General features: G+C 61.0%; 50 protein-coding genes and 3 tRNA genes (1 of these 53 only partly in view). 30 read left to right on the top strand and 23 right to left on the bottom strand.

All coding sequences use genetic code 11. The features are described from left to right. A partial coding sequence (locus tag EN885_RS02965; protein ID WP_244571411.1) for a GTP-binding protein occupies window positions 1–127 on the bottom strand: 127 nt, incomplete at its 3' end. A 271-nt stretch (window positions 128–398) separates the two neighbouring features. Between EN885_RS02965 and EN885_RS02960 the strand changes: the two genes are divergently transcribed. From EN885_RS02960 to EN885_RS02950, 3 genes are all read left to right on the top strand, one after another. Beyond that, window positions 399–1607: a glycosyltransferase family 87 protein gene (locus EN885_RS02960; RefSeq protein WP_128241078.1), complete on the top strand. Its 1209-nt coding sequence runs from the start codon at window positions 399–401 to the stop codon at window positions 1605–1607. Between the two features lie 68 nt (window positions 1608–1675). After that, window positions 1676–2563 carry a DMT family transporter gene (locus tag EN885_RS02955; protein WP_128241079.1) on the top strand — a complete coding sequence of 296 codons (888 nt, stop codon included), beginning with the start codon at window positions 1676–1678 and terminating at the stop codon, window positions 2561–2563. A gap of 67 nt (window positions 2564–2630) precedes the next feature. Beyond that, window positions 2631–3065, top strand: coding sequence for a GFA family protein (locus EN885_RS02950; RefSeq protein WP_128241194.1), 435 nt, complete (start codon window positions 2631–2633; stop codon window positions 3063–3065). On the opposite strand, the gene EN885_RS02945 is transcribed toward EN885_RS02950, so the two are convergent. Further along, complete coding sequence (locus EN885_RS02945; RefSeq protein ID WP_128241080.1) at window positions 3062–3877, bottom strand: sulfotransferase family 2 domain-containing protein; 816 nt, start codon at window positions 3875–3877, stop codon at window positions 3062–3064. The genes EN885_RS02950 and EN885_RS02945 overlap by 4 nt on opposite strands. A gap of 239 nt (window positions 3878–4116) precedes the next feature. Here EN885_RS02945 and EN885_RS02940 point away from each other — a divergent pair, with 239 nt between their 5' ends. Then, on the top strand, window positions 4117–4788 hold the full coding sequence (locus EN885_RS02940) for an N-acetylmuramoyl-L-alanine amidase (protein ID WP_245458042.1): 672 nt from the start codon (window positions 4117–4119) through the stop codon (window positions 4786–4788). Between the two features lie 158 nt (window positions 4789–4946). On the opposite strand, the gene EN885_RS02935 is transcribed toward EN885_RS02940, so the two are convergent. Further along, on the bottom strand, window positions 4947–5204 hold the full coding sequence (locus tag EN885_RS02935) for a GlsB/YeaQ/YmgE family stress response membrane protein (RefSeq protein ID WP_128241081.1): 258 nt from the start codon (window positions 5202–5204) through the stop codon (window positions 4947–4949). Window positions 5205–5362: 158 nt separating this feature from the next. On the opposite strand from EN885_RS02935, the gene EN885_RS02930 reads away from it, so the two are divergent. Beyond that, the gene (locus tag EN885_RS02930) at window positions 5363–5830 is read left to right on the top strand and encodes a YidB family protein (RefSeq protein WP_127294091.1); all 468 of its coding nucleotides are present in this window, start codon (window positions 5363–5365) and stop codon (window positions 5828–5830) included. Between the two features lie 157 nt (window positions 5831–5987). On the opposite strand, the gene EN885_RS02925 is transcribed toward EN885_RS02930, so the two are convergent. Together EN885_RS02925 and EN885_RS02920 are read right to left on the bottom strand one after the other, a co-directional pair. Further along, window positions 5988–6061, bottom strand: a tRNA-Gly gene (locus tag EN885_RS02925). A gap of 83 nt (window positions 6062–6144) precedes the next feature. Then, window positions 6145–6229, bottom strand: a tRNA-Tyr gene (locus EN885_RS02920). A gap of 200 nt (window positions 6230–6429) precedes the next feature. Between EN885_RS02920 and EN885_RS02915 the strand changes: the two genes are divergently transcribed. Continuing rightward, complete coding sequence (locus EN885_RS02915; protein WP_128241154.1) at window positions 6430–7281, top strand: RNA methyltransferase; 852 nt, start codon at window positions 6430–6432, stop codon at window positions 7279–7281. 71 nt (window positions 7282–7352) lie between these two features. On the opposite strand, the gene EN885_RS02910 is transcribed toward EN885_RS02915, so the two are convergent. The 3 genes from EN885_RS02910 to gcl all read right to left on the bottom strand — a co-directional run bounded on the left by EN885_RS02910 (window position 7353) and on the right by gcl (window position 11072). Next, window positions 7353–8240, bottom strand: a complete 888-nt coding sequence (locus tag EN885_RS02910) for a 2-hydroxy-3-oxopropionate reductase (protein ID WP_128241155.1) — start codon at window positions 8238–8240, stop codon at window positions 7353–7355. 239 nt (window positions 8241–8479) lie between these two features. Further along, window positions 8480–9277 (bottom strand): hydroxypyruvate isomerase, encoded by a 798-nt coding sequence (gene hyi / locus EN885_RS02900; protein ID WP_128241157.1) that lies wholly within the window; start codon window positions 9275–9277, stop codon window positions 8480–8482. A 13-nt stretch (window positions 9278–9290) separates the two neighbouring features. After that, complete coding sequence (gcl, locus tag EN885_RS02895; RefSeq protein WP_128241158.1) at window positions 9291–11072, bottom strand: glyoxylate carboligase; 1782 nt, start codon at window positions 11070–11072, stop codon at window positions 9291–9293. 203 nt (window positions 11073–11275) lie between these two features. Between gcl and bhcR the strand changes: the two genes are divergently transcribed. Both bhcR and EN885_RS02885 read left to right on the top strand, forming a co-directional pair. After that, a complete protein-coding gene (gene bhcR, locus EN885_RS02890) occupies window positions 11276–12160 on the top strand; it encodes an HTH-type transcriptional regulator BhcR (RefSeq protein WP_128241159.1) in 885 nt (294 codons plus the stop codon). Between the two features lie 61 nt (window positions 12161–12221). Beyond that, on the top strand, window positions 12222–12716 hold the full coding sequence (locus EN885_RS02885) for a YbaK/EbsC family protein (RefSeq protein ID WP_126106717.1): 495 nt from the start codon (window positions 12222–12224) through the stop codon (window positions 12714–12716). Here EN885_RS02885 and EN885_RS02880 read toward each other — a convergent pair. From EN885_RS02880 to EN885_RS33480, 3 genes are all read right to left on the bottom strand, one after another. Continuing rightward, window positions 12684–13040, bottom strand: coding sequence for a hypothetical protein (locus tag EN885_RS02880; protein ID WP_095489666.1), 357 nt, complete (start codon window positions 13038–13040; stop codon window positions 12684–12686). The two genes, EN885_RS02885 and EN885_RS02880, sit on opposite strands and share 33 nt — an antisense overlap. A gap of 165 nt (window positions 13041–13205) precedes the next feature. Next, window positions 13206–13511: a BA14K family protein gene (locus EN885_RS02875; protein WP_126106719.1), complete on the bottom strand. Its 306-nt coding sequence runs from the start codon at window positions 13509–13511 to the stop codon at window positions 13206–13208. Between the two features lie 195 nt (window positions 13512–13706). Next, window positions 13707–13874, bottom strand: a complete 168-nt coding sequence (locus EN885_RS33480) for a hypothetical protein (RefSeq protein ID WP_095489459.1) — start codon at window positions 13872–13874, stop codon at window positions 13707–13709. Between the two features lie 154 nt (window positions 13875–14028). On the opposite strand from EN885_RS33480, the gene EN885_RS02870 reads away from it, so the two are divergent. After that, window positions 14029–14104: transfer RNA gene (locus tag EN885_RS02870), tRNA-Thr, on the top strand. A 348-nt stretch (window positions 14105–14452) separates the two neighbouring features. On the opposite strand, the gene EN885_RS02865 is transcribed toward EN885_RS02870, so the two are convergent. Next, the gene (locus EN885_RS02865; RefSeq protein ID WP_095489460.1) at window positions 14453–14692 is read right to left on the bottom strand and encodes a hypothetical protein; all 240 of its coding nucleotides are present in this window, start codon (window positions 14690–14692) and stop codon (window positions 14453–14455) included. 486 nt (window positions 14693–15178) lie between these two features. Between EN885_RS02865 and EN885_RS02860 the strand changes: the two genes are divergently transcribed. The 6 genes from EN885_RS02860 to EN885_RS02835 all read left to right on the top strand — a co-directional run bounded on the left by EN885_RS02860 (window position 15179) and on the right by EN885_RS02835 (window position 18847). Next, window positions 15179–15424, top strand: a complete 246-nt coding sequence (locus EN885_RS02860) for a hypothetical protein (RefSeq protein WP_128241160.1) — start codon at window positions 15179–15181, stop codon at window positions 15422–15424. 414 nt (window positions 15425–15838) lie between these two features. Beyond that, complete coding sequence (locus EN885_RS33475; RefSeq protein WP_164897774.1) at window positions 15839–16006, top strand: hypothetical protein; 168 nt, start codon at window positions 15839–15841, stop codon at window positions 16004–16006. Between the two features lie 49 nt (window positions 16007–16055). Next, entirely contained in the window at window positions 16056–16661 is a 606-nt protein-coding gene (locus tag EN885_RS02850; protein ID WP_245492991.1) for a cupin domain-containing protein, read from the top strand. A 143-nt stretch (window positions 16662–16804) separates the two neighbouring features. After that, on the top strand, window positions 16805–17065 hold the full coding sequence (locus EN885_RS02845) for a hypothetical protein (protein ID WP_128241162.1): 261 nt from the start codon (window positions 16805–16807) through the stop codon (window positions 17063–17065). Window positions 17066–17731: 666 nt separating this feature from the next. Continuing rightward, the gene (locus tag EN885_RS02840) at window positions 17732–18571 is read left to right on the top strand and encodes a hypothetical protein (RefSeq protein WP_128241163.1); all 840 of its coding nucleotides are present in this window, start codon (window positions 17732–17734) and stop codon (window positions 18569–18571) included. 15 nt (window positions 18572–18586) lie between these two features. Further along, the gene (locus EN885_RS02835) at window positions 18587–18847 is read left to right on the top strand and encodes a hypothetical protein (RefSeq protein WP_128241164.1); all 261 of its coding nucleotides are present in this window, start codon (window positions 18587–18589) and stop codon (window positions 18845–18847) included. Between the two features lie 116 nt (window positions 18848–18963). Here EN885_RS02835 and EN885_RS02830 read toward each other — a convergent pair whose 3' ends face one another. Continuing rightward, window positions 18964–19578 carry a TetR/AcrR family transcriptional regulator gene (locus EN885_RS02830; RefSeq protein WP_128241165.1) on the bottom strand — a complete coding sequence of 205 codons (615 nt, stop codon included), beginning with the start codon at window positions 19576–19578 and terminating at the stop codon, window positions 18964–18966. A 91-nt stretch (window positions 19579–19669) separates the two neighbouring features. On the opposite strand from EN885_RS02830, the gene EN885_RS02825 reads away from it, so the two are divergent. Genes EN885_RS02825 through EN885_RS02805 form a run of 5 tightly spaced genes read left to right on the top strand, consistent with a single transcriptional unit; the run spans window position 19670 to window position 24257 of the window. Then, window positions 19670–20776, top strand: coding sequence for a spermidine/putrescine ABC transporter substrate-binding protein (locus EN885_RS02825; protein WP_128241166.1), 1107 nt, complete (start codon window positions 19670–19672; stop codon window positions 20774–20776). A gap of 13 nt (window positions 20777–20789) precedes the next feature. Continuing rightward, on the top strand, window positions 20790–21647 hold the full coding sequence (locus tag EN885_RS02820) for an ABC transporter permease (protein ID WP_128241167.1): 858 nt from the start codon (window positions 20790–20792) through the stop codon (window positions 21645–21647). 1 nt (window position 21648) lies between these two features. Continuing rightward, window positions 21649–22431, top strand: coding sequence for an ABC transporter permease (locus EN885_RS02815; RefSeq protein ID WP_128241168.1), 783 nt, complete (start codon window positions 21649–21651; stop codon window positions 22429–22431). Then, window positions 22428–23492, top strand: coding sequence for an ABC transporter ATP-binding protein (locus EN885_RS02810; protein WP_128241169.1), 1065 nt, complete (start codon window positions 22428–22430; stop codon window positions 23490–23492). The genes EN885_RS02815 and EN885_RS02810 overlap by 4 nt, the downstream gene beginning before the upstream one ends. 3 nt (window positions 23493–23495) lie before the next feature. Then, complete coding sequence (locus EN885_RS02805; protein ID WP_128241170.1) at window positions 23496–24257, top strand: MBL fold metallo-hydrolase; 762 nt, start codon at window positions 23496–23498, stop codon at window positions 24255–24257. Between the two features lie 38 nt (window positions 24258–24295). Here EN885_RS02805 and EN885_RS02800 read toward each other — a convergent pair whose 3' ends face one another. After that, the gene (locus EN885_RS02800) at window positions 24296–24460 is read right to left on the bottom strand and encodes a hypothetical protein (RefSeq protein ID WP_245458044.1); all 165 of its coding nucleotides are present in this window, start codon (window positions 24458–24460) and stop codon (window positions 24296–24298) included. A 253-nt stretch (window positions 24461–24713) separates the two neighbouring features. On the opposite strand from EN885_RS02800, the gene EN885_RS02795 reads away from it, so the two are divergent. Continuing rightward, complete coding sequence (locus tag EN885_RS02795) at window positions 24714–25487, top strand: NAD kinase (protein ID WP_128241171.1); 774 nt, start codon at window positions 24714–24716, stop codon at window positions 25485–25487. 191 nt (window positions 25488–25678) lie between these two features. After that, window positions 25679–27319: a DEAD/DEAH box helicase gene (locus EN885_RS02790; protein ID WP_164897773.1), complete on the top strand. Its 1641-nt coding sequence runs from the start codon at window positions 25679–25681 to the stop codon at window positions 27317–27319. Between the two features lie 295 nt (window positions 27320–27614). Here the strand turns inward: EN885_RS02790 and EN885_RS02785 are convergent, their stop codons facing one another. Further along, a complete protein-coding gene (locus EN885_RS02785; protein WP_128241172.1) occupies window positions 27615–28508 on the bottom strand; it encodes a LysR family transcriptional regulator in 894 nt (297 codons plus the stop codon). A 127-nt stretch (window positions 28509–28635) separates the two neighbouring features. Here EN885_RS02785 and EN885_RS02780 point away from each other — a divergent pair, with 127 nt between their 5' ends. Together EN885_RS02780 and EN885_RS02775 are read left to right on the top strand one after the other, a co-directional pair. After that, complete coding sequence (locus EN885_RS02780; protein ID WP_127204405.1) at window positions 28636–29520, top strand: NmrA/HSCARG family protein; 885 nt, start codon at window positions 28636–28638, stop codon at window positions 29518–29520. 36 nt (window positions 29521–29556) lie between these two features. Beyond that, window positions 29557–29829 (top strand): DUF2798 domain-containing protein, encoded by a 273-nt coding sequence (locus EN885_RS02775; protein WP_127204406.1) that lies wholly within the window; start codon window positions 29557–29559, stop codon window positions 29827–29829. A 108-nt stretch (window positions 29830–29937) separates the two neighbouring features. On the opposite strand, the gene EN885_RS02770 is transcribed toward EN885_RS02775, so the two are convergent. From EN885_RS02770 to EN885_RS02745, 6 genes are all read right to left on the bottom strand, one after another. Further along, window positions 29938–30588, bottom strand: coding sequence for an OmpA family protein (locus EN885_RS02770; protein ID WP_095489478.1), 651 nt, complete (start codon window positions 30586–30588; stop codon window positions 29938–29940). A 281-nt stretch (window positions 30589–30869) separates the two neighbouring features. Beyond that, window positions 30870–31238: a GFA family protein gene (locus EN885_RS02765; RefSeq protein WP_095489479.1), complete on the bottom strand. Its 369-nt coding sequence runs from the start codon at window positions 31236–31238 to the stop codon at window positions 30870–30872. A 109-nt stretch (window positions 31239–31347) separates the two neighbouring features. After that, window positions 31348–31734: a hypothetical protein gene (locus EN885_RS02760; RefSeq protein ID WP_095489480.1), complete on the bottom strand. Its 387-nt coding sequence runs from the start codon at window positions 31732–31734 to the stop codon at window positions 31348–31350. Window positions 31735–32179: 445 nt separating this feature from the next. Further along, window positions 32180–33311, bottom strand: a protein-coding gene (gene prfB, locus EN885_RS02755; protein ID WP_101954579.1) for a peptide chain release factor 2 whose coding sequence is annotated in 2 segments (ribosomal slippage) — window positions 32180–33244 and window positions 33246–33311 — 1131 coding nt in all. Because the reading frame shifts where the segments join, the coding sequence is not laid out codon by codon here. Window positions 33312–33453: 142 nt separating this feature from the next. After that, window positions 33454–35910, bottom strand: a complete 2457-nt coding sequence (locus EN885_RS02750) for a penicillin-binding protein 1A (protein ID WP_126106740.1) — start codon at window positions 35908–35910, stop codon at window positions 33454–33456. Window positions 35911–36121: 211 nt separating this feature from the next. Further along, a complete protein-coding gene (locus EN885_RS02745) occupies window positions 36122–37384 on the bottom strand; it encodes an N-acetylmuramoyl-L-alanine amidase (RefSeq protein WP_127204407.1) in 1263 nt (420 codons plus the stop codon). A gap of 674 nt (window positions 37385–38058) precedes the next feature. Here EN885_RS02745 and EN885_RS02740 point away from each other — a divergent pair. Beyond that, entirely contained in the window at window positions 38059–40989 is a 2931-nt protein-coding gene (locus EN885_RS02740) for a ribonuclease E/G (protein WP_128241173.1), read from the top strand. An 89-nt stretch (window positions 40990–41078) separates the two neighbouring features. Here EN885_RS02740 and EN885_RS02735 read toward each other — a convergent pair whose 3' ends face one another. Next, on the bottom strand, window positions 41079–42008 hold the full coding sequence (locus tag EN885_RS02735; protein WP_164759084.1) for a glutaminase: 930 nt from the start codon (window positions 42006–42008) through the stop codon (window positions 41079–41081). 5 nt (window positions 42009–42013) lie between these two features. Continuing rightward, window positions 42014–43162 (bottom strand): aminotransferase class I/II-fold pyridoxal phosphate-dependent enzyme, encoded by a 1149-nt coding sequence (locus tag EN885_RS02730; protein ID WP_127204409.1) that lies wholly within the window; start codon window positions 43160–43162, stop codon window positions 42014–42016. Between the two features lie 168 nt (window positions 43163–43330). Between EN885_RS02730 and EN885_RS02725 the strand changes: the two genes are divergently transcribed. The 5 genes from EN885_RS02725 to accC all read left to right on the top strand — a co-directional run. After that, window positions 43331–44725, top strand: coding sequence for a M48 family metalloprotease (locus tag EN885_RS02725; protein ID WP_126106744.1), 1395 nt, complete (start codon window positions 43331–43333; stop codon window positions 44723–44725). 73 nt (window positions 44726–44798) lie between these two features. Further along, entirely contained in the window at window positions 44799–45602 is an 804-nt protein-coding gene (locus EN885_RS02720; RefSeq protein WP_095489487.1) for a DsbA family protein, read from the top strand. 144 nt (window positions 45603–45746) lie between these two features. Then, complete coding sequence (gene aroQ, locus EN885_RS02715) at window positions 45747–46181, top strand: type II 3-dehydroquinate dehydratase (RefSeq protein ID WP_126106746.1); 435 nt, start codon at window positions 45747–45749, stop codon at window positions 46179–46181. Window positions 46182–46207: 26 nt separating this feature from the next. Beyond that, window positions 46208–46666, top strand: a complete 459-nt coding sequence (gene accB, locus EN885_RS02710) for an acetyl-CoA carboxylase biotin carboxyl carrier protein (protein WP_128241174.1) — start codon at window positions 46208–46210, stop codon at window positions 46664–46666. 19 nt (window positions 46667–46685) lie between these two features. Further along, window positions 46686–47900, top strand: partial view of an acetyl-CoA carboxylase biotin carboxylase subunit gene (accC, locus tag EN885_RS02705; RefSeq protein ID WP_095489489.1) — the 5' portion only. Its footprint extends 129 nt past the window's final position; only the first 1215 of its 1344 coding nucleotides appear in the window; its start codon is at window positions 46686–46688; the stop codon falls past the right edge of the window.

The raw sequence follows: 47900 nt of genomic DNA, 5'->3' as shown, positions 1-47900 counted from the left end.
CGTAGCGCTTGTATTCGCCAAAATACTTGGTGATCGCCGCCGTCAACGACGTCTTGCCATGATCGACGTGGCCAATCGTGCCAATGTTCACATGAGGCTTTGTACGCTCGAATTTACCTTTTGCCATAGTCTCTTTCCTTGGACGGCCTGGACCTTCAGTTCAGTCGAATGCGGGGCGATTAGCGACTACGGCCGAAAAACACAAGTGCCTTGTGGCCGAACGCATTTTCACTCGATCCCGAACCCATGATCCGATTTCAGGGATGTGACGCCGATATGGGAATGAGGCGACGCAAATGTAAGACGAACACCACCGCGGCCAGTCGCGACACAAACTCTTAATGAAAACGGGGGCAAGATAACGCCCGGGCACCTTGCGGCGCGGGCAAACGGGCACCATGCGGATAGCCGACATCACGGCAGGAAAAAACCTGCAACGTCTTATCTATCTCGCCGTCTGCGGCTTGATCTTTGCCTATCTCTGCGTGCTTGTCATTGCGGTATCGATTGGCGATTGGCTGTTCGACGCGAACGGACAGCCAATCGCCACCGATTTCCTGGCATTTTGGGGCGCTGGCAAGTTTGTTCTGCAAGGCCACGCAGCCGATGCCTATAACTTGGAAATGCACAAGAGCATCTCGTCCGCTGAAAGCGGCGCCGTTTTCAATGGCTATTATTCCTGGCAATATCCTCCAACTTTCCTGCTGGTGACCGCAGCATTGGCGCTGGTGTCTTATCCCGCCGCGTTGGTTTCATGGATGGCATTCGGGATAACGTTCTATGCCTTTGCCATACGGCTGATCGGGGAGACACGCCTTGCGGTTCTGGCAGCCATGGCCTGGCCTCCCGTGCTTTGGAACACAGCGGTCGGGCAAAACGGCTTCGTCACCGCCGCCCTGCTTGGCGCAGCTATCGCATCGATTGAGAAACGCCCGGCGCTCGCCGGCCTCTTCTTCGGTCTGCTTACCTACAAGCCGCAGTTCGGTCTAATCATACCCGTTGCCCTCATCGCTGGAGGCTATTGGCGGGTCATCGGATGGGCCACCATTTCCGCCACTGCAATGGCCGTGCTTTCCATCGCCGTTTTCGGCACGCAGATCTGGTCCGACTTCTTTGACACCGCCGCCAAGATAAACGGGATGATCCTCGTCGACGGCAGGGCCGATTTTTCAAAACTTCAAAGCCTCTATGGTTTTGTCCGCGCGCTTGGCGGAAGCTTGACGACCGCATGGGTCGCGCAGGGTTTTCTCATCGCAGCCCTGAGCGCCGGCATCATCTGGATATGGCTTCAAAAAGGAGCTTTCCATGTCAAGGCAGCAGCTCTCGCAACGGCGACGATCCTCGGCTCGCCGTACGCGTTCATCTACGATTTCGTAGCCCTCGCCGTTCCATTGGTGTTTCTGGGGAAAACAGGTTTTTCGGCGAAAGAGAGCGCCGTCGTGATCGCTGCAGGCATTCTGGTCGGCTGCGGTCCCTCGCAATACGCTCCCACCGCGTTCTTCTCGGCGCTGCTCGTGCTCAGCCTGGTGATCGGCCGTGCATTGCAGGTCTATGCCGTCCCGATACGTCCGGCGGTTTCGCGGGCCGGAATGGTCCGCGCGAACTGAAGCAAATCCTGCTCCCTTGCCCGTTGGCGCCCATTGCCGCCATTAACCAGGTCTGATTTCCTGATCCAATGCATTTCATTCCGATCGCCATCCGCGGCCCGCTGTTCATGATCCTCTCGACCGGGTCCTATGTCGTCAACGACACGATGATGAAGCTGGCGACGGTGGGGCTGGCACCCTATGAGGTGCTGTTTCTGCGCGGGACGGCGGCGACGCTGTGGGGCATCCCGTTGCTGTTTGCGCTGGGTTACGCCAAGCAGATCCCGCTGATCCTCGAAAGAAGAGTGTTACGGAGAAACCTGTTCGAGCTGGCGGCAATCCTTTGCTACGTGGTGGCGCTGGCCAACATGCAGATCGCCGATTCGACCGCCTTGGGGCAGATCACTCCTCTGCTTATGCTGATTGGCTCCTCTGTCCTGTTCCGCGAACGGATCGGAGGGCTGCGCATGGCGCTGATCGGGCTCGGCTTCATCGGAGCGGTGATGGTGGCGCAGCCGACCATGCAGGGAATCTCGGTCTACGCCCTGCTGGCGCTCGGCAACGCGGCATTCGCCGCCGCGCGCGATCTCGCCGGGCGGCGGGTTGCCGCCGATGTGCCTGGAATGATCGTGGCTATTTCCGCGGTGGTGGTGGTGCTGGTCGGCTCAGGCGTCGCGCATTTGGTGTCGGAGCGTTGGGTGATGCCCGAGACGCATCATCTGCTGCTGATGGCCGGGGCCGGATTGTTCCTGATCTTCGGCCACTTCTTCATCTTCATGGCCTATCGCGTCGGGCCAACTGGCGTGGTGGCGCCGTTCTATTACTGCTTCACCGTCTGGGCAGTCATTTCGGGTCTGGTGGTGTTCCAGCAATTCCCGAACGCGCTGGCGATCAGCGGCATCCTTCTGGTGGTGGCCAGCGGACTGACCATCGTGTCGCTCGACGAACGCAGGCGCCGACTGACCGTGGTCGCCTAATTCAAGCAGTGGTCACCGCTAAAATGGAGAAGAGACTGTGACAAGCCAGGAGAATGCCGGCAACCGCATGCTTGCCGGAAAGTGCCTGTGCGGCACCGTGCAATACGCGGTGGCCGACGAGTTCATCTACGCCGCGAACTGCCACTGCTCGAACTGCCGGCGCACCACCGGTTCCGCCTTCAAGCCGTTTGCCGGCATCGAGCGTGAGAGACTGAGCCTGACCAATGGCGAGGACAACCTCCTGATGTTCGGCGATGAGGCCGCCCATGACACGCACTGCAAGACCTGCGGCTCATTGCTCTATTCGGTCGTCCGCGACGGCGCCTTCGTGCACGTCGCGATCGGAACCCTCGTCGACGAGCCGGCCATCCGCCCGACGCATCACATCTTTGTCGGCTCCAAGGCGAAGTGGTTCGCAATCACCGACGACCTGCCCCAATTCGAAGAGCATGTGGTGAACGCCGAAGGTGCTGACGGACAGCCGGCACAGACCGGCAGCTAGAGAATTATCCTCGGCTCGATAAGCGAGCGCTTGGACATGAAGTGAAAGAGATTGCGCGGTGTTCGGGGATAGATGATCCGGCCATCGCGCAAGGCTCCCGGATCGCCGAAAACATGCAGCGTCGAGGGATCATCGGCATCGCCTTCAGGAATGCCTCCCCATTTTTGCGGATCGTAGTAATCGACGAGAAATCCATAGTCGTAGCGGCAAAACCGCATCGCCTTGGCCAACGCCGCCGGCGACAGGTCCGAAGGGCTGATTTTCCTGCCGCCGACCTGCAGCCGTGGCAGGTCGAATACCCGTCCGCTTACAGAGGATAGAAACGCCTTCACTCTGTCCATCTGCTCGAATTTGAAGACATGTTCGAAGAGGAACAGGCTGCAGCCGGTAAAATAGCGCGGCGACGCCACGTGGAACTGGATCTCCCAGGAGCAGGCGCAGTATTTCTCGATGTTGAAAATGAACGTATCGAAGTCCGGATCGACCGGAATGCCGAGCCTTTCAAGCTTCTCCTTATCCACGTCCGGCCTGGTCAGAACCCGAGTGTCGGAGATCCTGCTGGAATAGGCGGAGAGAAGCCGCTCCAGGGGATCGCGGACGATCGTGAACCGGCCCTTGTGTCCGTCATATGTGGGAAAGAAAGGGTCGACGTAGTTTGTCGCCAAATGGCCGTGAACGTCATTGTCGGGGTCGAACCCGGGGAGCGAGCCTTCCTTTCCGTCGAGCGCCATAAGCGCATATTTGACGCTGCTGCTGCCACTTTTCGGGATGGGATAATAGGTGATCGCGAGTTCTTTTATTTCAATCGCCATTGCCGACTGCGCCCGACATCGCCCATCCCGCCCAAATCCGTGCCGGAAATTCCTATCAGAGTTGCCCGCTTGCCTCTAGCCAGGGATAAGCGGGCCGCAGCCCGGTATCCTGCCCCAGGCGACAAGTGCAAAAGCGCCGAACGTTAGAGACGCTCAACCAAATTATCGTTTCGTTTTCGCATTCTCTGTCAAAGAAACTATAGTGATCGCGTTTACCAGATTTGTTGCGGGGATTTTCCGTGGCATTGCCGCCGGACTGGATGCCCAACGTTCCGATGAAGCGGGTCATTTGCCATTGGACGGCAGGCTCGCATTCGGCAGGCGAGACCGACAAGGACGCCTATCATATCCTGGTCGAGGGGAATGGCGGCCTCGTCAGGGGCCGGCCTTCCATCACGCTCAATTCCGGCAGGGTGAAATCGGGATACGCAGCTCACACCCTCAACTGCAACAGCGGCTCGATCGGGGTTTCCCTGTGCTGCATGGCCGGGGCGGAGGAAAGACCATTCAATGCCGGCCAATACCCGATGACGAGGACGCAGTGGGATGCGCTGATCGTTGTCGTCGCCGCGCTTTGCAAATACTATCGCATCAAGGTCACGCCCAAAACGGTTCTTTCGCACGCCGAGGTCGAGCGCAATCTCGGCATCGAGCAACGCGGAAAATGGGATGTTAGCCGCCTGCCCTTTGACCCGACGGTCGTCGGCGCGAGGGCTTGCGGCGACCGGCTGCGCCAGCAGGTCATGGCAGCGATGGGGTCGATGCCCGACCTGCCCGTCAGAAGCGGCCGTGACGCGGCTCTCGAGACTGCCTTCAGGCGTCTGCTCGATGAATTGTGGCCAATCCTGGCCAGAGGGCTCGAAGCTGGCTTCAACACGCTGGTCCGAGAAATCCTCAAAAGGATCAGGTAGGACGTTTCAGCGCCCGCGCCGCACCGTCGCACGGGTAATTGGACGAGAAGTCGCGGCTTCCCAGAGCGGAAAGCCGCGATATCGGATGGACCGAAAGCGGCCGGCCAGAACACGTCAGGCGGCCCGCCGAGGCCGCCTTGCCTGTCGGCCTTTAATCTCTAAAGAGCCCGGTTCCCGGTGAACTGGTGATAGGCCCACAGAACGACCACCGATCCCAGCACGGCGACGATCAGGCTGTAGATGTTGAGGCCGGTAACGCCTGACGCGCCAAAGGCGCTGAAGATCAGGCCGCCGACAACAGCGCCGACGATCCCGAGTATGATATCAAGAACAAGGCCCTGCCCGCTCTTGTTGACGATCTTGCTGCCTATAAAGCCGTCGATAACGCCAAGGATGATCCAGCTTAATATTGACATTTTCCTCTCCATTCCCCGCCTCCGATTACTTCCACATTATTAAGCAAAGCTCAAGCCAACTTGAAATTCATGATTACGGAAAGCTCAACCAGCTTGAAATTCGACCCGAATGGGTCATTGTGGAGATGGGACGGGCAACATTGACATGGAGATCCACAATGGGACTGTTTGACAATGCCGTTCCCGGCGGTAACGTCGCCAAGCCGCTGATGATCGCGCTCGGTGCGCTGCTGGTTGGAAAAATGCTGAGCGGTGGAAGTTCCGCCCAGACCGATCCGGCCCAAAGCCCCGCCCCCGTGCCGCCTGATACAACCGCATCCGCCGACGGTGGCTTGCTCGGCGGACTGGGCGGCCTGCTCGATAAGTTGAAAGACGCCGGCCACGGCAATGCCGCCGATTCGTGGGTCGGCACCGGGCAGAACCAGCCCATCCAGGCCAACGATCTGGGCAATGCGTTGGGCCCGCAGGTCATTCGCGAGATCGCGCAAAGGACAGGGCTGAACGAGCAGGACTTGCTCAAGCAATTGTCCGCGGCTTTGCCGGGTCTCGTCGACCAGATGACGCCGAACGGGCAAGTGCCGCAGCAAAATCAACTCGCGTCGATATTGAACAGGTTCACCAGTTAGGCAGGCAGCTCACCGCGCATCCGTTGGACGCGCTACGAAGCTTCAACACGTCGAATTTTTGATTTGCGGATGATCCCGTTCGCAGGCGCGTTTCAACTTGCGCTGAGCATGGATTCGGGATGATGCGCGAAGCCCTACGGAGCAGCGAATGGAAATCTGGAGCGGGTAGCGGGAATCGAACCCGCATATTCAGCTTGGAAGGCTGCTGCTCTACCACTGAGCTATACCCGCGCCTTTCAGTTAGGCATCGGCCGAAAACCGCTATGCACTTTTCGATCCGATGCTTCCGCGTTTCAGGGCTTCCGGGCCGGCAGTGGTGGAGAGGGTTGGATTTGAACCAACGTAGGCATAGCCAACGGATTTACAGTCCGTCCCCTTTAACCACTCGGGCACCTCTCCAGTCTGCCGCCGGAGCCATGCAACGAGGCATCGACGCGTCGCAACCGCCGTAGCAGCCCTTCGCGAAGCGCCTTATGGCGGCAGCGCCCAAAACTGTCAACCGCAACATCCCGGCAAAACGCGCTGAATTTGATGCCTCGCCCGACAAGCAGGTTCGGCGGCTGTATCCATACGCAGACGACACGGCTATAGAACCGGCCATGAGCAACGACAACAAGCCCAAGACCCCAAAAGACACCCACTACGCCAAGCTGCGCCGTGCGCATCGAGACGAGAAGAGCGGCGGCGCGCCGGCGTTCAGGCCGCGCCAGCCGGTGCCGCCGGGTGAGACCGCCGCGGACGGCCTGGTGAGGCTCTACGGCCTGCATACGGTGCGGGCAACACTCGACAATCCGCGCCGGCGGATCAGGAAGATGCTGGTGACGCGCAATGCCGCCGAGCGGCTGGCGATCGCCGACCTCGCCGCCCTGCCCTTCAAGGCAGAGCTGGTCGAACCGAAGGATATCGACAAGGTCACCGGCTCCGATGCCGTCCATCAAGGTGTGCTGATCGAAGCCGAGCCGCTGAAGCCCAAGCGCCTCGATGCGCTCGGCGATACGACGCTGGTGCTGGTGCTCGACCAGGTCACCGACCCGCACAATGTCGGTGCGATCTTGCGCTCGGCAGTCGCCTTCGGCGCCGGCGCGCTGATCACCACGGCGCGCCACAGCCCGCATGAATCCGGCGTGCTGGCGAAATCGGCCTCCGGCGCACTGGAGCATATCGACCAGATCGAAGTGAAGAACCTCGCCGACGCGCTCGGCCAGTTGCACGAGGCCGGCTTCCAGACCATCGGCCTCGATTCGGACGGGCCGGCGGAACTCGAAAAGAGTTTTTCGGGAGAAAAGATCGCATTGGTGCTGGGCGCCGAAGGCAAGGGCCTGCGCCAGAAGACGCGCGAGACGGTGACGACGCTCGCCCGGCTCGACATGCCCGGCGCCATCCGCTCGCTCAACGTGTCGAATGCTGCGGCGGTGAGCCTTTATGCGGCGAGGAAATTTCTAGGGCAGTAAGGGAATAGGGCAATAAGGCAGTATGTTTCGCTCAGGGTAGATCCACCCTACTGCCCTACTGCCCTACTGCCCTACTGCCCTAACCCATGCCCCGCCATCCGCTCCAGCGCCTTGACCAGCGCCGAATGATCCTCCTTGGCGCCGCCATTGGCCGCGCAGGAGTTGAACAATTGCTGCGTCGTCGAGGTGTTGGGCAGCGCGACGCCAAGCGCTTTTGCCCCTTCCAGTGCGAGATTAAGATCCTTCTGGTGCAGTTCGATGCGAAAGCCCGGCGCGAAGCTGCGCTTGATCATGCGCTCGCCATGCACTTCTAGAATGCGCGAGGCCGCTAGCCCGCCCATCAGCGCTTGTCGTACCTTGGCCGGGTCGGCACCGGCTTTCGACGCAAAAACAAGCGCTTCGGCGACTGCTTCAATGGTCAGCGCAACGACGATCTGGTTGGCGACCTTGGTGGTCTGGCCGACACCGTTGGGGCCAACCAGCGTGATGTTCTTGCCCATCTTCCCGAACACCGGCCTGGCGCGCTCGAAGGCCTTTTCCTCGCCGCCGACCATGATGGTCAGCGATGCGGCCTTGGCGCCGACCTCGCCGCCGGACACCGGCGCGTCGAGATAGTCGCAGCCGAGATCGTTGATCTTCTCGGCGAATTCCTTCGTTTTGATCGGCGAGATCGAACTCATATCGATGACCAGCTTGCCCCCGGACAGACCTGAGGCGACGCCGTTGTTGCCGAACAGCACATCGGCCACCTCAGGCGTGTCGGGAACCATGGTGATGATGATGTCGGCCGTTTTCGCCACGACGTCATGGCCGGTGACGGTCTTCAAACCCTTGGCGACGAGATCGGCCGGCGGTTTCGAGCGGTGGTCGCTGGCGACGACGGTGTAGCCAGCGTCGAGCAGATGCCCCGCCATCGGCGCGCCCATGATGCCGAGGCCGATGAAACCGATGGTTTCCATTCATTTTCTCCGTCGTGTTCCTTGTTAAGGCCGCGTTCCTTCGCGCCCCCCTCTGGCCTGCCGGCCCTCTCCCCCACAAGGAGGGAGATTGGATTGTCACCGCCGCCTTCGCCAATCTCCAAGGTTGCAGGAGTGAGCGAGGCGCCGAAGCTGCCAATCTCCCCACCCGTGGGGGAGATGGCCGGCAGGCCAGAGGGGGGCGCGAAGGAATGCGACCTCAATCACTACCTCCCCGGTCGCTAAGCCGCCGCACTACCCTGCCCGGCCAAGTTCCGGAACCATCCGAGTCCGGCTTCCGTGCCGGCCTTCGGCTTGTACTCCGCCCCAATCCAGCCGGAATAACCAATGCGGTCGATGTGGCTGTACAGAAAGGGAAAATTGATCTCGCCCGTCCCCGGCTCATGACGGCCGGGATTGTCCGCAAGCTGGATATGCGCGATGCGGCCGAGGTTTGCCTCGATGGTGCGGGCGAGATCCCCCTCCATGATCTGCATGTGATAGATGTCGTATTGCAGGAACAGGTTCTTCGAGCCGACGCGGTCGATGAGCGCCAAGGCCTGAACCGAATAATTCAGGAAGAAGCCTGGAATATCGAGCGTGTTGATCGGCTCGATCAGAAGCCTGATGCCGGCCTGCTCCAGCTTCTCTGCTGCGAAAGCCAGGTTCTCGGCAAAGACATCTTCCAGCACGCTCCGTTCGACGCCTTGCGGCGCGATACCAGCGAGGCAGTTGACCTGTTCGCAGCCCAGCGCATGGGCATAGGTGATCGCCTTGGCGACGCCTTGCCGGAACTCGGGAACGCGATCCGGCAACACGGCGATGCCGCGCTCGCCCTTGGCCCAATCGCCGGCCGGCAGGTTGAACAGCACCTGGGTCAGGCCGTTCTTCCTGAGCCTCGCGGCAACCACCTCCGGCGCATGGTCATAAGGACCGATATATTCGACGCCTTTGAAGCCGGCGCGGGCGGCGGCATCGAAGCGGTCGAGGAAATCGTGCTCGCCAAAGAGCATCGAAAGATTAGCTGAAAAACGCGGCATTCTCTTCTCCCATTCAGTCGAGCATCACGATCGCGGTCGGCGCATCTTCGTGATGTTCGGCAAGCTCCTCGAATTCGGTGATCTTGTCGATTTCGGTGCCCATCGAAATGTTGGTGACGCGCTCGAGGATGAATTCGAGCACGACGGGAACCTGGTGCTCCTTCATCAGGCGCTGTGCCTGATCGAAGGCGCCGGCGAATTCCTCCGGCCTGCGCACCCGGACCGCCTTGCAGCCCATGGCCTCGGCGACCGCAACGTGATCGACGCCGTAGCCAGCCTCGGGATCGTCTTTCCGGTTGACGTTCTCGAAGGCGAGACTGACCTCGAAATCCATCGAAAAGCCGCGCTGCGCCTGGCGGATCAGGCCGAGATAGGCATTGTTCACGACGACGTGGATATAGGGCAATTTATGCTGCGCGCCGGCCGCCAATTCCTCGATCATGAACTGGAAATCATAGTCGCCGGACAGCGCCACGATGTTGCGCTGCGGATCGGCGGCGCGGACGCCAAGCGCTGCCGGCAGCGTCCAGCCAAGCGGGCCGGCCTGGCCGCAATTGATCCAGTTGCGCGGCTTGTAGACATGCAGGAACTGCGCGCCGGCGATCTGCGAAAGTCCGATCGTGGTGACATAGGTGGTATCGCGGCCGAATGCCTTGTTCATCTCCTCATAGACGCGCTGCGGCTTCAGCGGCACCTGGTCGAAATGCGTCTTGCGCTTCATCGTCTTCTTGCGACCCTGGCATTCCCTGACCCAGCCCGACCAGTCGCGCAGTTTCCCCGCTGTCTTCCACTCGGTGGCGACGTCGAGCAGCATTTTGAGCGCCGCGCCCGCATCCGACACGACACCGAGATCCGGCGCGAAGACGCGGCCTATCTGAGTGGGCTCGATGTCGACATGGATGAATTTTTTGCCTCTGGTGTAGACGTCGACAGAGCCGGTGTGGCGGTTGGCCCAGCGGTTGCCGATGCCGAAGACGAAGTCGGCCTCGAGCATCGTCGCGTTGCCGTATCGATGCGACGTCTGCAGCCCGCACATGCCGGCCATCAGCCGGTGGTCGTCGGGGATCGCGCCCCAGCCCATCAGCGTCGGGATAACAGGCACGCCGGTAACTTCGGCGAATTCGATCAGCAGGTCCGAGGCATCGGCATTGATGATGCCGCCGCCGGCGACGATCAGCGGTCTTTCGGCCGCGTTTAGCATCGCCAACGCCTTCTCCGCCTGGCTGCGCGACATCGCCGGCTTGAACGGCACCAGCGGCTCATAGGCATCGATGTCGAACTCGATCTCGGCCAGTTGCACATCGACCGGCAGATCAACGAGAACCGGCCCCGGCCGCGACGAGCGCATCAGGTGGAACGCCTTCTGCAGCGCCATCGGCACGAGATAAGGTTCCATGACGGTGACCGCCCATTTGGCGACGGGCGCAGCGATGGCGGCGATGTCGACGGCCTGAAAATCCTCCTTGTTGAGACGCGCCCGCGGCGCCTGGCCGGTGATGCACAGGATGGGACTCGAATCGGCCGCCGCAGAATAGAGCCCGGTGATCATGTCGGTGCCGGCCGGACCCGAAGTGCCGACGCACAGGCCGATATTGCCTGATTTGGCGCGGGTAAAGCCTTCGGCCATGTGCGACGCCGCCTCGACATGGCGCGCGAGGATGTGGCGGATCGTGCCCCTCGCCTTCAGCGCCGAATAGAACGGGTTTATCGCAGCACCCGGTACGCCGAAGGCGCAGGAAATACCTTCCTTTTCCAAAACGAGAACCGCTGCGTCGACCGCGCGCATCCTGGCCATTTCAGCCTCCACGGAATTTGTTGATGGCTGAGAATGCCAGTGGGCCGACTATTTTTCAATTTTTTCAGAATATTTTTTCATTTCTAGAAAACAGCTACTATACTCTGATTTAATTATGTTTTCCGTTTTCCATGGATTCGGCGGATGCGAATCGTGAAAAACTTTTTCATTGCGCATTTCGCGAAATCGGCAAGAATGCCGTCATGGAAACCACCGAAAAACGCCAGCGCGGACGGCCGCGCGCCTTCAACGGTCCGTCCGAGGCCGCTTCGGTGCAGTCGCTCGATCGGGCGCTGCGCATCCTGGCCATCGTCGCCGACGGCAGCGGCCTGTCGCTGAGCGAGATCGCCGCGCAGAGCGGCCTCGCCGCGTCTACCGCCTACCGCATGCTGACAACGCTGGAAAACCACGGCATGGTCGAGTTCGACAGCACCGACCAACTCTGGTCGATCGGCGTCGAGACCTATCGTATGGGCGCGGCCTTCCTGCGCCGCCGCAAGCTGGTCGACCGTGCCCGCACTGTCATGCAGGAACTGATGGAGAAGACCGGCGAGACCGCCAATCTCGGCGTCGCCGAGGATGATTGCGTCGTCTTCGTCAGCCAGGTCGAGACGCATCAGGCGATCCGCGCTTTCTTCCGGCCGGGCACGCGCAGCTCCTTCCATGCCTCGGGCATCGGCAAGGCGGTGCTGGCGCATCTCGAGCCGGAGCGCGTCGGCGCCATCTTACGCCGGGCCGGGCTGGAGCGCTTCACCGAAAAGACGCTGTCCGACATCTCGGCGCTGGCGCGCGATCTGGTGACGATCAAGCTGCGCGGCTGGTCGGTCGACGACGAGGAGCGGCACCCAGGCATGCGCTGCGTGGCCGCCGCCATCTTCAACGAGTTCGGCGAGCCGATCGGCGGCGTTTCGGTTTCGGGACCGACGGTGCGGGTGACGCCGGAGCGGCTGGCTGAGATCGGCCCGCTCGTGCACGAAGCCGCAACGGAAATAACCAGGATGATTGGTGGTCTGCCGCCCCCTTCTTCACCAAGCCGCGCCGCCGAACCGGGTTCACTCTTCGAGATTGGCGCTGCGCGCTCACCTTGACAGCCGCCCGGCTACGGCCAAGTTTGCGTCCACCTTCCGCCAGCCGACGCCCGAAAGACGCATGAGCCTCCAATCCGTCAAAGCCTTCTTCGCCGAATATGCCCCCGACATCGAGGTGATCGAAACGCCGACAAGCTCGGCGACCGTCGCGCTCGCGGCCGAGGCGCACGGCGTCGAGCCGGGGCAGATCGCCAAGACCATCTGCCTGCGCGTCGGTGACCGGGTCATGCTGGTCGTCGCCCGCGGCGACGCGCGCATCGACAATCGCAAATCGCGCGATGCATTCGGCGGCAAGCCGCGCATGCTCGATGCCGAGCAGGTGGCCGAAATCACTGGCCATCCGATTGGCGGCGTCTGCCCCTTCGGCCTCGCCTCGCCGTTGCCGGTCTATTGCGACATATCGCTGCGCGCCTACGATCAGGTCGTGCCAGCGGCCGGCGCAACCAATGCAGCGGTGAAAATAGGCGTCGAGCGCATGGCAGCGCTGACCGGCGCCGAATGGTGCGACATCTGTCAGGATGAGCTAGGCTCCGGGCACCGCGCTCTTGGTCGATAAGTCGTAGAAATCGAGCAGCATCGCCAACCCAACTCCGCATGCGGTGAAGATGAGCCCGGCGATGAAGATGCGGGTGGCGCGTTCATAGACGCGTCGCTGTAGAGACGTTGTGTCGAGCAGCAACCGCAGCGCTCGTATCTGCAAGGCAATGCCTATCAAAATCGGCACGACTGCTGCCAGGTGATAGATTTCCCAAGGGAGCGGGTTGGCGGCCCAATGCGTGATGAAGCCCAGCGAGAAAGCCAGTAGAATGCCGACGGTGGTGATCGTGCCGTTGCGGAAATCCGTCTCAATCTGCTCTTCCTTGGGTTCGTGCTCGTCCAAGCGTCCCTCTCCCTCTGGTGCCTTCACCGCCAGACTAAGATGTCGAAAAATCCCTGTACATCCCTCGCTGGAACCGGTTGCGGTGCCGGGTTCAATTTTGCAACCCAGACAGCTGAAAAAGGGGCAGTGGGGTGCCCCTTCTTCCGGTTGCCTGAAACGGTCCTCTCAAAGCCGGCAGCGGTGACGGTAGCCGTCGTAGCCGACATAGGTGTCGGAGTACGGATCGTAGCTCTGATAGCGATTTAGACAGCGCCGGACGTGCCACGAACCGCCGTGGTCCTCGATGTAGACGGTGCGCGGCTGGGCGAGCGCGCTGCCGAGCAGGAAGCCGCCGAAGCCGGCGGCAATGCCGATGCCAAGGTGCTTGTTGTGATGCTTGTGATGGGCGGCCGAAGGCTGAACGGTGCCGGCCAGCATGGCGGCGGCGACAGCGGTGGCGATGAGGCCGGAAACGATGGTGTGCTTGAACATGACGATCTCCTTGCTGCGTTGTGTGAGAGGCGATCCATCCGCCTCTTGACCATCAGTCGTTGCGGCAAGGAAAAAGGTTCGATGATTTTTTTGAATTTTTTCGAACGAGGAAAATCGACCAGTCTGACAAGGTTCGCAGTCAGTATGCAATCATGACCGGTAGGCGGCGCCGGTCGACACCCCGGCGAGGAGGCCTCAGCCCATGCCGGTGATATGACGCAGCCAGAAGGCGAGCGCGATGAAGCCGATGATGGTGGTGACGCCGGTCCAATCGACATTGGCGCTCTTCAGATTCTTGACGAGCTTCACCAAGAGAATCCAGGCCACGACGACGACCAGGGCAATGACGACAAATCTGATCATGCGGCACCCTCGCCTACCCGATTGCACCTTCAATATAGGAAGCGAATTGGCCGTTTTCAGGATGCCCGCGCCGGCCGTTCCGGCGCGCTCACGGGTAGCCTAAAACAGAGTTTTGTCTTTACTGGCGCAACAAATATGCTAACCGGAGCGCCGTGCCCTTGTAGCTCAGCTGGTAGAGCAGCGGTTTTGTAAACCGAAGGTCGGCGGTTCGATTCCGTCCGGGGGCACCAGAAACTCGAATAAACAAAATAAAATCAACGGCCTTGGTTTGGGATCATCCCAGATCGTTTGTCCGGGGGAACCTACGGGGGAACCAACCCCGCATCGTATTCGGTTCATGGTCGGAACGCTACCAGTGCCAGTTCGGACAAACCACAATTGAGCCGAAGCAGGCTGTTGTCGCGATGGTGCTGGATGGCAAAAAGGATTTCGTCTTACCCGACGCTGTCAAAATAGAGGCGGAAGGAAGCCAATATAACTTCCGGCGATTGCCTTCCGAACAACTCTCGGAAGCCACGATCGAAATCTCGGGTTGCCATAACGGTCACCTTCAGCTTTGAACGCAACTCGTCGGATAACTAAGCTGGATTGAGCGTATACTGCTCGCGCTCATCGAAAGCCACGAACAGGCCTAGGGCAGCAGCTACTTCGAGGATAGCTTCGGTTAAATCGTCGTTGGATGCGACCAAACCAGGTGCAGCCTGCCGAACTTGGTTCAATGCTGCTTTGACCGAAACGGTGTCCCCATGGCCGGCCCTGTTGAGGACTGCGGCAATCGCCTGATCTAGAACTGGACCGACCCTATGGACGATTCTCATCCACCTTCCCCCCCGGGAACGTAAGAAGGTAATGGTAGCGTGTCTGGGGCTGCGATGCAACCGATGCGGGAAATCGCACCGAATTGGGTCTGGCGCGGGCAGATGGCGGGCCTTGGCCGGTCGCGGCGGAACTCATTGCTCTGGAAGAAACTTGCGAGCCCGTTTCCCGACCGATCAAAATCGTCGGCACCTGAAAGCGGCCAAACGAGGTTAACAGTAGGTCCAACGCTCGGGTACAAAGCGGTACACGGGCTTAACGGCTTCAGAGGAAGAGGCCCTTTCTATCCGATTGATTTCTGGTCAAATTCTGGTGGAACGCTCAAGTTGGATTTGGGTCTTAACGCGGTCCGGGGCACCCAGCAAGCGCCTCTTATGAGAACGTCTTAAGGCGGTCGATATCTGCTCATCCCCGATTTCCACAGGTTGGGACCGTAGCATATCAGTTCCAACGCTTATATTCCCTAGTGGAAACCAGAGGAGTCTCCGTTGGAGCAGAAACGCACGATCGCCCCCTTTATTGGTGGCATGTATGGCAGCCTTGCTGCCCTCGTGTTCGCGTTCGGTTTCCGCTTCCTGATAATTCCCGATCCTGATCCAACCTCGCAAACAACGATAATCCTTTCAGGACTGGCCTTTTCGATTTGTTTCAGCCTGACTTTCCTTCGCGAGCATCGACGCCAGATCGCTGCCGCCAGAAAATTTCTAAGCCGTCCAAGATCGTATCAGGACTAATCCCCGCGTTTTGCAACGCAAAGCCCCGGGTCCTCTGGGCCATCGGGCCATCAGAAAAATTCAGTAAAATCGAACCAACTGATGCAACAGGGCGATGCGTACCGCTCGCATCCCGCTACCGGGCATTTAAAGCCATTCGATTAAAATGCCCCTGTGTATATTAGCAATCGCTCAATTTAGCGCGTCGACAATGTCAGGGCGGCGGGTAAAATCAAATGGGTGATGTCATGCGAAGCGACTTCGCCGCTGCGCGCGAGCTCTTGGAGTGCGCCCAAAATCGGCTCTGCGGCATGGATGAAACGAGCCAACGCGTCAGCGAGGCATTGGACTCGCTGATTGAAGAAATAGCCATCGCGGAATTCCGGAAAGCGCCATTGACGGTCGTGCCGTTTCCGCGCGCGCGGCCACCTAAGCATGCTCGGTAAAACTGCCGATCGTGCCGCCGATGAAGGGACGGCAACTATCTCTCTCGGGATTGCTTGGCGCGTTCGCGCCTTACGCTTTTTGGAGCACATGCTTAAAATAAACTTCGCGAAAGCTGCGGCACTGGGATCTTTTGCCTTTGATGTGCCGGTGTTCTGAAACTGCGAGCTGATCCATGTCACGCTGTGGAGATGTCTACGAGAACAAGGTGACCGGCGAATATGCAGTGATCCTGCGCGGCACTGAAGACCGTGGCGAAGGGCCTGGCATCGTTTATTTAACCGCTCGGCCGGGGGCCGCGGTGGTAGGCGAGCACTTCCACCCGAACATGATTGAACGGTTTACCGTCTTCAGCGGCCGGCTCAATGCCTGCATCGCCGGGAAGACTTTCTCTCTGGGACCTGGCCAATCCGCCACGGCCGAGGCAGGCGTTGCACATGATTGGTGGAACAGCAGCAAGACCGACGAGGCCCAGATACTGATCGAAATCGAACGGGCGCACGGTGCGGACCACATTGACCCGAACCGTTTCGAACTGCTGATCGGCATGCTCTTCGGCCTGGCCAATGCTGGCAAGGTGGATAACAAAGGCAGACCTTCACCGCTTCAAGCGGCGGTCATCGCCAGGGAATTTGCCGACGTGATCGTCTTCACGCGGCCCCCACCTGCGGTTCAGCGGGTGGCGCTTGGGATACTTGCGCCTCTCGCCAATCTGCTTGGCTATCGGGCGATCGACCCCAGCTACTGTAGGCCGCATGGACATGTCACGCCGGCCCCCGAAATCCTGGCTTTAGTGGGGCTTCCAGCTGGCTGAGGTCGACGTCGCAAGTCAGCCGCGCCTAAAATCGTCAACTGTAGCTTGGACGAGACAATAGTTTTCCTTGCTCTGATACAGTAGACTTCGGGCTGTTGTCTCACAACGCGTATCTTTTCATTCGAAATTTTCAGGAGTAAGAAATGCCATTTCCGCCATCTCTAAAACAAGCCTGCTTAGTTGTAGCTCGGACGTCCGGAGATTTCCGGAAACGTACTCAGATGCTCATCCATCAGCTGGGCGCTCTTGATCTGGATCAAACAGCGCAAACGTATCCCCGACCGATTGCCGAAGCGATGGTTGGCGCCGAACAGGGCCGGATTTCGCTTATCAGGGCGCTTGCCGATTTCGATGCAAAATGCGCGACCCTAGAGAGCGCCGCCAAGACGGTCGCTCAATCGTAGTTGCCGGCTGTGGCGACGGCGGGTTCATCGCGCGCCGCCGCAATCGCCGTCCTGATCCTGATGCCCTATACCGTATCGACGGTTTCCCCGTCGCATCGCCGGCCGCTGTGTTTCGGTCGCTGATGCCTACCTTTGGGGGGCGAGGCTTGCACGCCTTCCCCATGCGCGCTGGTCAGGCCCAGCGAGTCCTCCTCCTTTCGTCGCCCCCTACCTTGTCGCAACCGTCCATGACGCACTTTTCCGCAACGCCGGAAGTAGCCGCCTGGCTTCATCTTCGCATGGTGCGAGCAATCTTTGCACCAAGCCGCAGCTTGTGAACTTATCCAGCGAGCGTTCGGAAAGGTCAGACCGACCAGCAGAGGGACCTTTAGGCATTCAGGTAACTCTTAAATCTTTGAACCACGCAGTTAAATCCGGATCGTGAGAAATCCACAAAAACCCAGGCGGCCCCGGTGCTTTGCGTGGACAAAACAATTTTTCACCACGCAAGAAGACGGCAATGTTTTCTCTTCGACATTGCAATTAGAGTCGGCTGTTGTTAACCTTCAATATCTACTCGGTGTCGATCAGGGGAAAAATCGACTCAGTTATCTAGTCTTCCAATCGAAACACGCTTTGTATTCAAAAGCGTGCGCCTGAGTTTGTGGAAATGCTGGGTGGAACACAATGCGCGCGATGACTTCCTATTGCCTGTCGATGGCGATGCTTCTGCCGCTGCTCGGGTGCGGTACAACAATTCCCAACATGACCACATCTTATCCCCGCGAGGGCGACGGAGAGAGGTTGGAAGAAGTTGAACTCGTCCAACTCATCAAATGTGAACTTCACTACGGTGTGCAAGAGGCGCTAGCTGCCTTTCCAGCAAACCAGGATGAACTGAGCGGCTACGACGTCGAATGGCTGAGAAATTGGGAAGCCAAAATGAGCCTTAAGATAACCGTCGACGAAAAAAGCACACTGATGCCCGGCTTGACCTACAAACTGCCGCTCCACACTGCGGTCTCTCAATTCAACGTCCCTACTCCGCAGAACTTCTCCGCATCTATTGGCCTTCAAGCGTCATCCCAGGGAACGCGATCTGAGACGATCGGTTTTAGCTACAAATTTGCAGATTTGTTAAAGGAGCCTGAACTCAATGAAAACTCCTGCAAGTCTCAGATTAAGAATAAAATTGTTCTCAATAATCTAAAAATCCCTGAATTCATTTTCAACAAGGCTTACGTGGCAAACCATACCGACGCAGTCGTGCAACGTGACGGGGAGTCGCCATATTCCACCTTCAGCGACGACATTACGTTTATCGTAACTTACGGTGGCAACGTAACTCCTGTCTGGAATCTCCTTCAGGTTACCGCAAATTCGACCTCGCCACTTTACAATTCGGTACGAACGAAGACCCACAATCTCACAATCACGCTCGGCAAGGTGGGGTCTGCCCAAGCTGCTGCCGTGGCGAACGCAAACCTGATCGGTCAAGCCGTCGCGCGAGCGCTCAACAATCGCTAATCAACGGAGGACGTTATGGCTGATAAATTGCCCATGACGCTGAAAGACTTACAAGACCAAGGTTACGTACCGGCCATCCAGGAAGAACTAACGGAGGCACTGGGGGGAGAGGCGTTCCTCCATCAGTTCCGCGAACCCTTTGATTGCACGGTCGCTGATGATGGCGATGTTTGCCTTCGTACAGGCTGCATCGGCTTAGGAAAAGAAAAGTACAGATATGTGTCCGTATGCTTTCAAGGACAGTGCAAGCAAACCTATAAACAATTGTGCCCCTGAAGACCCGAAGCAACCCGACAGGGATTTCAAAAACAGACCTGAAGCGACTGCGAAGTGCGGTGATGCTATCATGTTGTCCGATTTGATAGGCAAGGGTTATCTGTGATTGACCCCGCTTAAACCCCAATCGCCGCCACCAAAATCCGGTTTTGCCGGCGTATCGCCGCGCGCAGTTCCGCAATCCTGGCCTTGTCGCGCTTCACGAACTCGATGAACATCATGTTCATGTTGTTGAACACCAGCTCGCCCAGGGCCTGCCCGTCGATATCGCGGCGCACCAAGTCGATCGCCTGCAGTCTCGCGATCAGCGCGCGGATCTGTTCGGTCAGTGCCCGGTCGAGGGCGGTATAGGCCTGGCCGAACGGGCTGTCGGGCAGCTGCGTCGAGATCGCCATCGCCTGCCGCCACATCTCCTTGCTGAGATAATGCAGCGAATGCTCGATGTAGATGCCGAGCAGCGTGTCGAGCGCGTCGCCGACATTGGCCGGCGGGTTGGCAACGACGCCCTGCCCGGCGTTCAGCACCTCGTTGACCTCCATCGAGACGATGGCGCCGAGGATGTCGCCCTTGTTCTGGTAGTAATTGTAGATCGTGCCGACCGACACCTCGGCCTGCGCCGCGATCGTCTCGATCTTGGCGCCTTCATAGCCGGCGTCGCGGAAAAGCGCCGCCGCCGCCTCGATGATACGACGGTGCCGGTCCGCCTTTTGCCTTGCCCGCAATCCACTCATATCGGCTATTTGCCATAAAAACAGAATTGACTCAATTTTAGAATTGGTTCAATTTTTTGCCAGATGCCAAAAAGGCAAGGGAGAACACTCGATGTCCATCAATCCAAAGACCCCGAATCCGACGACCAGGAATCCGCATTCCGTTCTGAAGAGCCATCTCCATGCCGCGTGTGCTGCGACAGCGCTGCTGCTGGCGACGGGCGGTCTCGCTCAGGCTGCTGATCTCAACGCCTTGATCTGGTGCGATCACGCCGACCCGGCGCTGCTGCAGCCCTTCGAGGAGGCCAATAGCGTCAAGGTCAATGTCAAGGAATTCGAGGGCACCGGCGCCGGCATGGCGATTGTCGAACAGTCGCAGCCCGGCGACTGGGATGTGATGGTGATCGACAGCATCGACATACCGCGCGGCGTTGAAAAGGGCCTGTTCGAGCCTCTGCCGGAAGACAAGCTGCCCTTCGCCGACCTCTTTCCGCAGGTGAAGATGGACAGCTCCACCGTGGTCGACGGCAAGCGCTACGGCATCACCGAAAAATTCGGCTACAACACGATCGGCTACAACAAGACCAAGGTCGATCCGGCCGACATGCAGTCGATGGCCGCGCTGACCGGCGACAAGTATAAGGGCAAGATCGCCATCTACGACTATTACCTGCCGGTCATCGGCATGGCAGCACTGGCGATCGGCAAGAAGACCGCCGAGCTGACCGAAGCCGACCTTCCTGCCATCAAGGAAGAGCTGCTCAAGATGAAAGCCAATGCCAAGCTGGTCGGCGAAGTGACCGCCAGCCAGACGGCGCTGGCGACCGGCGAGGTCGATATTCTGGTCGGCGGTGGCGAGTGGGTGACGGCCGGGCTGGCCAAGGAGAACCCTGCCCTCGATTTCTCGATTCCGAAAGAAGGCGCTGTGCTGTGGTCGCAGTCGCTGGCCATGTTCAAAGATTCCAAAAACAAGGACATGGCGCTGAAATTCATCCAGTACATTATGAGCCCTGAAGGCCAGGCGCGGCTTGCCACCTCTGCCTGCTATTGGGGCATGCCGGCGAATGCCAAGGCGGCGCTGAGCGACGAGCAGAAGAAGATCCTGCGCTTCGACGAGCAGCCGGATTTCCTCGCCCGCGCCCAGTCCTATCCGGCGCCGAACGCCGATCTCGACAAGAAGATGCAGGACGTCTGGACCGAAATGCTGCAGGCGCAGTGACCGGTCGCCGGTCGTGAGTGCTGCCACAAACAGCGGGCGTGCCCTGCCCCGGGCCCTGCCCTGGGCGCTGGTCACGCCGGCGCTCGGCTGGACGCTGCTGTTCTTCGTCCTGCCTTTCCTGGCTATGGGGTTTTCCAGCCTGACTGCGCATGACGGCGGTGGCTTTACGCTCGCCAACTACAGCCAGTTCTTTGCCAATCCGGCCTATTGGCAGGCGATGGTGAACTCGCTGCAGGTCACCGCTATCGTCACAGTGGTTTCGGTGCTGCTCGCCTACCCCTTCGCCTGGATCCTGGCCGAACAGGTGCCGGAGCGCTGGCAGCGGCTGGCGCTGATGCTGGCAGTGCTGCCGTTCTGGACCTCCTATGTCGTGCGTTCCTACTCCTGGCTGCTGGTGCTGGCGCAGAACGGCGTGATCAACCGCGCGTTGACCGGCTCCGGCCTGTTCAGCGAGCCGGTGCAGCTGGCCAACACACGGCTGGCCACAATCATCGGCTTCGTCCATTTCTTCGTCATGCTTTTGACGTTGACGATCTTCGCCAATCTGAAGCAGCTCAGCCCCAGCTACCGCAAGGCCGCCGCCGATCTCGGCGCCGGGCCGGTGCGCACGTTCCTACATATCGTGTTGCCGCTGACCTTGCCCGGCATCATGGTCGGCGCCTTCCTCACTTTCGTGCTGTGCATCGGCGACTACATCACGCCGCAGATCCTCGGCGGCAACAACGAGCTCTTGATGCCGCAACTCGTCATGATGCAGATCGGCCGGCGCGGCGACTTTCCGCTCGCCTCGGCGCTGTCGATCATCCTGATGGCGGTCGTCACTGTCGCTTACCTCGCCTGCGCCCGCTGGCTGAAGATTGAGCGGGCCTGAGATGCGCGCTCTCGTCCGCATCGCCTCCTGGATCTACGCCATAGCCATCTATGGCTTCATCTTCCTGCCGGTGGTCGTGCTGGTGCTGTTTTCGCTGCAGGCGACGTCGTTTCCGATCCCGCCCTTCACCGGGCCGTCGCTGCGCTGGTACGACGCCGTGCTCGCCGACACGCGGCTGACCTCGGCGCTGGTCAATTCGCTTCTAGTGGCCGCCCTCTCCTCAGCTGCCGCCGTTACGCTGGGTTTCCTCTCCGCCTGGGGCTTTGCACGTTTCGCCTTGCCGGGCTCGGCCCTGCTGCGCGGACTGATCACGCTGCCGCTGACAGTGAGCTATCTCATCATCGGCATGGGGCTGCTGGTGCTGTTCAACTGGGCCGGCGTGCCAAAATCGCTGCTTGCCGCCGGCATCGGCCATGTCGTGATCAACCTGCCGCTCTGCTTTGCCATCATCTACAGCCAGATGGGCGACCATCAGATCAACATCGAACGCGCCGCGCGCGACCTCGGCGCGCCCGAGTGGAAGGTGCTGCTGCTGATCACCGTGCCTGTCATGGCGCCGGCGATCTTCGCCGGGTTCTTCCTGTCGATGACCTTCTCCTGGGACGAGTTCGTGATCTCGTTCCTGCTGACGCGCTTCGACACGACGCTGCCGGTCGAGATCTGGAACCTCCTCCGCTCAGGCCTCAATCCCAAGACCAACGCGGTCGGTTCGCTGGTCTTCGCCGTCTCCATCGTGCTGGTGGTATTGTTCGAACTGATGCTGTTGCGGAGGAAGCCGGCATGACCGCGCCTTTGGTCGATATAAGCTCCGTCTCGCATCGCTTCGGCCAGCAGACCGTGCTGAAGAACGTGTCGCTGCAAATCGAGCCGGGCAGCTACACCATCCTGCTCGGGCCGTCGGGCTCCGGCAAGACGACGCTTTTGTCCATTCTCGGCGGTTTCGTCACACCGAGCGAAGGCAAGGTGCTGATCCGCGGCGAGGACTGCACGTCCGTGCCGCCGGCGAAGCGCCCAACGACCACGGTGTTCCAGGACTATGCGCTGTTTCCGCATATGAGCGTCGGCGGCAATGTCGGCTTCGGCCTGCGCATGCAAGGCGTCGATGCCGCGACACGGGCCGCGCGGGCGCGCGAGGCGCTGGCACTGGTCGGTCTTGCGACTGCTTTCGACAAGAAGCCGCACCAATTGTCCGGAGGCCAGCGGCAGCGCGTCGCGCTGGCGCGAGCGCTGGTCATCGAGCCGGCGGTGCTGCTGCTCGACGAGCCGCTCGGCGCGCTCGATCTCAAATTGCGTCGGCAGATGCAGGATGAGCTAAAAGCAATCCAGAAACGCGTCGGCACCGCCTTCATCCATGTCACCCATGACCAGGAGGAAGCGATGGCGCTGGCCGACCATTGCGTGGTGATGAACGATGGGCGCATCGAGGACGAAGGGCCGCCTGAGCGCGTCTATGCGCGGCCGGCGACGCGCTTTTCTGCCACCTTCATGGGCGAAAGCACGCTGATATCGGGAACGGTGACGAAGGCGAAGGACGGAACAATCACTGTCGCGACGCAGACTGGATCGTTCTCGCTGCCCGGCACATTGCCGGCCGGCGCGGCTGTCGCCCTCGCCATTCGTCCGGAGCATCTTGTCCTCGGCGCGGCCAGCGGCGCTATAAGGCTCGGCACAGCCAAGGTGAGCGACGTGGTGTTTCAAGGCAGCTTCAAGCGCGTGCTTGCTGTCTCCGAGAAAGACCCGGCGCTGCACTTCATCGCCAGGGTTCCCGCCGCTGCGGCCGTCCGGCCGGGCGACATCGTTGCGGTTTCGTGCGACGTTGGCGATGTCATCCTTCTGGCGGGCTGAGCCATGGGCACGCTTCCGGTCATCGACGCTCCGAATTGGTATGAAACCATCCGCATGGGCGATGGCGTGACGCTGATCCACGAGCCGTGGATCAAGCCGTTCTTCCGCTGCAACATCTGGCATGTGCGCGGTCGCGACCGTGATCTTCTGTTCGACACCGGCCTCGGCCATTTCAGCCTGCGGCGCCATGTGCCGCTGGTGACGGAGCGAAAGCTCACCTGCGTGGCGAGCCACACGCATTTCGACCATATCGGCTGCCATCACGAATTTCCGGACCGCTGCGTGCATCTCGCCGAGGCGGAAATCCTGGCCGACCCGCGCAACGAATGGACGGTCGCCGACCGTTATGCCACCGACGAGATGTTCGATGGCATGCCAGAGGGTTGGGACACGGCGCGCTACCATATCCTGCCGGCGCCGGCCGGCCGTCTGCTCGAACAAGGCGATGTCGTCGATCTCGGCGACCGTGCCTTCGAGGTGATCCACACGCCGGGTCATTCGCCCGGCGGCATCGCGCTCTACGAGCAGAAGACTGGCATCCTGCTTTCCGGCGACATCATCTATGACGGCCCGCTGATCGACGATGTCTATCATTCAGCCGTCGACGACTATGTCGAGACGCTGTTACGGATGCGCGAGCTCGATATCGCAGTCGTGCATGGCGGCCATTTCCCGAGCTTCGGCAAGGTGCGCTATCGCCAGCTTATCGAGGAGTATCTCGCACAAAAGCGGCAGGCCGGCTGCCATCTGCTGCAGCCGCGATAGGCACCGGCCTCACGTATCGCGTGAGGTGCATGGCGAATTCACAGCGCCCTTTGCGGGCACGGCGTGCCGGCGGCATCGCCGCAGCGTGAAGCCGTGGGTTGGGGTCTCAAACTCGTCTCTTCGGACTGGCGCACCAGTTGGGCAAAGGCAAGAGCAAAACTTCCCAGCATCAGGACGATGATGATCAGGCGTGTTACCGGCAATAGATTGATCCGACTGGCTGGCCCCCACGCCGCCCATCCACTGCCGGCTAACATGATCGATCCGGCTTTACGAGAGTTTAATCCCCGTCTTAACCATCACATTCGCTTGTCACTCGACACGATGCGCGAGCGCCTGGCCGGCGCGCTTCCCGGCACTGTGTAGAGGGCAGCACACGCCTGCCTTTGCAGATTTGCCCGCCCATGCTAACCCGGCGCTGGCGCGGCCCTAGCAACCGGTCGCCATTGGGGAGCCATGAGCAAAGCCGCCAACCGTTTCGCCTTCGTCTCGTCCGGCACCGCTGACGCCAATGCGGCGCTGGAAAGCCTGTCGGTGCGCTATGGCCAGGCATCCATCGAGGATGCCGAGATTGTCGTCGCCCTGGGTGGCGACGGCTTCCTGTTGCAGACCTTGCGCGACACGATGAGCACAGGAAAAAAGGTCTACGGCATGAACCGTGGCACCATCGGCTTCCTGATGAACGAATACCGCGCCAGCGGTTTGACGGGGCGCATCGCGGCGGCCGTTGCCGAAACGATCCGCCCGCTGGAGATGCAGGCGGTGACGGCAGAGGGCGAAACGATTTCGGCCTTGGCGATCAATGAGGTTGCGCTATGGCGCCAATCCTACCAGACGGCCAAGATCCGTATCACCGTGGACGAGCAAGTGCGGCTGGAGGAATTGAACTGTGACGGTGTGATGATCGCGACGCCGGCCGGCTCGACCGCCTACAATCTGTCCGCGCACGGGCCGATCCTGCCGCTCGACGCACCGCTGCTGGCGCTGACCCCGGTCAGTCCGTTCCGCCCGCGCCGCTGGCGCGGCGCGCTGCTCTCCAACAAGGCGGTCGTGCGCTTTGAAATTCTGGAGCCGGAAAAACGGCCGGTGAATGCCGCCGCCGACCACACCGAGGTCAAGGGGGTGACCACGGTCACGGTCAGGGAATCACCGACGGCGACCGCGACGCTGCTGTTCGATCCCAACCATTCGTGGAATGAGCGCATTCTCGCCGAACAGTTCCGTTACTGAGCCGGTACAGCGACCGACAGCTCGATTAAGCATCGCGATTAAGGTTACGACTTCACAATCATGCCGTTCCCCGCCCGTTTCTGTTGACAAATCGTGGGCTTGCGCCTACCTGCAATACCAATCTTGCAGGCGCGCGGCGCTTGCCGCGACTGCTTACGTTGCGCCCCCGAACCAGCCAAAGACAGCCAAACTTGTCCTCAGACGCCCAGATCGCTCAAGAAGCGTTGACCTTCGCAGACCTCGGCCTGTCGCCGAAGGTCCTTTCCGCAGTCACCGATGCCGGCTACACCGAGCCGACGCCGATCCAGGCTGGCGCCATTCCGCACGCCTTGCTCGGCAAGGATGTGTTGGGCATCGCCCAGACCGGCACCGGCAAGACCGCCTCGTTCGTGCTGCCGATGCTCACCCGGCTTGAAAAGGGCCGGGCACGCGCCCGCATGCCGCGCACACTAATCCTCGAGCCGACGCGCGAGCTTGCCGCGCAGGTCGAGGAAAACTTCGTCAAATACGGCAAGAACCACAAGCTCAACATCGCGCTGTTGATCGGCGGGGTGTCCTTCGACGAGCAGGACAAGAAGCTGGAGCGCGGCGCCGACGTGCTGATCGCGACGCCCGGCCGCCTGCTCGACCACCGCGAGCGCGGAAAGCTTCTGCTCAACGGCGTCGAGATCCTCGTCATCGACGAGGCCGACCGCATGCTCGACATGGGCTTCATTCCCGACATCGAGCGCATCTGCGAAATGATCCCGTTCACGAGGCAGACGCTGTTCTTCTCGGCGACGATGCCGCCTGAGATCACCAAGCTCACCGAGAAATTCCTGCACGCCCCGGTGCGCGTCGAGGTTTCGAAGGCCGCGTCGGCCGCCACCAATATCATCCAGCGGCTGGTGAAATCCGGTTCGAAACCCTGGGATAAGCGCGAGACGCTGCGCAATCTGATAAAGGCCGAGGACGCCGAGCTGAAGAACGCCATCATCTTCTGCAACCGTAAGGTCGAGGTTTCGGAGCTTTTCCGGTCGCTGCTGAAATATGATTTCGACGCCGGCGCGCTGCATGGCGACATGGACCAGCGCGCGCGCATGCAGATGCTGGCCAATTTCCGTGACGGCAAACTGCGCTACCTCGTTGCTTCGGACGTTGCCGCGCGCGGCCTCGACATTCCCGATGTCAGCCACGTCTTCAATTACGACGTGCCGATCCATGCCGAGGACTATGTCCACCGTATCGGCCGCACCGGCCGCGCCGGACGCTCGGGCAAATCCTTCACCATCGCCACCAAGTCCGACACGAAATACATCGACGCGATCGAACGGCTGATCGGCAACAAGATCGAGTGGCATGACGGCGATCTGTCGACGGTCGTCGCCAGCGAGGGTGGAGAGGACGATGCTCCCCGCCGTGGCCGCGGCGCGCCGCGCCGTGCCGGTCGTAAGGACGACGACCGCAAGGACAGGGGCGAACGCAAACCGCGCGAACGCCACGCCAGGCAAAGCGAAGATGCAGCACCGGATACGACGGGCGAGCCAGTGATGGCCGAGACCGCAGTCACCGATGCCGGTGAGCGGCGCGCGCGCAAGGAAACGATCCGCTCGGAAAATACCGAGCGCCAAGCCTCCCCCGAACGCCACGCTTCACCCGAACGCCAGGCTTCACCCGAGCGTAAGGCTTCGCCCGATCGCAATCGCAACGAACAGCGTGCGCCGGAACGTGGCGACACCAGGCCGCAGCGCGACGGCAACCGCCCTGCCCGCAATCGCCAGGAAGATAATGATGCGACCGTTGGCTTCGGCGACGACATGCCCGCCTTCATGCGCATCGTGGCCAAGGTGTGATCACAGCAGAAATTCTCAAATGCCAACGAAAACGGCCCTTTGCGGGGCCGTTTTCATGTCTGATATTTGCTTTGTTCAGGTTGGCGGCGCGAAAGCTGGATCTCAGCGTGTCGGTTCTGGTCTAGAGCGGTTCAGCTTTTGATAGAATCGCCGAGCCGCTCTAAGTATTTGTTCTTACGCAATTCCGGACGGAAAACCGCTACGCACTTTTCCTGGAATTGCTCTAGGCGGGGTCGACGGCCGCCATGACCACGAGGCCGTCGACCGCGCCGCGTTGTCTTGTCTGATCCGGTGGCTACAGATTTTTAAATTCCAGGCGGGACGGCAACATATCCAGAAACGTGCGAACTTTGGCTGAAGATGATCTGCCTTCCGGCCATACGGCGTGCATCGGCACCGGCACCGGCTCGAAGTCGCTTAAAACCACCTCTAGGCGGCCATCATCCACCAAATGCCTTATCTGCCAAAGGGGCGAGTAGCCCAAACCCAATCCGTGAACTGCGGCCGCATAGATCGGTGCCATCAAATTGGATCGAAAACTGCCAGCCACTTTCACCGCCCGAGGTTTCCCCTCGATCTGAAACATCCATTCACCTGGACGCTGGTCGGAGGTTCGAACAATGCAACTGTGCTTGCTCAGTTCAAACGGATGCGCTGGTCGGCCACGGCGTTCAAAGTAGGAAGGCGAGCCGAACACGACGCGCCGCAACGCGCCCAAGCGTCTGGCTCGCAAGCTGGAATCCGGCAAATTGCCGATCCGTATTGCCAGATCGAGGCCCTCGGCATCAAGGTCGACAAATCCGTCGGCGAGTTGGAGGTCAACCTCGACCTGAGGATGCATGCGCATGTAGTCGGCAATGACAGGTATTACGAAATCCGGGCCGAACAGAACTGGCGCGCCCACGCGCAAGATGCCCGATGGTTCCGATCGTTGGTTGGCGGCTTGGAGTCTTGCGTCGTTTATTTCGTCGATGGCGGGTTTGATGCGGTGGAAAAACGCCGCCCCAGCTTCGCTTGGTGTCGAACGGCGCGTCGTTCTCTGTACAAGCTCGACCCCGACGGATTCCTCCAGCGTCGCCAAAGACCGGCTGATCGATTGCAGTGAGCGGTTCAGCCGGCGTGCGGCGGCCGTCAAACTTCCGTGCTCGACGACTGCCATGAAAGCTTCAAAATCGTCTATCCGGCTCATGACATCTCCGTTTCTCTCGAAAATCGAGAGAAACTATCGCAAAGCCAAATAATTGTAACGCTGTTCGCGACGTTTTATTTCCCTGGAAGAAATCCCGAAAGGGCAGGTTTCATCGAAGGGAATTGTCATGCGAGCACCCGATCCAACCGTCCTGGTCGTGGGCGCAACAGGCCGATTTGCCGGATTTGTCGTGCCTGAGCTTATCCGCCGCAATGCCACTGTTCGAGCACTCATTCGCGACCCTGCGAACGCCGAAAAGGCCCGGAGGCTCGGGGCATCCGAGGTCGTGACCGGCAATTTGCGCAACCCTCAGAGCCTCGGAAATGCCGTCGAGGGCGTCGACGGCGTCTTCCACATCGGACCGGCCTTTGCCCCCGACGAAACAGCCATGGGTGTTGCCATGGTCGAGGCCGCTGGACGAGCGGGCGTTCGAAAATTCGTCTTCTCGTCGGTGATCCAGCCGACCAATACGAGGCTAAAAAACCATGCGAGCAAGGTGCCGGTCGAGGATGCTCTCTACTCGACGAACATGGAATACACCATTTTGCATCCTGCCAATTTCATGCAGAACATCGCAGCAGCCTGGCCGTCCATCGTTAGGGACGGCGTTTTCTCGGAACCGTTTCCAAAGACAGCAAAGCTGGCGCGTGTCGATTACCGCGATGTCGCCGAAGTGGCAGCGATCGCATTGACCGAAGCGCGGTTGTCTTATGCGACGCTTGAACTGTGCGCGGACGGTATGCATAGCCGAGAAGAGATCGTTTCAATGATGAGTGAGGAACTTGGCCGGTCCATTTCTGCTGGCGAGCCGACCGTTGGTGAGTGGGCGGCAAATACCCGTCTTCCCTACGATGACCGCCAATTGCAGCTGCTGGCTAAAGTCCATGAACACTACGCCAAATATGGTCTCGGCGGAAACAGCCTGACGTTGCGCTGCGCCTTGGGCCGCGAGCCGCGTTCGCTACGAAGCTTTATCCGAGAACTAGCCTTGCAAACGGCACAGGTCGCCTGATCGCGCCCACAAACATTTTCTGACTAGGAGATTTCCATGCAAGCATCACCGCACAAGACGTTGAAGCTGAGAAAACTGCCGCCTTCCTACAGTGCTGTGGTTATGCCGTTCGTTCTTTCAATCCTCATGACCTGCATCATCTCGGCGGTTTCGACGGCGATCGGCACCGGCTGGACGAACGGTTTCGTAGCGACCTGGTCATACGCATGGGGCGTATCATGGCTTGTTGCGTTTCCGAGCCTGCTGATTGTCCTTCCGATCGTGCGCCGGATCGTTGCGGCAATTGTCGATCAGTCGGTCCGACCCTGAAAACGAAGCGACAGGCACCGACGTTTCGTCGGTTCAGCAAAAGCAAACAAGAACGGCCCCTTGCGGGGCCGTTCTCATGTTCAATGCCGTCTTCTAATTTTGTCTTGCTCAGGTGAGCGGTGAAAGTTGTATCTCGACACGGCGGTTCTGGGCACGGCCGTCCGCCGTCGCATTGGAAGCGATTGGACGCGTCTTGCCAAAGCCGGTGACGGCGAAGCGGCGGGAATCGACGCCCTGCCCGGACAGATAGTTGGCGACCGCCAGCGCGCGGCGCTGCGACAGGTCGAAATTGTGTTGGTCGCCGCCGGTCGAGTCGGTGTGGCCGAACACGTCGACCGTGGTCTGCCGGAACTTGTTCAGCACAAGTGCGACTGAATTCAACACCTGATAGAAGCCGGGCTTCACCGCATCCTGGTCGACGTTGAAGGTGATGTCGGACGGCATGTTGAGGATGATCTGGTCGCCGGTGCGGGTGACGCTGACGCCGGAGCCCTGAAGCTGCCGGCGCAGTTCGGCCTCGTTCTGGTCCATGGTGGCGCCGATGGCGCCGCCGGCGAGCGCGCCGACGCCAGCGCCGATCAGCGCATTACGGCGATCGTTGCCGCCGGCAAGCAGGCCGAGCCCCGCACCCGCCAGCGCGCCGATGCCGGCGCCGGCCGCAGTGTTGGAAACCTTCTGCTCTCCGGTATACGGATCGGTGGTGGTGCAGGCGCTCACGAGTACAGCCGTCGCCACGGCGACGAGCACAGTCTTTTTCATTGGGTAGTCCCTCTCCAGTCCGCGGTCCCACCGACGGCGCGCCGCATCAGCCCTTCCGTCGCATCGACCCGAAAAATCATCGATTTTCGGAAGGCACGATGCATAGATTCAAAGTCTTAGAGCGTACTTTGTGCGTCCAAGTGGACGCACGTCGCTCTAATGTCTTGTAACATGAAATGCGGCGAAAAATGGAACGGGAAAGGCGGCTGCTATGGCTTTTCCCGGTCAAATTCCACGGCCGCGATATTGCGCAATTTTGATCGGCTACCAGAGACTATCGGCTACCAGAGATTCTTGCCGTCGATGACGACGACCTCGACCTGATCGAGGTCGAAATCGTCGAACAGCCGCGAGTTCACGCTGATCTTCGGATTGTCGAAATCCGGCTTGCCGGTCGACCAGTCCGGCGTTTCGGTAAAGGTGCCGCAGCCGCAGGTGGCGCAGAAACCGTGTTTGATCGTTTTCGACCCCCACTGGTAGAATGAGACATTCTTGAGTGGGCTGGTGAGCTTGAATTGCGACGGGGTGTAGTAGGCCCATAACGAGCCGCGCTTCGAGCAGAAGGAACAGGTGCATTGCGTCACGGTCTGCGGCGCTTGCGAGACCTCGAATGTCGTCGCCCTGCAGTGGCAGCTTGCCTTTATGGTCATGAACGCCTTCCTCCCGATTGCCTGCCGCCCGCGCGGCAAGGCAACATAAAGTGACGCTTCTGACAACCGTCTGCAGCAGACTCGCTTGCCTGCGTCAGACGCGTGGCGCCTAAAAGGACGACGGCGGCACGAATAGGCAGATGGTCTTTCCGTCGTTGGCGCCGGCGACCGAGCACCAGTGATATTCGCCATCGGGCGAATTCTTGATCCGTGTGTCGCTGTAGGCCACGACCTCGCCTGTCCCCTTGATGACGTAGCCCTCCGGACGCTCGCTGATCGAGGTCTGCGAGACGGCGCGGCAATCATAACCCGAGCAACAGGAGAATGGGTAACTCCAGCCTTGCGGCTTCGCTGCGGTCGGCTTGGCGTCGTGCGCCAAAGCGGCCGCTGCAAATGTGATGGTGGCGGCCGTCAGAGCCACCACCGCGATGATTGAATTCAGGAGGCGGCGCGCCGTGTTGACGGCTGAGGCCGGTCGGGTCGTGAAAGCAGGCATGGGCGCAGTTCCTATCAACGAGTTCAAGCGTTTCGCTTGCCCGTTCCCGGATCGTGTCTTCCCAGTGGCCGGATCGTCAGGTCGCAGATACGCCGCGTCCGGCCATAAATGCTTTTTTCCCCCCAGCCTTCGAATGCTGGGCTGATTCCTTTGTTGGCGCAAGAAAATTGCTGTGCAAGCCGAGCGCCGACATCTGCAGCCGGAACCAGACTGCCGGGGTCGACGAGAGTGACTTCATCAACCCCGGCAGATGGGATCGCAGATAACGAGATTCAGCTCGCAGTGGTTCCGGGCTAAGCGCCGGCAGGCCGGCAGAATCTACCCCCGAAGTAGAAGTCGTTCTGAAAAATTCGATGAAAAAACAAAGCCATAAAGCGACCGCTCAATTAGGGTGAGAGCCTGTTACTGTAGCGTGATGTTCCTGCCGCTTTGGTGCGTAAGAGCTTCAGTCGATATCGGCCACCACTTCGCCGGCGCCGCCCTCGATGCGCTGCGACAGCGAGGCCTCCATGAAGTCGTCGAGGTCGCCGTCCAGCACGCTCGACGGGCTTGTGCTCTCGACGCCAGTGCGCAGATCCTTCACCAGTTGATAGGGCTGCAGAACGTAGGAGCGGATCTGGTGGCCCCAGCCGATATCGCTCTTCGACGCTTCGGTGGCGTTCGCCACCGCCTCGCGCTTCTTCAGCTCTTCCTCGTAGAGCCGCGAGCGCAGCATCTCCCAGGCCTTCGCCTTGTTCTTGTGCTGAGAGCGCTCGGCCTGGCAGGCGACCGCGATGCCGGTGGCGAGATGGGTGATGCGGACCGCCGAATCGGTGGTGTTGACGTGCTGGCCGCCCGATCCGGACGAACGATAGGTGTCGATGCGAACATCCGATTCGGAAACGTCGATCTCGATCGTATCGTCGATCACGGGATAGACCCAGACGCTGGCGAACGACGTGTGGCGGCGCGCATTGCTGTCATAGGGCGAAATACGCACGAGACGGTGGACACCGGATTCCGTCTTCAGCCAACCATAGGCATTGTGGCCCTTGATCAGCAGCGTGGCGGACTTGATGCCCGCCTCTTCGCCGTCATGCACTTCCAGCACCTCGACCTTGAAGCGGCGCCGCTCGGCCCAACGCGTGTACATGCGCAGAAGCATCGAGGCCCAGTCCTGGCTTTCGGTGCCGCCGGCGCCGGCATGGACCTCGAGATAGCTGTCGTTGGCGTCCGCCTCGCCCGAAAGCAGCGTCTCGATCTGGCGAGCCTTTGCCTCGCCGCGCATCGAGCGGATCGCCGCTTCCGCCTCGGCGACGACGCTCTCGTCGCCCTCTTCCTCGCCAAGCTCGATCAGGCCGATATTGTCTTCCAGCGCCTGGGTGAGGCCTTTGACTGCGGCGATGCCGTCCTCGAGGCCCTGGCGCTCACGCATCAGCTTCTGCGCCTCCAGCGGCTCGTTCCAGAGGCTCGAATCCTCGGCACGCACGTTCAGGTATTCAAGCCGCTTTATGGCCTGATCCCAGTCAAAGATGCCTCCTCAGCAGGGTAATCGCCTGCCTGATTTCGTCGACAATGTTCTGCGTTTCCGCGCGCATGGCTGGCTGTTCTGTCCTGTGTTGAAATGGTGCCCTATTGCTTAAACAGAGCTTGCGTTGGCGCGATACATAGGGACGGCACCGCCGCCTGTAAAGCGAAATGGGCCGGCTCGAAAGCCGGCCCAGAATGCCATATCCTATGTCAATAGAGCCCGCCGCCGCCGGACTGGATGGCCTGGTTGGCCTGTGGCGACAGCGAACCGCCGGAGGCGTTGGAGCCGTCCGCATCCATGCCGATTACCCAGTAGCTGTCGGCGGGGCCGGTGCCCGGCTTGAAGGCTTCGATAAAGGCGCCAGCGTCGCCTGGGTTGGCGCGCATGCCGGTCTTGCGATTGATGGCGATCAGCTTCATGCCTTCGGGGACCTTGAAATCGACATTGGGCGTGCCGTCCAGCGCCACGCGCATGACGTCCTTGAAGATCGGCGCGGCGAGGCCGCCGCCAGTCGCGCCCTTGCCAAGACCTTTCGGCTGATCGTAGCCCATGTAAAGCCCGACAACGAGATTGGGCGTGTAGCCGATGAACCAGGTATCCTTCTCGTCGTTTGTCGTTCCGGTCTTGCCGGCGATGTGGCGGCCGAGTTCGGCGACGGTGGCGCCGGTGCCGCGCTCGACGACGCCCTCCATCATCGAGGTGATCTGATAGGCGGTCATCGGATCGAGCACCTGCTCGGAATTGTCGACCAGTTCCGGCTCAGGCTGGTTCTGCCATTCGGCGGCGTTGCAATTTTCGCAGCCGCGTTCGTCCTGCCTGTATACCGTCTTGCCGTAGCGATCCTGGATGCGGTCGATCAGCGTCGGCTTGATCGACTTGCCGCCGTTGGCCATGATCGAATAAGCCGACACCATGCGCATCACGGTGGTCTCGCCCGAACCCAGCGCCATCGGCAGGTACGGCGCCAGACGGTCATAGACGCCGAAGCGCTCGGCATATTCCGCGACCAGCTTCATGCCCATGTCGTTGGCCAGGCGCACAGTCATCAGATTGCGCGACCTCTCGATGCCGGACCGCAAAGTCGCCGGGCCAGCTGTCCTTCCATCGTAGTTCTTCGGCGTCCAGGTCGTGTTGCCGCTCTTGATGGTGATCGGGCCGTCCATGATCACCGAAGCCGGCGTATAGCCATTGTCGAGGGCGGCCGAATAGACGATCGGCTTGAACGACGAACCCGGCTGCCGCATGGCCTGCGTGGCACGGTTGAATTCGGATTGCGCGTAGGAGAACCCGCCGACCATGGCCAGAACACGGCCGGTATGCGGATCCATGGCGATCAAGCCGCCTTCCACTTCGGGGGCCTGGCGCAGGATATAGGCTCCGTCCGTACCCTCTTTCTTCTGCACGAAGATGACGTCGCCCGGCTTCAGCACATCCGCCGGCGACTTGGCCTTGACGGTCTTGCCGTCGACTACATGACGCATGGCGAAGCTCATGTCCTCGCGGCTGACGGTGCCTTCGATGCGATCCTTGACGAGTTCGCCCGAGATCTGCCGCGTCGGCCGAAGGCCGATGGACAGGCCGCTCTCCGAGCTGTCGAGCACGACGGCGAGCGACCATTCGGGCACGTCGTCAAGTCCCTTGACTTCGCTCAAAGGCACGCCCCAGTCGCCGGATACGCTGATGGTCTTCACCGGCCCGCGATAGCCGCGCAGCGTGTCGAACTTCATCAGGCCGTTCTGCATGGCTTTGCGGGCGATGAGCTGCATCTTGGGATCGAGCGTTGTACGGACCGACAGGCCGCCCTCGTAGAGCGCATTCTCGCCGTAGCGCGCGCTGATCTGGCGACGCACTTCCTCGGTGAAGTATTCGCCGGCGAACAGATAGGTGCCGGAGCGGCGTGGCTTGACGCCGAGCGGCTCGGCCTTGGCCTTGGCGCCTTCCTCGGGCGTGACGTAGCCGTTGCCGACCATCTGGTCGATGACCCAGTTGCGGCGCTCGATGGCGCGGTCGGCATATTTGAACGGGTGATAGTTGGAGGGGCCCTTCGGCAAAGCCGCCAGGTAGGCCGCCTCCGCCACGGTGAGTTCATTCACCGCCTTGTCGAAATAGGTGAGTGCTGCGCCGGCGACGCCGTAGGCGCCAAGTCCGAAGAAAATCTCGTTAAGGTAGAGCTCGAGAATGCGATCCTTCGAATAGGCCTGCTCGATGCGGAAGGCGAGGATCATCTCCTTGATCTTGCGCTCGTAGGTCTGGTCCGAGGACAACAGGAAGTTTTTCGCCACCTGCTGGGTGATCGTCGAGGCGCCGACCTGGCGCTTGCCCGAGCCAAAATTCTGCAGATTGACCATGATTGCGCGGCCAAGGCCGGTCATATCGATGCCGGGATGATTGTAGAAATTCTTGTCCTCGGCAGACAGGAAGGCCGCCTTGACACGATCCGGCACCGCCTGGATCGGCAAATACAGGCGGCGCTCGCGCGCATATTCGGCCATCAGCGCACCATCGGACGCATGGATGCGGGTCGTCACTGGCGGTTCATACTTAGCCAGGACCTCGTAGTCGGGCAGATCCTTCGACAAATGGCTGATATAGATCGCCACGCCCGCCGCGACCAAAAGGGCCAGCGCCGTGCCGATGCCGAAGAAATAGCCAATGAGACGAATCATGCCCGCTCCAGTCCTTGGTTCGGGAATCTCCTAAACGAAGCCGCCTTTCGCGCAAGCTTTCGAGATGATCCCGACCAGTAATCGAAAACCCATGTCGCCACCATGTGGGGAAAATGCGGCAGCACGGAATTTCGGTCTCGAATCGGGGAAATAAGTACGGGGTGTTGTTGTCGTGCAACGCTGCCTCTGGTTGTGGGCGACGGCTGGCATCTCAGCCTCCGGTTCCTGCTCCGACCCTGGCTGAAGCGAACAGGGCGATGGCATTGGTTATGCTCTGGGCCGCCTTGCCGCGCCAATCGGCACTGAGCAGTTGCGCCTCATCCTTGGCGTTCGACAGATAGCCGAGCTCGACCAGCACGGAGGGGACATCCGGCGCCTTCAACACCTTGAAGCTCGCCGAACGCTGCGGATTGTTGATGAGGCCGACGCTGGTGGAAAGCTGGCCGACCAAAGTCTGGGCGAAACTCATCGAGAAACTATGCGTCTCGCGGCGAATCAGGTCGATCAGAATGTCGGTCACTTCCTTGTTATCGTCCTTGATCTCCATGCCGGCGAATTGGTCGGAAAGGTTTTCACGGTCGGCGAGCGCCTGCGCTTCGGGATCGGAAGCCTTGTCGGAGACCGTGTAGACGGTTGCGCCGCGAAGGCCCTTGACCCTGATCGTGTCAGCGTGGATCGAAATGAGCAGATCGGCCTCGTGCTGGCGAGCAATGCGCACGCGGTCGTCCAGCCGCAGGAATTGATCCGTCTCGCGCGTCATGAACACGTCGTACTTGCCGACTGCGGCAAGTCTGGCCCGCAATTCGGTGGCGAAGGCGAGCGTGACGTTCTTCTCGACCGTGCCGTTCAGACCCTCGGCGCCGCCGTCGATGCCGCCATGACCTGGATCGATGACGACGGTGAAGCGATGGCCTGGATTGGAGATCGGCCCGGTGCCGACCCTGCCGCCCTTGTCGGGGGAGATCGTCGAACCGGTGGTCAGCGCCTGATTGGCAAGGGCGGCGTCGAACTCCCGCGCGGACGCCGCCGACATGTCGATGGCGATGCGGTAGCCGTTGCCGTCTTCATTCTTGAGCACGTCGAGCCTGTCGACGGCGAACGGGCCCTTGCCGGTGAGAATCAGCCGCGACACTCCCTCGCCGAGATCGCCGTAGCGCACCCCCCTGACCAGGCCGCGCGCCTTCACATCCTTGGCATTGATGGCAAATTTCGTGCTTGGCAGGTCGACGACCAGACGGTGGGGGCCACGCAGCAGGAACCATTTGACGTCGGGCTCGCGGTCGAAATTCATGACGATGCGCATCTTGGTGGCGTCACCCGCCATTTTATAGGTCGTCGCGGTAAGCGGCGCGTCGCCAGCAAAGGAAACAGGCGAAGAAGCCAGGCAAGCGACAACCAGCAACAGCAGACAAGCGGCGTGGAAGAGACCGTCTCTGGCACGACCGCCCTTGTGCGTGAAGACTGCCAGTCCCATCTCTTTCCAGTCGCTCCGGTTTGGCGCCAGGCGCCCAATCTTACTTGTCGGAGTGTCGGCGTCTTGTCGAAATGCCGGCTAGGCCGCGAACTCGATTAACGATTGGTATCCAGAGAAGGTTAACCAAGCCTTTTCATCCAAAGGCTTAAAGCCGTGCTTCCGTTGCGGAACCGCTTTTTGCCGGCATCCGAAATCGGGGTTGCCTTCCAACCCGCCAAATCATAAAAGCGATGGTGGATCACTGCAATCCTGGAACCGTCCTTCTCCGCAGCTTCCCGCTACAGGTCAGATGAACGACGGCTCCTTTCGCTTCAGGCGAAAAAGGTATCAGGTGATCGCGACGAATTTCGCAGGTGTGAGCCCGTGGCGGGGGAAACGCCTGCGTGAGGAAAACGGCCGGGATTGTCCCGCGCCGGCTCTGTACGAGCAAACAAGCTGGTCCGGTTTTCCCGGGCTTTGGTTCAAAAAGGTTCTGCTGGTTACGATGGCTTCAAGCGCAATCATGGAAAGGTCCGCAGCAAACCGCGCCATTATGGCTGCGGGCGGCACCGCCATGGCGCTAAGGCAGCGGCCGGCGGACATTCAATTGCCCGGCACCCATGTTCATCCACACTCACAGCGGCGGGCTTTGCCCCGCAAGCTGCGGCTGACGGCTGCCGGGGGGAAACGAAATAATGCCCAACAAGATGCTGATAGACGCCTCCCACCCGGAGGAAACACGCGTTGTCGTCGTTCGCGGTAACCGTATTGAAGAATTCGACTTTGAATCCCAGGACAAGAAGCAGCTCAAAGGAAATATCTACCTCGCCCGCGTAACCCGCGTCGAACCCTCGCTTCAGGCAGCCTTTGTCGAATATGGCGGCAACCGTCACGGTTTCCTCGCCTTCAGTGAAATTCATCCCGACTACTACCAGATTCCGGTCGCCGACCGTCAGGCGCTGCTGCGCGCGGAAGCGCAGGAGGCTGAAGACGAGGACGATGAGGACGGCGAAGGCGACGACCGCCAGAGCCGCGATCGCGGCCGGCGCGGGCGCCGGCGCGGTGGCAAGAGCCGCGACCGAGGCGAGCACAAGCGTGATGCAGGTGCGGCCGATTCCGACGATTCTGTCGATTCCCCCGTTTCTGCCGATTCCAGCGAGAACGGCTCCAATGAGAGTGGCGAGGATGCGGTCGCAGAGACCGTCGATGCCGTTTCCGAAAATGTGGAGACGGCGCCCGAGACTTCGGAACATCGCGAGGATGTCGCCAGTCATGAGACGAGTCATGATGAGACGAGTCGTAATGAGACTGGGCCTTCCGAAGGCGGACCCAATTCCATTGCCGCCAGCATCGAAGCGGATGTGATTTCCGAAGCCATGCCGCAGGCGGAGTCGGCCGGAGAAGCCACGTCCACCGACAATGATCGCGGCATGCTGGAAGAGGTGCACTCTACGCATTCGGATGATCATGAGGTCGAATCGGTCGGCGCCGAGGATGCGCTGGAAGAAGCGCGCAATCGCCGCAAGCCGGTGCGCCGGCAGTACAAGATCCAGGAAGTGATCAAGCGCCGGCAGATCCTTCTGGTGCAGGTCGTGAAGGAAGAGCGCGGCAACAAGGGCGCGGCGCTCACCACCTATCTGTCGCTTGCCGGCCGCTATTCGGTGCTGATGCCGAACACGGCGCGCGGCGGCGGCATCTCGCGCAAGATCACCAACGCACAGGACCGCAAGCGACTAAAGGAGGTCGTCGCCGATCTCGAAGTGCCGCAGGGCATGGGCGTCATCCTGCGCACGGCCGGCGAAAGCCGCACCAAGGCCGAGATCAAGCGCGACTACGAATATCTGATGCGGCTTTGGGAAAACGTCCGCAATCTGACGCTGCAGTCCACGGCCCCTGCCCTGGTCTACGAAGAAGGCAGCCTGATCAAGCGCTCGGTGCGCGACCTCTACAACAAGGACATCGACGAGATCCAGGTCTCCGGCGAAGAGGGCTATCGCGAGGCCAAGGACTTCATGCGCATGCTGATGCCGAGCCACGCCAAGGTCGTGCAGCCGTTCCGCGACACGACGCCGATCTTCGTGCGCAATGGCATCGAAGCGCAGCTCGACCGCATGCTGCAGCCGCAGGTGACGCTGAAGAGCGGCGGCTACATCATCATCAACCAGACCGAAGCGCTGGTCGCCATTGACGTCAATTCGGGCCGCTCGACCAAGGAGCACTCGATCGAGGACACGGCGCTTCACACCAACCTGGAAGCGGCCGAGGAAGTCGCACGGCAGCTGAGGCTGCGCGATCTCGCCGGCCTGATCGTCATCGACTTCATCGACATGGAGGAGAACCGCAACAACCGCTCCGTCGAGAAGCGGCTGAAGGATCACCTCAAGAACGATCGCGCCCGCATCCAGGTCGGCCGCATCTCGCATTTCGGCCTGATGGAGATGTCGCGCCAGCGCATCCGTGCCAGCGTGCTGGAATCGACGATGAAGCCGTGTCCGCATTGCGGCGGCACCGGCCATGTCAGGTCCGATTCGTCTGTCGCGCTGATGGTGGTGCGAGCGATCGAGGAATTCCTGCTCAAGGATTCGCGCAGCCACATCACGGTGCGGACGCCGGCCGCAACCGCGCTCTATGTGCTCAACCACAAGCGCGGCACGCTGGTGGAACTCGAAAGCCGCTTCGGCCTGACCATCACCGTCGAAGCCGACGACACGGTTGGCGCCCAGCATTATGCGATCTTCCGCGGCGCGCTGGCGGAAAAGCCTGAAGGCTTCGTCGAGGTGCGCACCTTGCCCGCCTATGTCGAGCCGGAAGAGCCCGCGGACGAAATCGTCATCGAGGAGGCTGAGGACGAGGCTGTTGCACCGGCCGAGCAACCGCGCCAGGCCCAGCAGCCGCAGCAGCCAAGGCTCGCCGAGGATGGCGAAGGCCGCGACCGCAAGCGTCGCAAGCGCCGCAGACGGCGCGGCGGCAAGGATCGCGACCGCGAGCATGGCGCCCCCGTGGAAGGCGCGTCCCTCTCGGCCACTGCCGATGGCGTCTCCGAAGCCTCAAACGATGAAGGCGCCGAAGCAGACCAAGAGGCGCAGGTCGGCGTTACCGAGGCGGTGGACGCGTCGGATGACGGTCAGGGCAAGAAGCGCCGGCGTGGCAAGCGCGGCGGCAAGCGCAATCGCCGTGAAGACGGCGAAGGCGAGGTCGATGTAGGCACTGCCGAGGCGGCTGACAGTCCCGAAGGCGACGTCTTGGAGTCCGTCTCCAGCGAGCCGGTAGCAGCAACGCCGGTCGAAGAGCCTGCGGACCTTGCTCCGGCCAACGACGACACGCCGAGCGCCGAGAAGCCGAAGAAGCCGCGCCGCGCCGCCAAGCCGAAGAAGGCTGCAGCAGACGCCGTCGCCGAGACACCGGTTGCCGAGCCGGAAGCCTCCGCCGAGGCTCCGGCGCCTGTTTCGGAGGAAACAGCCGTGGCCGCCATCGACGAAAAGCCGAAGGCCCGCCCATCGCGACGCAAGCCGGCACCGGTTGATGCTCCGGTTGAGCCGATCGTGTCCTCGACTGTTGCCGACGAGGCAAAGACCGAGGACAAGCCGAAGCGTGCCGGCTGGTGGCAGAAGAAAGGTTTTTTCTAAGCCTTTCAGTTGCTTAGACTGATCTTCTGACAAAAAATCCCGCGCCATCCAAAGACGGCGCGGGATTTTTCTTGCCTGAGATCCCAACGCTATGGCGCGAAGATCGACCAGTTCATCATCTTCGCCAGCCTTTCCAGCGCGATCGATCCCAGCCTGGAATTGCCGTTGGCGTTGAGGCCGGGCGACCAGACGGCGAGCGACGCCACACCAGGAACGACCCCCAATATGCCGCCGCCTACGCCGCTCTTGCCCGGGATGCCGACGCGAAAGGCGAAATCGCCGGAGCCGTCATAATGACCGCAAGTCAGCATCATCGCGCCAATGCGGCGCGCGCGCTCGGCCGACACCACGGAATGGCCGGTCGCCGGGTTCTTGCCGCCATTGGCGAGGAAGCGGCCGGCCAAAGCCAGTTGCCGGCAGCTCATGGCGATGGCGCAATGGTGGAAATAGACGCCCAGCGCCAGGTCCGGCGCGTGGTTGAGATTGCCGAAGGATTTCATGTAATTGGCAAGCGCCAAATTGCGAAAACCAGTGGCGCGTTCCGAAGCCGCGACTTCGCGGTCGATGATGATGGTCTCGTCGTCGGCCAGGAACTGGATGAAGCGCAGGATCTCGCCGATCGCCTCGCGCGGCTGGTGGCCGGCGAGCAGAATGTCGGAAATGACGATGGCGCCGGCATTGATGAACGGATTGCGCGGAATGCCGTTCTCATGCTCGAGCTGGACGATCGAGTTGAACGGGTTGCCCGAAGGCTCGCGCCCGACACGCTGCCACAGCGCGTCGCCGACATTGCCGAGCGCCAATGTCAGCGTGAACACCTTCGAAATGCTCTGGATTGAAAACGGCTCATCGGCGTCGCCCGCCATCAGCACGCGACCGTCATTGGTCACGGCGGCAATGCCGAACTTCTTCGGATCGACCTTGCCGAGTTGCGGAATGTAGGTCGCGACATCGCCGCGATCCGTGCGCTCCGCCATTTCGGCGGCAACTTCGGTCAAAGCTTGTTCAAGGTCCGGCATTCGCGCTACTTCAGCCAGCGTTCGATGCGCGCCATCGCCTCGACCATCTCGTCGTGGCTGCCGGCATAGGAAAAGCGCATGGTTCGATGGCCTTGCAGCGGATCGAAATCGCGGCCGGGCGTCGCCGCAACATGCGCCTCGGCCAGCATCCTGCGCGCGAAGGCCATGCTGTCGTTGGTGTGCCTGGTGACATCGCAGAAGGCGTAGAAGGCGCCATCCATCGGTGCCGCCAGCGCAAAGCCGAGTTCGGGCAGGCGTTTCATCAAAAGCTCGCGATTCCAGGCGTAGCGCGCCTTCACCGCTTCCAATTCCCCAGTCGCCTTGAATGCCTCGATCGCGGCGATCTGGGACAGTTCCGGCGGCGAGATGTAAAGGCTCTGGGCGATGCGCTCGACCGGCCGCACCAATTGTTCCGGCAGCACCATCCAGCCGATGCGCCAACCGGTCATGCAGTAATATTTCGAGAAGGAATTGATCACCGTCATGTCACGGCCGTAGGCAAGCGCCGTGGTGTCCGGCGCAGCATAAGCCAGCCGGTGATAGATCTCGTCGGAGATCACGGCAATGCCGAGCTCTTCCGCCGTCGTCACCAGAGCCGACAGCTCGTCGGCGGGGATAATCGCGCCGGTCGGATTGGCCGGGCTGGCGAACAACACGCCCTTCAGCTTCTTTTCGCGATGCGCGGCCTTCAGGTGTTCAGCGTGGAGATAGGCATCACCGTCGAGCTCGATCTCGACGATCTCGATGCCGAGCGCGGCCATGATGTTGCGATAGGCCGGATAGCCGGGTGCGGCGATGGCGACACGATCACCTGGATCGAACATCGCCAGAAAGGCCAGATTGAAGGCGGCCGACGATCCGGTGGTGACGGCGATCCGGCCGGGCGAGACGTCAAACCCGTAGTGGTCCGCATAGTGCTGCGCGATTGCCTCGCGCAGGCCCGCAAGACCCAATGCGTCGGTGTAGCCGATACGCCCCATCTTCAATGCGTTCGCCGCCGCTTCCCTGACCCCGGCCGGCGCCGGGTCGGACGGCTGGCCAACGGCCATGGAAACAACCGGAACGCCCTTAGCCTTCAGCCGATTCGCTTCCGCCAGAATGTCCATGGCGTGGAACGGCTCGACTTCGCCGCGACGCGAAAGCGATACAACCATTTGACCTCATTCCTTGTCGGCCCTCGGGTCGGCCCCTGCCGGCTGCCGGCGCCGAGCTTTGGCGTCCCGCGCCGCACAAATGCCCGATTGATGTGAGGATCACAAGTTCAGTAAAGTTTCAGTGCCGACTTTTCATCTTTCGCCCGCTCGTCTACCAGTGGACCTGCCATGTTGAATCGACCCAAATCGACGATTGCCAGGGCAGCGCGCGTCTTCGCGACGCTTTCGCTTGCCGCGACGGTCGCCGTGACCAGCACGGTCAGCGCCTTCGCGCAAAACGTGCCGGTGGTGCGCGATGCCGAGATCGAGGCGCTGGTGCGTGACTATGCGCGGCCGATCTTCAGGGCGGCGGGCCTGCCGGAAGACGGCGTCGACATCGTGCTGGTCAACGACCAGAGTTTCAACGCTTTCGTTGCCGGATCTCGTCTGTTCATCAACACCGGTGCCCTGATGTCGGCGGAGACGCCCAACGAGATCATCGGCGTCATCGCCCATGAAGCCGGTCACATTGCCGGCGGGCACCAGCAGAAATTGCGCAACCAGCTCGAACGCGCCAAGACGATGGCCATCATCGCGACGCTGCTTGGCGCCGGTGCCGTCGTCGCCGGCGCCACCACCAAAAGCCGGGGCCTCGCCGGCGCCGGCATGGGGGTTGCGGCTGGCGGCGGCGAGATGGCGCAGCGCAGCATCCTCGCCTATCAGCGCACCGAGGAGATGACCGCCGACCGCTCGGCGATAACCTATCTCAATGCCACCGGCCAGTCCGGCATGGGCATGCTGAAAACCTTCGACCGCTTCCAGAGCGCGCTCTCGCTGTCGGGGGCGCAGGTCGATCCCTACCGGATCAGCCATCCGCTGCCGCGGGAACGCATCGCCAATCTCGAAGTGCTGGTTAAGCAGAGCCCCTATGTCGACAAGGTCGATCCGCCGGCACTGCAGCAGCGGCACGACATGACGCGCATCAAGATCGCCGCCTACATGGAAGGCCAGGCTGCCGCATCGCGGCTGATGCGCAAAAACCCGGGCAGCCTCGCCTCGCAATATGGCGACGCGCAGACGGCCTATCTCTATGGCAATCTGGCCAAAGCGCTTGCCAAGACCAACGCACTGATCAAGGCACAGCCGAAAAACCCCTATTTCCAGGAATTGCGTGGCGACGTCCTGATGAAGGCGAACAAGCCGAGGGACGCGGCGGAAGCCTATGCCAAGGCGGTCAGCCTCGATCCAGCCAGGTCCGGGCTGCTGCCGGTCTCCTACGGCCAGGCGCTGATGGCCGTCGGCACGCCCGATTCCCTGGAGAAAGCGGTGGTGCAGATCAACAAAGGCCTCGGGCGCGACCGGGAAAACGCGGTCGGGTATCGCTATCTGGCGCAGGCTTATGGCGAGCTCGGCAAAATCCCGGCCGCCGACCTTGCGACCGCCGAAGGTCATTTCTATTCCGGCGCCTATAAGGATGCCAAGATCTTCGCAATGCGCGCGCAGATGAAAATGAAGCGCGGCGAGCCGGGCTGGATCCGCGCGCAGGACATCATAAACTACGCACCATCAGGCAAGAAAAAGTGAACCATCCGGCCGTGCGCGGCGACATATAGTCGGACCAATTGGGGCCGGAAACCAGGCAAGAGGATCGAGGACCATGAACAAGGCAATTCTGCTGGGCACCACGGGAGTGGCGGTCGCTCTCGCCATGCTGGGTTTCGGGTTCGTGACCGGAAGTCCGCAAGCGGCAAAGGCCGATGCCGCGCAGATCGCCCAGGCGGCGTCCGCCGACACCAAGATTGACCGGGCCGAAGTCGAGGGCATCATCCGCGATTACCTCTTGAAGAACCCGGAAGTGCTGCTGGAGGCTCAGCAAGCGCTCGAGGCCAAGCAGAAGGAGGCGCAGCAGGTTGCCAGCCTCAGCGTCATCAAAAATGCCAAGGACCAGATCTTCAATTCGACCTTCGACGGCGTCGTCGGCAATCCGAACGGCAAGGTCACCATCGTCGAGTTCTACGATTACAATTGCGGCTACTGCAAACGCGCCATGGAGGACATGCAGGCACTGACGACAGCCGATCCGGACCTGCGCTTCGTGCTCAAGGAGTTCCCTATCCTGGGCCCGGATTCGCAGAAGGCGAGCGTCGTCTCGATGGCCTTCCACCTGATGATGCCGGAGAAATACGGCGAGTTCCACAACGCGCTGCTCGGCGGCCAGGGACGCGCCACCGAGGCGGCGGCCCTCAAGGTAGCGCTTTCGCTCGGCGCCGACGAAGCGGCGCTGCGCGAGAAGATGAAGGACCCGTCGATCGCCGAGGCCCTCTCCAAGACCTATGACCTTGCCAACAAGCTGGCCATCACCGGAACGCCCTCTTATGTGGTCGGCAACGAGGTGGTATTCGGGGCGCTCGGGCAGGAAGTGCTGGCGGAGAAGATCGAGGCGGCCAAGGCCGCACTCTGATCGACCGCTGGTTTTCGGCGCAAGCCGTTTTTCCACCTGTTGTGGACAGCGAAAGAACCCACTTGCGCTCTTTTCGCAGGCGTCTAAGCCCAGTATAGAGGCCCGGTGCGCCGGCTGATGCGGGCGGCGGGAAAGGTCGGCATTTTGAAAACGGTTTTCGTCCTGAACGGTCCCAACCTCAACGCGCTCGGCAAGCGCGAGCCAGGCATCTATGGCGGCAAGACGCTTGCGGCGATCGCTGACGATTGCAAGCAGGCGGGTGCGGCGCTTGGGCTCGAGATCGATTTCCGTCAGTCGAACCATGAGGGCGACCTCGTCGACTGGATACAGGAAGCCGCCGACAAGGCTGTCGGCATCGTCATCAATCCGGGCGCCTACAGCCACACCTCGATCGCCATTCACGACGCCATCCGCTCCGTCGCGCCATTGCCCGTCGCCGAAGTTCATCTTTCCAACATCCATGCGCGGGAATCATTTCGCCACGTCTCCATGGTCTCGCCGGTCGCCGTCGGCATGATCTGCGGGTTCGGGCCGCTCGGCTACACGCTGGCGCTGCAGGCGCTGGCCGCACGCCTATGACCGGCCAACAAACAGAAGGCTCGAAAATGTCGATAAAGAAGAACGGTGTTGACCAGCAGCTTATCCGCGATCTGGCGGGCATACTGAACGACACCAACCTCACCGAGATCGAGGTCGAGTTGGGCGACTTGAAGGTGCGCGTGTCGCGCCAGGCGCCGGCCGTCCATGCGGTCGCCGCACCGCAGCCCGCCTATGCGCCGCCGACAGCGCAGCCGGCGGCCGCAACCACCGCGGCAGCGGCCGAGATTTCCAAGAATGCGGTGGCCTCGCCCATGGTCGGCACCGCCTACCTGGCGCCGTCGCCCGACGCCAAGGCGTTCATCGAGGTCGGCCAGCAGGTCAAGGAAGGCCAGACGCTGCTGATCATCGAGGCGATGAAGACGATGAACCAGATCCCCTCGCCCCGTGCCGGCACGGTGACGGCGATCCTGTTCGAGGATGCGCAGCCGGTCGAATATGGCATGCCGCTCGTCGTGATCGAGTAGAGCCGGGAACAGCCGAGAAATGTTCCAGAAAATCCTCATCGCCAATCGCGGCGAAATCGCTCTGAGAGTGCTGCGCGCCTGCAAGGAGCTCGGCATCCAGACGGTGGTGGTGCATTCGACCGCCGATGCCGATGCCATGCATGTGCGGCTCGCCGACGAGAGCGTCTGCATCGGCCCGCCGCCGTCGCGCGACAGCTATCTCAACATCCACCAGATCGTCGCGGCCTGCGAGATCACCGGCGCCGACGCTGTGCATCCGGGCTATGGCTTCCTGTCGGAGAATGCCAAATTCGCCGATATCCTCGCCGCGCACAACATCACCTTCATCGGCCCGTCCGGCGATCACATCCGCATCATGGGCGACAAGATCGAGGCCAAGCGCACCGCAAAGCGTCTTGGCATTCCGGTGGTGCCCGGCTCCGACGGCGCGGTCACCGAGGAAAAGGAAGCCAAACGCATCGCCGCAGAGATCGGCTATCCCGTGATCATCAAAGCGTCGGCCGGTGGCGGCGGACGCGGCATGAAGGTGGCGCGCAGCGAAGCCGATCTTGTGGTCGCGCTGCAGACGGCGCGCTCGGAAGCCGGAGCCGCCTTTGGCGACGACGCCGTCTACATCGAGAAATATCTCGAAAAGCCGCGCCATATCGAGGTGCAAGTGTTCGGCGACGGTGCTGGCCGCGGCGTGCATTTCGGCGAACGCGACTGCTCGCTGCAGCGGCGCCACCAGAAGGTCTGGGAAGAGGCGCCCTCGCCGGCGCTCAATGCCGAGGAGCGCGCGCATATTGGCGGCGTCTGTGCCAAGGCTATCGCCGATCTCGGCTACTCCGGCGCCGGCACCATCGAATTCCTCTACGAGAACGGCGAATTCTACTTCATCGAGATGAACACCCGCCTGCAGGTCGAGCATCCGGTGACGGAGGCGATCACCGGCATCGACCTCGTGCATGAGCAGATCCGCGTCGCCTCGGGCGGCGGGCTTTCGGTGCGCCAGGAAGATATCCGCTTTCAGGGCCACGCCATCGAATGCCGCATCAATGCCGAGGATCCGCGAACCTTCACCCCGTCACCCGGCACGATCACCCATTTCCACACGCCGGGCGGCCTCGGCATCCGCGTCGATTCCGGCGTCTATTCCGGCTACAAGATCCCGCCCTATTACGACAGCCTGATCGGCAAGCTGATCGTGCACGGCCGCAACCGTGTCGAATGCATGATGCGGCTGCGGCGGGCGCTC

The sequence above is a fragment of the Mesorhizobium sp. M6A.T.Cr.TU.014.01.1.1 genome, from assembly GCF_004022765.1.
Classification (GTDB): Bacteria; Pseudomonadota; Alphaproteobacteria; order Rhizobiales; family Rhizobiaceae; genus Mesorhizobium; species Mesorhizobium mediterraneum.
The sequence above is the reverse complement of the archived record's forward strand: the minus strand, read 5'-3'. Positions and strand labels throughout refer to the sequence as shown.

What these genes read in the sequence shown, in the direction of transcription:
- EN885_RS02960 (WP_128241078.1), top strand. Translation starts at nt 399, where the DNA reads ATGCGGATAGCCGACATCACGGCAGGAAAAAACCTGCAACGTCTTATC.
- EN885_RS02955 (WP_128241079.1), top strand. Translation starts at nt 1,676, where the DNA reads ATGCATTTCATTCCGATCGCCATCCGCGGCCCGCTGTTCATGATCCTC.
- EN885_RS02950 (WP_128241194.1), top strand. Translation starts at nt 2,631, where the DNA reads ATGCTTGCCGGAAAGTGCCTGTGCGGCACCGTGCAATACGCGGTGGCC.
- EN885_RS02945 (WP_128241080.1), bottom strand. Translation starts at nt 3,877, where the DNA reads ATGGCGATTGAAATAAAAGAACTCGCGATCACCTATTATCCCATCCCG.
- EN885_RS02935 (WP_128241081.1), bottom strand. Translation starts at nt 5,204, where the DNA reads ATGTCAATATTAAGCTGGATCATCCTTGGCGTTATCGACGGCTTTATA.
- EN885_RS02930 (WP_127294091.1), top strand. Translation starts at nt 5,363, where the DNA reads ATGGGACTGTTTGACAATGCCGTTCCCGGCGGTAACGTCGCCAAGCCG.
- EN885_RS02915 (WP_128241154.1), top strand. Translation starts at nt 6,430, where the DNA reads ATGAGCAACGACAACAAGCCCAAGACCCCAAAAGACACCCACTACGCC.
- EN885_RS02910 (WP_128241155.1), bottom strand. Translation starts at nt 8,240, where the DNA reads ATGGAAACCATCGGTTTCATCGGCCTCGGCATCATGGGCGCGCCGATG.
- hyi (WP_128241157.1), bottom strand. Translation starts at nt 9,277, where the DNA reads ATGCCGCGTTTTTCAGCTAATCTTTCGATGCTCTTTGGCGAGCACGAT.
- gcl (WP_128241158.1), bottom strand. Translation starts at nt 11,072, where the DNA reads ATGGCCAGGATGCGCGCGGTCGACGCAGCGGTTCTCGTTTTGGAAAAG.
- bhcR (WP_128241159.1), top strand. Translation starts at nt 11,276, where the DNA reads ATGGAAACCACCGAAAAACGCCAGCGCGGACGGCCGCGCGCCTTCAAC.
- EN885_RS02885 (WP_126106717.1), top strand. Translation starts at nt 12,222, where the DNA reads ATGAGCCTCCAATCCGTCAAAGCCTTCTTCGCCGAATATGCCCCCGAC.
- EN885_RS02875 (WP_126106719.1), bottom strand. Translation starts at nt 13,511, where the DNA reads ATGTTCAAGCACACCATCGTTTCCGGCCTCATCGCCACCGCTGTCGCC.
- EN885_RS33480 (WP_095489459.1), bottom strand. Translation starts at nt 13,874, where the DNA reads ATGATCAGATTTGTCGTCATTGCCCTGGTCGTCGTCGTGGCCTGGATT.
- EN885_RS02865 (WP_095489460.1), bottom strand. Translation starts at nt 14,692, where the DNA reads ATGAGAATCGTCCATAGGGTCGGTCCAGTTCTAGATCAGGCGATTGCC.
- EN885_RS33475 (WP_164897774.1), top strand. Translation starts at nt 15,839, where the DNA reads ATGCTCGGTAAAACTGCCGATCGTGCCGCCGATGAAGGGACGGCAACT.
- EN885_RS02845 (WP_128241162.1), top strand. Translation starts at nt 16,805, where the DNA reads ATGCCATTTCCGCCATCTCTAAAACAAGCCTGCTTAGTTGTAGCTCGG.
- EN885_RS02840 (WP_128241163.1), top strand. Translation starts at nt 17,732, where the DNA reads ATGCGCGCGATGACTTCCTATTGCCTGTCGATGGCGATGCTTCTGCCG.
- EN885_RS02835 (WP_128241164.1), top strand. Translation starts at nt 18,587, where the DNA reads ATGGCTGATAAATTGCCCATGACGCTGAAAGACTTACAAGACCAAGGT.
- EN885_RS02830 (WP_128241165.1), bottom strand. Translation starts at nt 19,578, where the DNA reads ATGAGTGGATTGCGGGCAAGGCAAAAGGCGGACCGGCACCGTCGTATC.
- EN885_RS02825 (WP_128241166.1), top strand. Translation starts at nt 19,670, where the DNA reads ATGTCCATCAATCCAAAGACCCCGAATCCGACGACCAGGAATCCGCAT.
- EN885_RS02815 (WP_128241168.1), top strand. Translation starts at nt 21,649, where the DNA reads ATGCGCGCTCTCGTCCGCATCGCCTCCTGGATCTACGCCATAGCCATC.
- EN885_RS02810 (WP_128241169.1), top strand. Translation starts at nt 22,428, where the DNA reads ATGACCGCGCCTTTGGTCGATATAAGCTCCGTCTCGCATCGCTTCGGC.
- EN885_RS02805 (WP_128241170.1), top strand. Translation starts at nt 23,496, where the DNA reads ATGGGCACGCTTCCGGTCATCGACGCTCCGAATTGGTATGAAACCATC.
- EN885_RS02795 (WP_128241171.1), top strand. Translation starts at nt 24,714, where the DNA reads ATGAGCAAAGCCGCCAACCGTTTCGCCTTCGTCTCGTCCGGCACCGCT.
- EN885_RS02785 (WP_128241172.1), bottom strand. Translation starts at nt 28,508, where the DNA reads ATGAGCCGGATAGACGATTTTGAAGCTTTCATGGCAGTCGTCGAGCAC.
- EN885_RS02780 (WP_127204405.1), top strand. Translation starts at nt 28,636, where the DNA reads ATGCGAGCACCCGATCCAACCGTCCTGGTCGTGGGCGCAACAGGCCGA.
- EN885_RS02775 (WP_127204406.1), top strand. Translation starts at nt 29,557, where the DNA reads ATGCAAGCATCACCGCACAAGACGTTGAAGCTGAGAAAACTGCCGCCT.
- EN885_RS02770 (WP_095489478.1), bottom strand. Translation starts at nt 30,588, where the DNA reads ATGAAAAAGACTGTGCTCGTCGCCGTGGCGACGGCTGTACTCGTGAGC.
- EN885_RS02765 (WP_095489479.1), bottom strand. Translation starts at nt 31,238, where the DNA reads ATGACCATAAAGGCAAGCTGCCACTGCAGGGCGACGACATTCGAGGTC.
- EN885_RS02760 (WP_095489480.1), bottom strand. Translation starts at nt 31,734, where the DNA reads ATGCCTGCTTTCACGACCCGACCGGCCTCAGCCGTCAACACGGCGCGC.
- EN885_RS02750 (WP_126106740.1), bottom strand. Translation starts at nt 35,910, where the DNA reads ATGATTCGTCTCATTGGCTATTTCTTCGGCATCGGCACGGCGCTGGCC.
- EN885_RS02745 (WP_127204407.1), bottom strand. Translation starts at nt 37,384, where the DNA reads ATGGGACTGGCAGTCTTCACGCACAAGGGCGGTCGTGCCAGAGACGGT.
- EN885_RS02740 (WP_128241173.1), top strand. Translation starts at nt 38,059, where the DNA reads ATGCCCAACAAGATGCTGATAGACGCCTCCCACCCGGAGGAAACACGC.
- EN885_RS02735 (WP_164759084.1), bottom strand. Translation starts at nt 42,008, where the DNA reads ATGCCGGACCTTGAACAAGCTTTGACCGAAGTTGCCGCCGAAATGGCG.
- EN885_RS02730 (WP_127204409.1), bottom strand. Translation starts at nt 43,162, where the DNA reads ATGGTTGTATCGCTTTCGCGTCGCGGCGAAGTCGAGCCGTTCCACGCC.
- EN885_RS02725 (WP_126106744.1), top strand. Translation starts at nt 43,331, where the DNA reads ATGTTGAATCGACCCAAATCGACGATTGCCAGGGCAGCGCGCGTCTTC.
- EN885_RS02720 (WP_095489487.1), top strand. Translation starts at nt 44,799, where the DNA reads ATGAACAAGGCAATTCTGCTGGGCACCACGGGAGTGGCGGTCGCTCTC.
- accB (WP_128241174.1), top strand. Translation starts at nt 46,208, where the DNA reads ATGTCGATAAAGAAGAACGGTGTTGACCAGCAGCTTATCCGCGATCTG.